Below are 57,671 nucleotides of genomic sequence, written 5' to 3'. Positions count from 1 at the left end.
GGTGGCGGTAGTCGGCGTCGGTGGGATCCTCGTTGTGGGCCTTGGGATCGAACAGCGCTTCGGAACCGACGCAGTTGGCGCCGGACAGGTCGGCGGTCCCGCGCAGTATTTCGGCGGTGAGGTCAACCCAGCCGCCCTCGCGGCGTGCGGGGCCGCGGTATCGGCTCACCATGTCGGCCCGCCGTCCGTGTCATCGTCGGGCACGCTCGACAGGTGCCGGCCCGGTCCGGTGAGGCGGACGCGGATAGTTGCCGCGCCGTCGTCCACCCAAACTTCGTATCGACCGCGGTCGGACTCGTCGGGATCGCGTGGCCGGTCGCCGGTGCACAGCAGGCGTTCGCCGCGTTGCTCGACGATCGCCGGGTACGTGTACGCGAATGTGTGGCCGCGGCGGTCGGGGTCGATCTCGATACAGACCCGGATGACTCTGCCGTCGCTGTAGTGGGTGAAGTTGCGGGCTGCGCGCCGGAGGTTGTCGACCGCTTCGCTGAGTGCGTCGAGCGGTTCGTCGTGGGTGTCGGCGCATCCGTGGTCGGCGAGCAGGTCGGCGGTGTGTCCGTGCAGCAGCTCAGTTTCCGCGGCCGCGTCGAGCAGCATGTCGGTTTCGATGTTCGGTGATCGGGTCATCGGGTGGTCTCCTTGCAAGAGTGGTGGTGGCCGGCCTCGATGTCGGCGGCCAGGGACATGGGGAATCGGCAGACCGAGCAGGCTGGTTCCGGGGTGGTACTGGTTCCGGTACCCGTGTCGGAACCGGTACCACCTGAGTTCTGCCAGTCGCGGAACGCGCTCAGTGCGGCCTTCCGATTGCCTCCGATCCGGTTGGCGGCGTCGTTCGCGGACTTCGGTGGGGGTGACAGTGAGGCGATCTTCTCGACGAGATCGGGCGAGGAATGATCGGCTGGGGGTTGTTCGCCGTCCTGGGCTCGGCGCAGTGAGAACGTGAGTTCGTCTCCGCTGCCGGGTTTGAGGACGAACACTGCGGCCAGTGGTTCACGGTCACCGGTGGGTGACCCGGCGCGTAGGCCGCCGTGGCGATCCTTGTTGACCATGACGTACGCAGTTCCGCCGTGGCCGGGTACGAACGCATCCTTTGCTCTGACGCGCAGCGAGACGCCGCCCACGGCGCGACGTTTGGCCGGTGATCCTGTCGGCCCGGATTGGCGCGACTCCATCCCTTTGGCGAGGTGGTCGATCAGCACGACACACGCGCCGGTACGAACCAACGGTTTGACGATCCTGGCGTGAACCGAGGTGAAGTCGTCGCCGGAGTTCGACGAGGCCCGGAACATCGGTAGCAGCTCGCCGAGTGAGTCCAGGCCGATCAGGTCCGGTGTCCATCGGCGGCAGTCCTCGACGATCATGTGCATTTCGATCGGGTCGGCCGGTTCGATGTAGCGGAATCGGTCGAGGTCGCCGAGAACTTCGACGGGCACACCGAGATTGAGTAGCCGGGTGGCCGTGGGTATCGCCCCGTTGTGGTCGAGGTCGATGAACAGTGCGCGGCCACCGTCGAGTAGCAGTTGCGCGATGGCGCACAGCACGATCCACGTTTTTCCGCATTCCGGGTCACCGAACACCAGGTTGAGCTGACCGGTGTAGAAGATCCCGAGACCGTCGTCGCGTCGCATGACGGTCGGTTTCGGCGGGTCGGGCAGCTCGCCGGCGAGTAGCGCTGCGATGTCGAAATAGGGTGCGGACTGGGGTGGTTCCGTGGTTCCGGTACCGGGGTTCGGTACCAGTACCACCTGATCGTCAAACCCGTTGTGCCGTGCGTGTTTGTGCTGGTCAACTGGTACGGAACCGGTTCCGGTACTGGTTCCGGGGTGGTTCTGGCTCATTTGGTCACCCGCTTCGCCCACGGATTCGATCGGTGGAACTCGTCGCGATCGCGGATACGCTTCGCCACCGCAGCCCAGTCCTTCGCCTGGGAGATCGCCACGGACGCCTCACGAATGGCCAAGCGCCGGTCGTCGATCGCCTCGTGGCACTGGTTGAGCACGTGGGCACTACCGGCGTGCAGGACGGCCAGCAGCTTCGCCGGGTCTGCGTCTCCCAACGCGCACCATGCGGGCGATCCCGCGGCGGGAGCTGGCCCACCGTGGATGCCGACGAGACGTTGAACGAACGAGCGGGTTTCGATGTAAGGGTCAGTCATCGCGGCCACCCTTCACCGCGCACTTCGGACCGATATGCGCGCCAACCGATTTCGGGTGTGTCAGCGGATGACCGCACACCTCGCACGGAACGCTGACCGTGTATCCGAGCGCGGTCGCGGCCTCGATCACCGCGTGTTCGTAGATCTGATCGGCGGTTGGCGAGGAAATGCGGGCATCTGCGTTAGACTTGTCGTGATCCCGCACCCACGTGGATTCTCGAGCCCCGGTCCGCCCGCCAGCGCCGGGGTTTCGTTTTGCTCGGGTCATCCCACGTCACCGCCGATCTGACCGTCATCGTCGGTGATGCCGAGGTCGTCGAGGTGGTCGAGCCACTCGTAGTTGGGGCCGCTCATGCCGCACCACCGACGCCACCGATGAGTTGGCCGGCGACTTCTTCCGCGTCGAAACGGATTACGCGCGGGCCGACGCGCCGGCCGGTGATCCGTCCCTCGGCGAGCCATCGCCGCACCGTGCGTGGATGCACGCCGAATTCGTCGGCGATCTGCGCGGCCGATCGGTTGTATCGCCTGGGCGTTGTGGACTCAGGTTGGGCGGGCAGGGGCGAGCGCCTATCGTGGGGCATTGGGGACCACCTTTCGTGGTTTCTGTTCAGGTCGGTGGTGGGCGCCGTGTCCGCCAAGATCGCGCGCCCGCCACCGACTTCTCGTGCTGACTTGTGTCCGCTATAACCAAGCCTAGGTGGGTGAATCCACTGTTTGGGGTGTTGGGGAATCCTGTGGAGTTAACGGTGAGTTTCGTGCCCCAGGGGGTAAGGGGACTCACGCCCCTTTACTGCACCTGCCCGAAACATGTTGCGGGGCAGCTTTTTGGACGCTCTGCGTACGCTCTGCGTGCGCTCTGCGCTAGCAGAAAGTGTTCCCTTCGCCAGGTAGCTGCGGGTGGCCAGCGGTAGCAGACGGTGGATGGCGGGGTACGAGAAAGTGCCCCCAGATTTCTCACATCTTCGGGCGTGTCGCCTACTGCTCGGCCAGTTCCGACAACTTCCGCGCTATCGCGGCATCGCGATCGGCGGCAGCGTGCTGGTAGCGCATCGCCATTTCTGGGGTGGTGTGCCCTAACCGCGCCATCAGCTCTTTGGTGGTCGCGCCCGCCTGCGCGGCGAGGACTGCTCCGACGTGTCGTAGGTCGTGCACGCGCACATGCCCTTTGCCCTTCGGCAACGCTGCCTTGAATGGTTTTGTGAACGCCGTCTGCGATAGCCGGAGGCCGCGAGTTGTGGTGAACACAAACGACTCTGGTCCGCGGCCGGTGTGTGCCTTCATGTGCTCGGTGAGCATGTCCGCGACGTGCGGCGGTACGTGAACGTCTCGAATGCCGGCATCCGACTTCGGCGGGCCGACAACGAGCTTCCCATCGACACGCGTTGCCGATCGCCGAATGCGCAACACCATGCGACCATCCGACCGCGCTATGTCCTTGCGTCGCAGCTCGATCAGCTCGCCAAACCGCAGTCCGCACCACGCGGCCACGGGCACGGCCACCCGATACTGTTCCGGCATCTTGGCAGTGACGTCCACCAGCTCGGTCGGTGTCAGCAACTCGACCTCGCGGCGCTTCGGCGGCTTGCCGGCACCGGCGACCTGGCACGGATTCTCGGGTACAAGCTTGTCTCCAACCGCGGTGTTGAAGATCGTTTTGAGTAGCTGATACGCGTGAGCGGATCGTGTCGGCGTCGCTTTGCCGAGTCCTGCCCACCATGTACGCACGAGCGCGGGCGTGATGTCGCGGACCGCTTCATCACCGAACGCCGGAAGAATCCGACTGTCGAGCAACGTCTGATACATCCATCGGGTTTTCGGTGAGAGATCCCGCTCGGCCAGCCATCGGGTCGCGAAGTCACGGAACACGATCATGCTCGCGGCCTGCTCGGCGGCCCGCTCGGCCGGCGGTTTCCACTCCCCCAGCTCGATCAGCTTCCGCTCAGAGGACAGCCAACCCTCAGCATCCGCTTTTGCACGGTAGGTGTGCGGCCCGTAGTAGCGAACGCCGTCACGGGCGACGTACGACGCCTGGTATGCACCGTTCCTCATGCCGCGAACGGTGCCCCACGATCGGCGTGTGCTGGCCACGCTGCAACCTTATCGCACGTCTCAGGTGTACGTTTGCAGGTAATTGCGTGGTGATATGTCCGCGTGTAGAGTGCAGATCACCAGGCAGGCAGACCACTGTTCGGGCTGGTAGACAACAGAATATGACCCCCTGCGGGGGTCTGGTTGTGATCCTGGCTGTCGCGGGTTCGAGTCCCGTCATCCACCCCTAGCAGGTCGGAGGGCGTTTCGCCCTCCGACCTTCTGCTTTCGCCCACCAATCACGACCTGGGCCGACCGTCGCCGCGGGCGTATATTCACACCATGGCCACCGGCCAGAATGACCCGATCACCGACGCCGACCTCGCGGAGCTCATCGCCCGCGTGGACGAGGCCGCGGCCGCCTTCATTCGAGGTGATGCCCGCACATATCTGGCCCTGCTCGAGCACTCCGACGACTACACGTTGATGCCGCCGGGCGGAGGGCCAACAATCCACGGATCCGAAGGAACCGACGAGGCGATCGACGCGGTCAGCGCCTTCTTCGCCGGCCCTGGCGAAGCGACCTGGGTCACGGAGGCCACGTATGTGTCGGGCGACATGGTCGTGCTGGTCGGTGTGGAACGCCAAAGCGGAGTGATCGACGGTCGAGAACCGCAAGACTGGTCGCTGCGCCTCACGCTGGTGTTCCGACGTCACGCCGACGGCTGGCAGATCATCCACCGCCACGCAGACGCTCTCGTGCACCCAATACCGTTCGACCACGTCGCAGAACTCGCCCGCGGCCTCGACAGCTGATCTCCGCAGCCGAAACTGACTGTTACACAGATGCTTCCGCGACCGCGGCCAAGCGGTCCAAAGACGCGCTCAACTTCTCCGACGTGGTCGCCCGTGCACGCGGAAGCCTCTTCTCATCGGTGAGCCTTGTCCAGTCGTAGGTGTGGGTCACCAGCACCTGATCGTTGGCGGGTTCGAGTTCCCATCGCCACAGATGTCCGGGAGGCGGACCGCCCGGCTCCGACGGACGCCACGCAATCAGACGGCCCTCGTCGAATTCCTCGACGTGATTCTCCCGGACGGCACCCGTGGTGAGGGTCATCGCGAACACGTCACCCACCGCGCGCACCCGTTGTTCAGGAGCCGCCGTGGCGAGATTGTCATTGCCGTCCCATTCGGGTTGCCGCGCCGGATCGGCGATCAACTCGAAAATCACCGCCGCGGGTGCATGGATGACACGTTGCGCACTCACGATCCGATCGATCATGCTCCGATCCAATCACCCGAGCCGGCCCTGCCGATGGTGAAGCCGACATAGTGCCTGGTAGTGGACCTGTGTATCGCCTGAAGCAATCTCCCCCACAACCACATCCCCGACGGCCACGCGATCACCCGAGCGCACCACCACACCGTCGGCCACGCGGGCATTGTGCGTGGCCGGGCGACCACACCAGCACAGCACGATCGCCTGCATGCGGTGCACCTCGTCGGCGACTTCGATGAGCCGTGCCGACCCCGGGAACAGCCGCGCCTGAAAGTCCGTGAGCAGACCGAACGCGAGCACATCCACCCCCGCCTCGTCGACGAGACGCACCAGGGCCTCCACCTGTGACGGCGTCAGGAACTGCGCCTCGTCGCACACCACGTAGTCGAGTTCGCCTGCCGATCCGTCGTCCATGGCAGCGGCGAACACGTCATCGCCCGGCCCGACGATGACCGCGGTGGCAGTCAGACCGATCCGGCTCGTCACCATTGGCGCACCCGACCGGTCCAGAGTGCTGACCAGAACGCCACGGCGCCCCTGCCGACTCTGGTTGAAGTGCGTCTGCAGGGCAAAGGTCGACTTGCCCGCACCCATCGGGCCATGAAAGAAGACGAGCCGCGCGATCATCGCACGTCACCACACCACGAACTCATCGTCCGATGATGCCGCACCGCGGCAGCGCTTGCGCATGACGCCGAACCGCGCATCGTGGATCTCCCGGACGAGTAGCCTCTGGCGAAAGTGTCGTCGGTCACAACTTGGGGGGTCATGCGATGGTGGCGCGTCGGAGAAGTGTCGTGGTGGCCATGGTGTTGTCGACAGCGTTGGCGCTGACGTGGACCGGCGCACCGACGTCGGAGGCCGCGCCCGCTCGATCGGAGACCACCTACGCCTCCACGTCCGCGGTGTCGTGGGTCGTCGCGACCGTCGTTCGGGTACGCATACCGTTGCCGCCGACCGCCGGAAGACACCCCGAGGCGTGTGACTGGTTGTCGTACTTGCGTTTCCGATCCTCCGCCGGCCCAGTACGGTCGGCCGACGCCGATCGCATCGTGGTGGCTCAACCGGGGATCTTCGAGGGCGCAGGCGCATTCGAAAGCGTTGCGCGCAACACGGTGGCCGCCGCTGCGCGGGCCGGGTCGTCGATCGAGTTCTGGGCCCTCGACCGTCGGTCCAACTGCATGGAAGACCACACCGGCATCGACGCCGCGCTGAAGTCTGGCTCCTTCGAGACCGCAGCCGGTTACTACGTGTCCGGGAAGACCGTCAATGGTCGCCGATTCGCTGGATTCCCCGACTTCCCGGCGAACGGCCCGCAGTACGCCTGGTTGCGGCACCAGGGTGTCGAGCAGACCCTCCGCGACGAATACGACCTTCTCCGCGCTGAGCTTCCCGACCAGCGACTCCGCAAGCAGAAGGTGATCTGCGGCGGCCATTCGCTCGGCGGCTTCATCACCGGGTTCTTCGCCGAGTGGGACTTCGACGGCGATCGACGGACCACGCAGGACGCCGGGTTCAATCAGTGCGCGGGATACGTCGCGCTCGACACCGGTATCACCTCCGACCTCACCGCACTCACCGGTGGGCTGAATCTTCCTACCAGCGTTCGCATTCCGGACATCCCCGCACCGGTGGGCACCGTGCTCGACGCCGCACTCGGAATCGTCGACACCGCACTGCCGGTGCTGGCGCTGCCCGCGGTCATCAATCCGGAGACGATGAACCTGCTCGCCCTCACCGGCCTCGCCGCCCGACTCGACCCCGACGGCGTCGACGACGTCATCACCCACTTGCCCAAGAACCTCAACGTCGACATGACGCTGCGCACGCTGCTGGCCAAGGACTACCCGATGTTCCTCACCGGCCAACCCGACATCCACACCCTGCACGCCACCAACACCGCTGTCCTCGGCGCCATCCTCGACGACAACTCACAACCCTTCGGCTTCCTGCAGACCAGTGTCGGGTTCATCGGCTCCGGTCCGGTCGTCCCGAAGTCATTCCCCTTGCCGGACGCCGTGGCGAAGCGGATTCCCCTGTCGCTCACTTCTTTCGGCGACGCACCGAAGTATGCACCGAGCGGGTTCGCGCCCGACATCGTCTATACCTGGCGCGACTACGACCAGATCGATCCATCCCTGTACCGATACACGACGCCCAGCAACGAGGTCACCTCGATCCACGAACTCGCGCGTAACCTGTCCGAACCGCCGCTCGACTTCACCGAGTGGTACTTCCCCACCGCGCTGCCTGCCGAACTGTCGAACCGCAACGGCGGCGCGGCGGCTCGTCACCGGTTCTATCCCGGCGCCGCCAATCGCGCACCGATGGTGACGTTCATCGCCGCGGGCGGTGTGCAACCCACCCCGGCGGCCAATCCGCGTGGCATCGTCGTCCGCTTGCCCGGCTACAACCACATCGACGTCCTGACCGCTGCCGCGCGCCAGAACAACGGCCGCCCGGAACAGGTGTCGACGCGGCTGGCCGCCTTCGCGATCAACGTGCGCTGAGTCAGTTGCCGCGCGCCATCGCGATCATGCCCTTCAGGTCGAGGCCCGCCTTGGTGCCGCCATCCACCAGGATGTCGGTGCCGGTGAGATACCCGGGTTTCGTGCTCGCCACGAAGGCGAGGATCTCCGCGACCTCGTCGGGTTTACCGAATCGCTTGAGCGCCGCGTAGTCGAGGAGCTTGGCCGACCCGCTCTTCTCTTCCAGCCTGCCCATCGCGGTGTCGAAGCTGCCCGGCGACACCGACACGATGCGTGCACCTTTCGCACCGAAGTCGGCGGCCATCTCGCGGGTGTACCAGATCACGAAGGCCTTGCTGGTGCTGTACGCGGCACCAGCGCGCGCGGAGGCAGGCAAGACTCGGGTGCTACCCACCAACTTGCGTTCCATCGCGCCAACGTCCTTGCGTGCCAACCGGAATGCGCGGGTGGGCTGGAGAAGCCGCGGACTCATATGGCCGGCGATCGACGCGACGTTCACGATCGCGTCGCCTTCGCCCGCGACCCGAAGATAGGACTCGACGACGTTGACCGTACCCACCGCGTTGATTCGCGCGATGAACCTGGCGTCGCCCATCTGTGGACTCACCCCCGCGGTGTGGATCAATGCGCGGACGTGACCACCCCGCTCGGCATCGTCGATCAGCGCATCGACCGAGGCACGGTCGGTGATGTCGCACACTGTGCCCGACGCCTCGATACCGGCAGCGGTCAACTCGTCCACGGCGCGATCGAGTCGGCCGCCGTCGACGTCGGCGAGCACGATCCGGTGATCGACGCCGATGATCCTTGCGGTCGCCAATCCCATGCCGCCGGTTCCCCCGGTGATGATCGCCGTCTGCTGCATGCTCGCTCCGTTTCACTCGATCAGATACCCGCCGCCACCGTCATCCTGCCCGACTGTGCGGCTCTGGTCTTCCCCGTTTTCGGCCAATTCGCCCCGCCATCTCGTTACCTTGGCGTAACTTCAGGTCAAATGACCTAAACATGTCGCCGGTAGTTTCGTTTCGTGATCACGACGCAGGGGTGCGTCGACGAACGGGGGTTTCATGAGTAGCAATGTGTCGCGCCGCCAGTTCCTTGCCGGCAGCGCTGCGGTAGCGGGGACCACGGCGGGAGTGCTCGCGCTCGGGCATCACCCGGCCAACGCGGCACCCCGCGACGGCGTGGTCGACGCGATCGTCGTCGGTGCCGGCCTCTCGGGCCTGGCCGCAGCCAAGACACTCAGCGAGGGCGGCGCGTCGGTCGTCGTCCTGGAGGCACGCGATCGGCCGGGCGGCCGCGTCCACAACATCAAGTCGCCTCGACTCGGCGCCACGCTCGACGCAGGTGCGGAATTCATCGGACCGACGCAGAACCACATCGCCGCCCTCGCGCGCGAGTACGACGTCCGCACCCTGCGCACCTACAACGTCGGCGACAGCATCTTCTTCAATGACGGACGCGCACAACGCATGTCCGCAGCGGTGCCGCTTCCCCTCGTTCCGGACATCGGGGAGGCAGGGCCGGCACTCGCGCGGGCGTCGGCCGATGCCCTGGCCGGATTCCCGGTCGGCGAACCGTGGAAACACCCGAACGCCCGCCACCTCGATTCGCTCACCTGGAAGCAGTACACCGACCAGATGGTCAGCACGCAGACCGCTCGCGACCTGATGCAGGTCGCGATGTCGGCGCCGCTGTCCGTCCGTCCCGACGAGGTCTCGGCTCTGTACTTCCTCAACTACATCGCGGCCTCCGGCGACGAGAACAATCCCGGCACCCTGATTCGCCTCCTGAGCACCGATGGCGGCGCGCAGGAGAAACTCTTCGAGGGTGGTGCCGCGCTCATCCCGTTGCGCATGGCCAAGGCACTCGGTCGTCGCATGGTCTACAACGCACCGGTCCGCACGATCGCGACCTCGGGCGGCATCGCGACCGTCACCAGCGACGCGGGCACCTTCCGCGGACGGAAGGTCATCGTCGCGATGTCGCCGGCCATCAGCGACCAGATCGATTACCGCCCAGGTCTTCCCGCGTCCCGCGTGGGATTGACACGCGGCTACCACATGGGTGCGGTGAGCAAGTTCGCGGCGCTGTATCGGCGACCGTTCTGGCGCGAGAAGGGCCTGTCCGGCCAGGTATATGGCGACGGCCGACCGATCGACGTCACGTTCGAGAGCTATGCCGAGGACCGGCACATCCTCATGGGGTTCATCTCCGCGGATGCGATGCGTCGCCTCGACCGTGCACCCGCGCACCAGATCGTACGCGAGTGCATCGGGAACTTCGTCGACTACTTCGGTCCGGAGGCACGCGACTTCATCGACTACGGCATCTTCAAATGGGATCTCGAGCCCTGGTCTCGTGGTGGTCCGGTCGCGGTGAGTTCACCGGGTACCCTCACCCGATTCGGGCCGGCGCTGCGCGCTCCGGTGGGCCCCATCCACTGGGCAGGGACCGAGACCGCCGACTATTGGACCGGATACATGGACGGTGCCGTTCGTTCCGGCAAGCGCGCGGCCCGCGAAGTTCTCGGGGCCCTGTGACCGGAGGACACCAGCAATGAGAATGCCCGTCGAGACCCGACGAGAACTGTTGCTGGACTCTGCCTTTCACGTCATCGCTCGTAACGGCGTCGACGGCGCAACGACGCGTGCAATCTGCGCCGAAGCGGGTGTCACGCTCTCCACCTTCCACTACGTCTTCGACTCGCGCGAGGCATTGCTCGCCGCGCTCGTGCACCGCGGCATCGAGATGGAACTCGAGGCGATGGCATCTGCACTCGGGCAGGGCGCAACCGTCGGGTCGCGTGGGCGACGCGGCGTCGGGCTGATGTTGAGTGGCGCGCTAACGGCCTATATCGACGGTGTGGAAGCCGATCCCGATCGCGAGCAGGCGATGATCGCGCTCAATCAGTACGCGCGCCAGACCGACGGCCTTCGTGCGTTCGGGGCCCAGATGTATCACTCGTACTACGACGCCATCGCGAACGGCCTCGCGGCGGCCGCAGCAATGGCGGGCGTGACGTGGGACCGTCCGGTACGCGAGCTCTCCCCACTGGTGGTTGCCGCCACGGACGGAATCACGCTCGCCTACCTCAACATTCGCGACCGTTCGGTCTGCGACACGATCGCAATGGCGACCACATCACTGTTGATGACACACATCGTCGACGAGGTCGACTCAGGGGGAGATCTACATGGACATCAGCCGTAGAAAACTACTTCAGACCACAGCTGCGTCCGCAGTCGGGGGCGGTGTCGCGCTGGCCGTGGGAACCACAGTCAGCGCGACACCGAGCGGGGCCACACCCGCTCGCGAGGACAGCACGAACTATCTGGTCGGGTGCGGAATCGCCGACATGACCGGCGCCATCGCCGGTCAGGGAATGATGGGCTATTCCGACGCCAATCAGGTCGCCGAGGGGCTGCTCCAACGCTGTTGGGCCCGGGCCTACATCGTCGTCGACCAGTCCACCGGCGAACGCATCGTCTTCCTCACCGCCGACATCGCGTGCCTGTTCCAGTCCCATCACATGGGCCTGATGCCCAAGTTGCGCAAGCGATTCGGCGCGCTGTACACCGAACGAAACGTCAACCTCAATGCGACGCACACCCATGCGTCCTGTGGCGGGACGGCCTGGGACTACGCCTACTCGCTGGCCGCCTACGGGTTCAAGAAGAACTCCTACCAAGCCGAACTCGACGGACTGTTCAACGCGATCGTGCGCGCGCACGAGAACCTCGCGCCCGGCTCCATCGGCCTCGGTCGGTCCGAACTGCACAACGCGAGCGCCAACCGGTCCAAGGTCGCCTTCGACCTCAATCCCCGCGCCGACCGTCGCCACTTCCCGCATGCCATCGACCCCGCCGTCACGGTCCTGCGATTCCGCCAGGGCGCCAAGGACGTCGGAGCGATCACCTGGTTCTCCACCCACGGCACGTCACTGACCGACAAGAATCACTTGATCGCCGGCGACAACAAGGGGTATGCCAGTTATCGCTGGGAGCGCGACGAACCCGGCATCGTCGCAGCGTTCCCACAGACCAACTCGGGCGACATGACGCCCAACCTCAAACTGAGAAAGATGCGTCCGAGCGGGCCCACCGACGACAACCGCCTCAACTGCGCGATCATCGGCGAACGCCAGTATCAAGCGGGCCGTGTCGCGTTCGCCGGAGCGCAGGGTATGCGACGCGGCGGCGTCGATTCGGCGGTGCGCTACGTCGACATGTCGGCAGTCAGCATCAATCCGGCATTCACCCCGGAAGGGCGGCCGGCACGCACCACGCCGGCGATGATGGGCGCCGCCGCTGCCGCGACAAGCACCGAGGACAACTACTACTCGCAGCTGGGATTTCTGAAAGAGGGTGTCACCAATCCGCTCGTGACAGCTTTCGGCGGTGACAAGCACCCACCGATCGCCCCGTGGATGCGCGACATGCAGGCACCCAAGCTGACGCTGTTCCCCCTCGGTCTGCTTCCGCCGTCTCCGTGGATTCCACACGTGGTGCCGCTGCAGATCATGCGCATCGGTGAACTCGTCCTGGTCGCGATTCCCGCCGAGGTGACCATCGTCGCCGGTCTGCGACTACGACGAGTCGTCGCCGACGCTCTGCACGTGGACATCGATGACGTTCTGATCCAAGGCTATTCGAATGCCTACACCCAGTACGTGACCACGCCGGAGGAGTACGACGCCCAGCAGTACGAGGGCGGCGAAACCCAGTACGGCCGGTGGACCCTGTCGGCCTACATGCAAGAGTTCGCCCGTCTCGCCGCGGCCATGGCGTCCGGCCGCACCCTGGGCCGCGGACCCGCGCCGCTGGACAAGGCGGGACTGCAGCCCGACCTTCTGCCTGCGGTACCGCCGGATCGTCCGATTCCCGGACACCGCTACGGCGACGTTCTCACGCAGCCCCGAAATCGATACCGGCCAGGCCAATTGGTGTCGGCCGAGTTCGTCGGAGCTCATCCCAACAACGATTTCCGGCATGGCCGAACATATCTCGAGATCCAACGGCGCGACGGTCTGCGCTGGCAGGTCGTCGCCGACGACAACGACTGGTCCACCGAATTCCATTGGTCGAGGCCGGCGGGCTCGTCGGACACCTCCAAGGTGCGTATCACCTGGAAGAGCCCGGCCGAGGTTTCGGGAACCTACCGCGTGCGCTACTTCGGAAACAGCAAAGACGCGCAGGGAAAGATCCACGAATTCAGTGGCGTGTCAAGAGAGTTCCGCGTCGGCTGACCACCGCATCCCGTTGAGCGTGCGTCCCAAATCGTTGACTGGGCATTTCGACGCACGGTCAACGAATTTCGACGCACGGTCAACGAGGTGGAGATCAGTACACGCGCGCCCGCATGAGCGACACGTTGTACTGCACCCATGTCGACATGGTGAAGTACAGATCGTTGCCGCGCGACCACGGGTGCAGGAATCCGCCGTAGAGCTGGGCGTAGCGCTGGGAATGCACCAGCTCTGTCGGCTCCGACCACAGCCCCTGCGGCGCACGCGCCTTGCGCAGGACGATGGAGCCGCGAAGCGCGTCGAGGTAGCTCAGCTGCCACCGCTGGGTCTCGTCGTCGAAGCGTGCCGACAACTCACCGGCGACACCGAAGAACAGCACCGACGCGACGTTCCCGTTGCGGGCGGGCACCCAGCGGCCGTCGCGCCAATACTGGTATGCGGTCTTGTTCAGAACGTCCGACTTGAGCACCCGCGCGAGACCGACCGATCCGATCCGCGAGTTGGGCGTGCCGAACATGTAGACGTAGTCGCCGTGCGGGACCATCGAGGAGACCTGGAACTGGCTTGTCCCGAAGATGTTGTCCCACCGCGCATATCGATCCTTGACCCAGGTGGACCCGCCATCGTCGGAGTAGGCCAGCCCGCCGTAGTTGGTGAGCCACACCCCGGGAAGCGGTGCCCACCACCGCACCGACATGTAACTCATGTACTGGCGGTCACCGATGGCGAACCCGGACGTGGGGATCGTCGTCATCTCGTAGTAGTTGATGTGGCGCGAATCGAGCACCTGTACGGCATGGCATCGGCTGTCCTGCACCATCGTGTCGATCGACATACCGTCGGCGAGATGGGTGTCGGAGGAGAATCCGAGCACGTTGCTCCGCCAGTCTCCGCCGTTCGCGCCCGGCGGCTTGAAGCCCTTGCCGAACGTGTCGCCGAACACGATCGCGACCTGCCCCGGCTTGGACTCCCACATGATGCCGAGATCGGTGCCCTGGATCTGCCAGCGCTTGTCCGTGCGACTCGTCGAGCCCTTGCCGGTGAGCGTGGAGACGAAATTCACCCGTGTCACCCGCGGCGGGGTCGGTTTCGGGGCCACCGGTCCGGCTTCGAATCCGGGCGCCTTGGCCGGTGGTGGTGGCGGGAAGGTCGGCGGATTCGGGTTGGGTACGGGAATCGGGATGTTGATCGGGCGCGGGTCGAGCGTGATCTTCGGGAACTCGATACTCAGCGCCGGCCCATTGGGCTTGGGCTTCTTCGGATCGGTGATGTCAGGGCACGGATCCGAACACGGATCGTGCGGCGGCAGCTGCGAGGGAATCCGCACCGGCTTCACCTGCGGCGCCGGCTCCGGGACCGGGAGAATCCGCGGGTACGGAAGCGGTATACCGATGCGGTCGGGCAGTTTGGGGATGAGGCTGCGCGGATCGAACGGACCACCCTTGGGCTTGGGCGGCAGATCGTTCTCACATCCGGAGCTCGGTAGTTGCCGTTCGGGTGCGCCCGACGCCTGGCTTGCACCGACCACCGACGCCGTACCCGCGACCAGCATCGCGGCGCAGATCGGCGCAAGACCGCGGTACACCCAATCGCCGGCCATCGGTCCCCTCCTCGTGATCGCGCACCGCACGCGATCACGAGGAATCTATCATCGCAGCCGCTCAGAGCGTGCGAGCGATGATCTCCTTCATGATCTCGTTGGTACCGGCGTAGATCTTCTGCACGCGGCCGTCGGCCCACATGCGAGAGATCGGGTATTCGTTCATGTAGCCGTATCCACCGAACAGCTGAAGACACTCGTCGGCCACCACCATCGCCCGGTCGCTGGTCCACCACTTCGCCATCGCGACGGTCGGGATGTCGAGCTTGCCCTCGAGGTGCTTGGTGATGCAGTCGTCGACGAACACACGTGCAATGCGGGTCTCGGTAGCTGCCTCGGCAAGTTTGAACTTGGTGTTCTGGAACCCGAAGATGGGGCGACCGAACGCGGTGCGCTCCTTGGTGTAGGTGATCGTCTGGGCAACTGCGGTTTCCATGCCGGCGACGGAGGCGACCGCGATGATGAGCCGTTCCTGCGGGAGTTGCTGCATCAGCTGGACGAATCCCTGGCCCTCCTGCCCATCGGCGGACAACAGGTTCGACACCGGCACCCGCACACCGTCGAAGAAGAGTTCCGAGGTGTCCTGCCCGCGCTGCCCCACCTTGTCGAGCACGCGGCCACGCCGGAATCCCTCACGGTCGGCTTCGACGAGGACCAGCGAGATCCCCTTCGCGCCCTCGGCGGTGTCGGTCTTGGCCACGACGATGATGAGGTCGGCCTGTCCCCCGTTGGTGATGAACGTCTTGGAGCCGTCGATCACGTACTCGTCGCCCTGACGGATCGCCTTGGTCTTGACGTTCTGCAGGTCCGACCCGGTGCCGGGCTCGGTCATCGCAATCGCACCGACCACCTCGCCGCTGGCCATCTTCGGCAGCCAGGTCTTCTTCTGCTCTTCGGTGCCGTATGCGAGCAGGTAGTGCGCGATGATCCCGTTGTGCAGGCTTCCGCCCCACGATGAATCGACGATCCGGGCCTGCTCCTCGATCAACACCGCCTCGTGCGCGAAGGTCCCGCCGCCACCGCCGTACTCCTCGGGGATCGACATACAGAGCAGCCCGAGTTCGCCTGCCTTGTTCCACAGGTCCCGGTCGACGTGATGCTGCTCGATGAACTTCTCGATGTTCGGCTTGATCTCCTTCTCGCAGAAGCTGCGGGCAAGATCACGCAGAGCAGTCAGGTCGTCGGTTTCCCAGGAAGAGCGATCAGCCATGGTTGTACACCCTCATCGTCGGCGTTATTGTCAGCCGCGATCGTAACAGTGATGAGTGGCAGAGTTGCACCGGGCGCCGGGAGCGGGCCGACCCACCCGCCGACGACAGAGACCTCACCTGGAGTCACGGACCGTCGGCAATCCCGACGGTCTCTGACCAGAAGTGAGGTCTCTGTGTGGAGAAATCAGCCGTTGGCGTTACCGGCCTTCCATTCGGCCCACTTGATGTTCCAGTCACCCAGGCCATCCGTCCCGGGCAGGGTGCCGCCGGTGGTGTTCTTCACCAGCACCGGATCACCCTTGAGGGTGTTGTTCATGATCCACAGTGCGTTGTCGGGGCTCAGATTGAGGCAGCCGTGGCTGGTGTTGGTATTGCCCTGCGCCCACACCGACCACGGAGCCGAGTGGAAGAAGATGCCGCTGTAGGACATCCGGGTCGCGTAGTCCACGGGCGTGCGATAGCCGTTCGACGAGTTCACCGGCACACCGTAGGTGGACGAATCCATGATGATGTTGTCGTGCTTGTCGGCGACCAGATACCAGCCGTTGTCGGTCTCGTCGCCGGGCTTACCCATCGAGGTGGGCATCGTCTTGACGACCCGACCGTCGCGCCTGACGACGACCTGCTTGTTGTTGTCGTCGGCGGTGATGATCATCGACCGGCCGATGGTGAACTGACGCTTGACGTTCTGCTGCCCGAACAGTCCGTTGCCGAGGTCGATGCCCTCGGTGTTCACCGCGACCGTCACCTTGGTGCCCGGCTTCCAGAAGTGCTGCGGACGCCAGCGAACCTCGGTGTCGCTGATCCAGTAGAACGCGCCGTCGACGGGCGGATTTGCGGTGACCTTGATGGCACGCTGCGCGGCCATCCGGTCCGGGATCGGCTCGTCGAACTTCACGGAGACCGGCTGACCGATGCCGACCACCCGATCCTCTGCGGTCGGCGTCACGTATGCCTGCGTCAGGTTGCTCGGTGCGCTGGTCGTGAAGGACACCTGCTTGGTGCTGGCGCCGCCCACGCCGGTCGCGTTGGCCTGCAGGGTGTAGGTCCGGTTGAAGCCGAGCACCTCGCCACTGACCCACTCGGTGCGATCCGCACTGAACTCGCCACGCACCGGCTGGCCGTTGGACTTCTTGATGACCACATTCGTCAGCGTGCCCTCGCTGGAGCGAACGGTGATCGGTGCGCCCGGCTGGATGCCCACGGACTTGTCACCGAGCGGCTTGTCGGCAATCCCGCTGAATGCCAGCCCGGGTACGAGCATGTCCCCGAGCAGACTCGAGCTCGACACGTCGTCGGAGTATGAGGGGTCCTTGGTTGTGCATGACGTCAACAGGGCCACCACTGCGAGCAGCACTCCACTGACCACCAGCGACGTCCGCCGGCTTCGACCGATCCCCATCGTTTACCAACCTGTCTCTACCGACCCGGTGCCCACCCGGAGTCGCCCTGCCAACTGACAAAAACGGCCACCAGCGCCGCTCTCGCACCGATTGTACGAGAAACCCCGGACATCCGAATTGTCCGAGTCGGCCATTCGTCCGATGCGCCGTGTGGGGTACGGCACAGACGCGACAAGACGCCCCGAAATCTTGGGGCGTCTTGTCATGGAGTGCGCCATCAGGGACTCGAACCCCGAACCCGCTGATTAAGAGTCAGCTGCTCTGCCAATTGAGCTAATGGCGCGTGCCGTTGCGAGAAGGAACCTTACATGCCCGCGTCGCAGAAGTGAAATCGCCTGCTACGACCGGTCAGCTCGCGTTCCCGCGTTTCCACACCGACCACGGGACGTTCCAGTCACCGAGTCCGTCGTCGCCCGGAAGCGGCGGCCCGACAGTGTTTTTCGCGATCACGATGTCACCCCGGAGCGCGTGGTTCAGGAACCATTCGGCGTTGTCGGGACTGACGTTGAGGCATCCGTTGCTGACGTCCGAGTTGCCCTGGTCACCGAGCGACCACGGCGCCGAGTGAACGTAGATGCCGCTGAAGGAGATACGGGTCGCGTCGTAGACCACCTCACGGTAGCCACCCGGCGAACTGACCGGGACACCGTAGGTCGAGGAGTCCATGATCACGCTCGGGTCCCGTTCGGCGACGATGTAGATGCCGTTGTTGGTGGGCGTCGAGTCCTTGCCCATCGAGGTCGGCATCGTCTTGACGACCTTGTTGTTGACGTACACCGTGATGATCTTGGTCTTGTCGTCGGCGATCGCCACAAAGCGCCGGCCTACCTTGAACGAGGTGTTGAGGTCGTTGCTGCCGAACACACCGCCGCCCAGGTCGATTCCCTTGAGCCGTGCCGAGACCCGCACCTTGGTTCCGGGCGCCCAGAAATGCTCCGGCCGCCACCGCAGCATGCTGTCGTTGACCCAGTAGAACGCACCGTCGACAGGTGGGTTGGTGGTCACCGAGATGGCACGCTGCGCGTTGAGTTTGTTGGTCACCGGGGTATCGAAGTTGATCACCACCGGCTGGCCGACGCCGACGTTCTCACCGTCGCCGGTGATCGTGGACACCGATGCGAAGGAATCGGCCGACGCGGTGCTGAATTTCACCTGCCGGGCGCCATCGCCTTCAACGCCCCTGGCAGCTGCGGTCAGCGTGTACCGAGCGCCGTAGTCCAGGGCCTCATCGGTGACCCAGTCGACGCCGTTGGGCGCGATGCGGCCCCCGACCTTGCCGTTGGGCCCGGAAACCACCACAGAGGTCAGATTGCCGAAGTGCGGCGTGACCGTGATTCGCGCTCCCGGCATCACGCCGACCGCTTCGTCCTTCATCGGACGCTGCCCCCAACCGGTGACCGAAATGGTGGGGTGGCCCAGAGTGGACGCGGCCGGCGCATCGGTGATCGCGTCGGAATACGTGGGATCGCTTGAGCATCCAGACAATACGGACACCAGAGCGATGATGGAGACTGCGGCGGTCGCGCCGCGGACAGAGCGGCGACGACCGGCGCTCAACTGACGACTACCTTGCGGATCACGAGGACGAGAACCAGTGCGCCGACACCGGCGAGCGTGTACTTGACCGCGGGACGATTGAGAGTGGCCAAGGCGGTGGTCTTGGCGTCGTCGGCCAGCCGCTGAGGACTGGTCCGCTCGGCCAGCGCGTCCAGGGTGCTGGCCAGGTCCTCGCGAGCCTTCGCGATTTCCTGCTCGATACGTTCGGTATCCCCGGCCACGCGGCCCTCCCGGCAGTGTCTCGACGTCCATGACTGTGGCCGTCGGCGCCGGAAAACCGGCCGCACGAACGACAACGCTTAGATGCTACGGCATCGATCGACGCGTTGCGCTCGCCCGTGCCGTGCAATTCCCCGTCGCTACGCTCGCCCCGTGCAATCCCCCGTCGCTACGCTCGCCCCGTGCAATCCCCCGTCACTACGCTCGCCCCGTGCAATCCCCCCGTCGCTACGCTCGCCCCGTGCAATCCCCCGTCGCTACGCTCGCCCCGTGCAATCCCCCGTCGCTACGCTCGCCCCGTGTGGCGCTGGTCATCGACTAGCCTGGCCTCATGTCTGCTAGCACCCAAACGGGGAACAACCGGCTGGCCGTGGGCGACAAGGCACCGGCATTCACCTTGCCCGACGCGCAAGAGTCGCCGGTCTCCCTCTCCGACTACGCCGGTCGCAAGGTCATCGTGTACTTCTATCCCGCCGCGTCGACGCCGGGGTGCACCAAGCAGGCGTGTGATTTTCGCGACAACCTCGCCGAACTGGAGGGTTCCGGCATCGCCGTCATCGGCATCTCCCCCGACAAGCCAACGAAACTGCAGAAATTCGTCGACGCCGAGGGTCTGACCTTCCCGTTGCTGAGCGACCCGGACAAGAAGGTCCTCGCCGAGTGGGGCGCGTTCGGCGAGAAGAAGATGTACGGCAAGACAGTCACCGGTGTGATCCGTTCGACCTTCCTGGTCGACGAGGACGGCATCATCGCGCTGGCCCAGTACAACGTTCGGGCAACCGGCCACGTCGCAAAACTCCGGCGCGATCTGTCGGTGTAGACGGCCCCGACATGTCCGAGTTGTCCGCCTCCAAGGTCTCTCGCAAGAGGTCTGTTCACCGAGAGTCCGGACTCAGGGAAATTCCGCAGCCACTAACGCCCCGCAAGCGGCCCACGCAGGAACGCAGCAAACGCAAGTTCGAGGCGATGCTGGTGGCCGCCCGAGATCTGCTCATCGACGTGGGTTTCGAATCGCTCACCTGCGAGGAGATCGCGACGCGCGCCGAGGTTCCGATCGGCACTCTCTATCAGTACTTCGCGAACAAGTACGTGATCGTGTGCGAGCTCGACCGGCAGGACACCGTCGACGTGCGTGAGGAGCTGACCGCCTTCTCCACCGAAGTGCCCTCACTCGAGTGGCCGAGTCTGCTGGAGAAGTTCCTCGACCACCTCGCCGCCCTCTGGCGGACCGATCCGTCGCGTCGCGCCGTGTGGCTCGCCGTGCAATCCACTCCGGCCACCCGGGCAACCGCCTCGCTGAACGAACGTGTCCTCGCCGAGCAAGTGGCACGCATCATCGCCCCACTCACCCCGTCGCAGCGCGAACGCCGCGAAATGATGTCGCAGGTTCTGGTGCACACCGCCTATTCGCTGCTCAGCTTCTCGGTCCAAGACGGTCACGACCACGACGAGACGGTCGCCGAACTCAAGCGCATGCTCGCCGGCTACCTCTTACTCGAGGAATCCACCAGCGACGCTTGATGTTCGACGCGAAGTAACCCCGTCGGATATCTCTACGCCTCAACCCGACCACGTGCACTGTGCACGTGGCCAGCCTCCCAGGTACAGATTTCCGCAGGTCGCCGCGGTGGTCACCCAGTTTGTCGGATCAGCGATCCACCCGTCGCCCGCGGCGGCGCTCATGGAAGCGGGAAGAACGTGGCCACCCATGCGGCTGGGAGCTTCCGCGTGCCAACACCGCGACAACCGGTGCCGAGTTGGAGAACGCGAGTGCTGCAGCACTCGCGTTCTCCAACTCAACTCGAGTTCTCGCCGCTCGACCAGGGGCGTGACCAGACACAAGCCCAAGCCGCACCCGACCCGCTCGGTGATGCGCCCTGGGTGCCCTCAGGCCACACCCTGTGCCGAATCGGCTCACCTGTGTGCTGCAGCACACAGATTCTCCAACAGGACACAGAGTGTCCCGGAGCGCCTCCGCTGCATGCTGCATTCCCCAGTTCAGCGCGGCGGTCACCTAACTCTTCGAGTCAGCGACGCACCCGCCGCCTGCGGCGGCGATCGTGGAGGCGGGAAGAGGGCTATGGAGCGCGACGCGGCGACGATGATCCACGAAAAATGGGGGAAGAAACTCGTCCCCTACCCCTGGAGTCCTCCCCGCGAATTTTCTCGCGGACGACTCAACAAGCAGGGGCAGAAAGTAGGGGAAGAACCTTCCCCTACTTTCAGTGGTCCGGCGCCTCGCTGACGTGGCCCGTTCGCCTGCCCTTCGAGGCATCCCTCGGCCGGCGCCTCGGGCACCTCAGAGAGCGGTGGGGTGGTGCACGCTTACGCGCAGGTCAGAGCGCTAGCCACCGAACTCTTCGGATCAGTTGCCCTCGAGGATCGCCACCGCGGCGGCGGTGTCGCCGTCGTGGGTCAACGACACGTGCACAGTGGCTTCGGCCAACAGTTCGCCGATCTCGCCGCCGAGGCGGATCGCCGGCCGTCCCCAGTTGTCGGTGACCACCTCGATGTCGCTGTGCCGGATGAGCGGCAACAGCGGCGAGCGCGAGAAGCGGCTCACCGACCACGCCTTCACGACGGCCTCCTTGGCCGCCCACCGGGCCGCGAGATGGCGTGCATCGTCACCGGTTCCGGCGGAGGAGTCCCGACGCTCACCGACCGTGAACCGGTCGGCGAACGTCGTGCCGGGCTGTTTCAGTTGCTCGCCGAACTCCGGGATCGACACGATGTCGATCCCGACTCCCAACACGCTCACCGGACGTTGCCGTAGGTGTCGGCCGCGTCGAGGCGGACTGCCGGATCGAGCAGCAGGCCGGCCTCGGCGTCGTGCTCGTCGACAGCCTCGTCGAACCGGCGGTTGGCAGGCCGACGATAAGCCGGCTCTCCCCCACACATCGACTCCAGGAAGCGCTGGTTGCCCAGGCGGAGCCGGTCGGCGGCACGGCGGCGGTACTCGTCGCGGTCGGCCTCGTCGAGGGTGGCGACAAACGCCTCCGGATGCACGACGGCGATGAGACCCGACACGTGACCGAAGCCGAGGCTGGTCAGCAGACCGGCCTTGAGCGGGAACCGCTCACCGAGGTGCAGCGTCTCACGCGCCCACACCAGGTGCGGGTACTCCTGCATCTTGTCGTCGACGCAATCGAGGCTGCGGTTCGGCGGGATGACGCCGTCGCGGAGCACCTGGCACAGGCCGATCAGCTGGAAGGCCGCGGCGCCGCCCTTGGCGTGACCGGTCAGCGACTTCTGCGACACCACGAACAGCGGTGCCCCATCACCCCGACCGATCGCCTCGGCCAGCCGCTCGTGCAGCTCGGACTCGTTGGGATCGTTTGCCCGCGTGGATGTGTCGTGCTTGGACACCACCGCGACGTCGTCGGCGCTGACGCCCAGCGAATTCAGCGCGTTGGCCAAGGGCGAGCTCTGCGCGCCACGAGCGGCACCCAGCGCACCGAGACCCGGTGCCGGGATGGAGGTGTGGACACCGTCGCCGAAGCTCTGGGCCCAGGCCACCACACCGAGGACCGGCAGGCCCATCTGTGCGGCCACGTCGCCACGAGCCAGCAGAATCGTTCCGCCACCGGCGGATTCGACGAAGCCGCCGCGTCGGCGATCGTTGGCCCGGGAGAACCGGCGATCGTCGATCCCGCGCGCCGACATCTTGGCCGACTCCGCGGTTGCGGACATGTCGCCGAATCCGACGATCCCCTCGATGCCGAGATCGTCGAAGCCACCGGCGACCGCGAACAGCGCCTTGCCCAGACGGATCTTGTCGGTGCCCTCCTCGACCGACACCGCCGCGGTCGCACAAGCGGCGACCGGGTGGATCATCGCGCCGTAGCTACCGACATACGACTGGACGACATGCGCCGCAACGATATTCGGCAGGGCTTCCTGCAGGATGTCGTTGGCCTTCGCCTCACCGAGCAAGGTGTTGATGTACAGCTCGCGCATGGAGGTCATGCCGCCCATGCCGGTGCCCTGCGTGTTGGCCACGAGACCGGGGTGCACCCAGCGCATCAGTTCACTCGGCGTGAAGCCCGACGACAGGAAGGCGTCGACCGTCGCCACCAGATTCCACAGCGCGACCCGGTCGATGGATTCCGCCATGTCCGGCGTCACGCCCCAGCGGGTGGGGTCGAAGCCGGTCGGGATCTGACCGCCGACCGTGCGGCTGAGCGCGAACTGACGGGGAACGCGGATCTCGGTGCCGGCCAGGCGGGTGACCTGCCAGTCGCCCGAGTCGGCGTTCTGCGCCACTCGCGTCTTCTCGGGATTCGCCGACGCGAACGCACGCGCCTCGGCCTCCGAGTTCACCGTGAAGGTCAGGTCCTCGTCGAGGAACACCGAGGTCAGCAGCGGCGAGGTGTTGTCGACCATCGCGCCCTCGTCGGCGTAGCGACGGATGCCGCAACGGGCGACGACCTCGTCGTGGTAGCGCTCGGCGATCTCGCTCTCCGGCACCGGGTCACCCGACTCGGTGTCGTACCAACCCGGCTTGGGTGCGGTGTCCCAGTGCACCAGCCCGGTGTTCCAGGCGAGCTCGAGAACGCCTGCCGCCGAGAGCTTCTCGTCGACCTCCATCTCGAAGCGGGTGCGTGCCGAACCGTACGGTCCGAGCTCACCCGCACCGACGATGACAACCAGATCCTCCGGTCGCGCATCCAGCGTCGGCCACTGCGGCCGCATACCCTCTGGCGCACGTGCGGGTGCCGGTAGCGCAGCCACGGTCACGACCTCGTCGGCGTCGGCCTCCTCGTCGGTGTCCGCGGCGTCGGCCGCGACCGCGGCCAGCGCCTTGAGATCGATCGTCGCCGGGTCCAGGCCGCCGGTGAAGTCGGCCAGGATCGCAGCCGACCGCGCCTGCTCCTTCTTCTCCGGAGTGCACAGGCCGAGCAACTCGCCGGCCATCTCCTCGGTGCTCCAGGTGCGCACACCTGCTGCTTCGACTGCGGTGACCATCCCGTCGTTGTGTCCCATCAGACCGGTGCCGCGCACCCACCCGATGAGGGCGTGCGCGAGCGTGGTCTTGGCGCCCCACGACTCTTCGGCCGACCAGCGCTGCACCAGAGCGTCGAGCGCGGCCTTGGACTCGCCGTACGCGCCGTCACCGCCGAACATGCCGCGGTTGGGCGAACCCGGGAGCACGACGTGCAGTCGGGCGGCGATGTCGTGGTCGGAGTGCAGATCGCTCAGTCCGGCGATCATCCGCTCGACCGACCAGAGCAGGACCTTCATCTCCAGTTCGGCCCGGCCACCGGCGTCGGTCAGATCACCGGCGACCCGAGGTGCCGCGAACGGGAAGAGCAGCGTCGGCTTCATCGCCGGCTTCACCACTGCCGTTGTGCCGCCGAGGTTCTCGGTCTGCTCGGCACCGATCCACTCGACGAGGTCGTCGACGTCGGTGTAGGACGCCATGTTCGCCGGGGCGACCCACAGCGCCGCGCCACAGCGAGCGTTCTCCCGGTAGAGCTTCTTGTAGAAGCCGAGCCGGTCAGAGTCCAGCCGCGAGGTGGTGGCGATCACCGTCGCACCACCGGCGAGCAGACCCGCGACCACACCGGCCGCGATCGAGTTCTTGGACGCACCGGTCACCACCGCGAGTTCACCCGCGAAGGCTCCGACGCCCGAGCTCTCGGCGGCCGTGGCGATCGCCTCGAAGGTCCGTGCGTGCACGCCGTTGCCGTTGGCCAGCGCCTTGCCCTGCCACCAGGTGGCATGCTGCGCGACCGTGTGGCCCGCGCCTTCGAACCGATTGACGACTCGCTCGAAATCGACGTCGAGGTCCAGCTCGTCGGTGAGCCAGATCCGAACCAGATCCTCTCGGCTGGTGGCCCAACGATCGTCGACGAGAACAACTTTCGCCTCGTCGAAGGCCGGCGCGACGGTGCGCGCCCAATCCGAGCCGAGCTCTGCGCTGACGCGCTGCGCGACCACCGCGTTCTCGTCCTCGACCGCCTCGGCGGTATCGGTCACCTCGGCCAGCCCCAACTTCTCGAGCACCGTGTAGGCGGCCGACGCGAGAGCCCCCGAACGGCCGGTGATCTGCTCGGTGAACTCACCGAGCGCGGCCGCGTCGACCGTTGCACCGCCACCGCTTTCGGCGGCGGGCAGGCTGACCGAGATGCCCTTGGTGGCACCGACCGCGGCAACCGCCCGGTCGATCAGACCGTCCAGTGCATCCGGGCTCGTCAGCGGACCGTCGAGCAGGTTGCCCAGGTCCTCGCCGCGCACGCTGGCACCGTCACGGGTGCCCAGCGCGAGTGCGACGGTGGTGTGCAAGGCCCAACCGGGCCCGAGCTGCCAGGTGTTGGTGACGCGATCGGTGATGTAGTTCTGCCGCTTGCCCACTGGCCCGAGCACCTTGCGGACCTGGTCGGAGACAGCATCGGTCAGCACCGAACCCAGCGGGCGGTAGCCGCGGGCCAGCGTCGACACCGTGGACGAGAGCGCGACCATGTCGGCCTCGGCAGCGCCGTCGATGGCACCGAGTCCGAGTTCGCCACCGATGTCGAGCAGCAACTGGTTGCGGCGCGACGACACTCCGTCACACAGCGCCTCGATGGTGTCGGCCGAACCGATCTGGTCGACGCGCATCTTGGTCCACAGCGCGATCACCGACTTCACCGCGTCGGCGGGGCCGAAGGTGATGTCGTCGGGGCGAGGTCCGCCGGCGGGTGCGGCCGGAGCGGCGGGTGCGGCCGGAGCCGCGGGGGCCGACTCGACCGGGGCGCTCGCCTCGGCTGCAGGCGCCTCGTCGGCGTCGTCCTCGTCGTCGGGCTCCGACCCGGCGTCCTTGGCCAGGATGACGTCGCTGTCGCGTTCGACGTTGACCACCTCGGTGGTTGCCGCGGCATAGTCGTCGAGCTTGAGCGTGTTCGACGCCAGGCCGGCCAGCGTCGGGGCGCCCTTGAGACCGATCTCGACAAAGCGCTGCACCGCGAGGCCGCTGCGCTCGGGACCGGCGAACAGCAGTTCCTGGGTTTCGATCCACCGCACCGGGCTGGCGAACTGCCAGGCCAGGAGCTCGATCAACACCACGCGGACAAGCTGACTCGGCTTGTCGGCCCAGCTGTCCCAGTCGGCGAGAACCGCGTCGAGCGGATCCGAGGGAACCAGGGCGGCGATCTCCTCGATGTAGGAGCGATCCAGATTGAACAGGCGCGGAACCAGGTTCGGGATGTAGCGACCGACCAGGATGTCGGGATCGATGTGCTCGGGCAGGAGACCCTCGAGCTTCGAACGGAACTCCGGCACACCCGCACGCAGCACCGTCGAGTGGAACGGGACGTCGATGCCGGGCACCAGGATGAACGAGCGCTTGCCGCCGAATTCGGCACGGCGACGGTCGATCTCGGCCTCGAGATGTTCGAGACCACGGACCGTGCCGGCGATCGCGTACTGCGAGCCCAGCAGATTCAGGTTCACGACCTCGAGGAATTCGCCGATCTCGGCGCCGATGCCCGCGACGAAGTCGGTGACCTCGTCGTCGGCCAGACCGAACTGGCTCGGGCGGATCGCCGCCATCCGATAGTCGCTGCGTCCCAGCTCATCTCGCGGAACCAGATGGTGCATCGCCTCGCCACGCTGGAACACGACCTCCAGGACGGCCTCCAGCGGGAGCACGCCGGCACATGCCGCCAGCGCGTTGTACTCGCCCACCGAGTGGCCGCAGGTGATCGCACCCTCGACGAAGCCACCGGCCTCCTTGAGTTCGGCGATCTGTGCGACACCCAGGGTCGCCATCGCGACCTGCGTGAACTGGGTCAGGTAGAGCACGCCGTCGGGGTGGTTGTAGGTGGTTCCATTGGCCACCAGGGTGGTCGGGTTGTCGCGGACCACCGCGAGGATCGAGAACCCGAGTGCCTGGCGGGTGTGCTTGTCGGCGCGGTCCCAGATCTTGCGGGCCGCCTTCGAGCGGGACCGGGCGTCGAGGCCCATCCCCTTGCTCTGGATGCCCTGACCCGGGAAGGCGTACACGGTCGTCGGCGCGGCCAGCAGACCGGTCGCACTCATGACCAGGTCGTCGCCCACCTTGCAGCTGACCTCCACGACCTCGCGGCCATGGTCGAGGCCGACGCGATCGACCCGGACGGTGATGACGTCACCGGTGCGGACCATGCCCAGGTAGCGCGCAGTCCAGCCGATCAGCGGCCGCGGCGACGGGATCGGATTCTTGGCGTCGGTCGCGGTGACGACCTGCTGTGCAGCCGCCGACAGCCACATGCCGTGCACGATCGGCTCGCCGAGGCCGGCCAGCTTGGCGGCCGAGGCGTCGGTGTGGATCGGGTTACGGTCGCCCGACACCACGGCAAAGCCGTGCATCCGGGCAGGTGCGGTGATCTTGGCCTGCCGCAACAGCTTCCGCGTCGCCGACTGCTCGTCGGAGAGGGCACCGCCGGCACGCGCGGGATCGGTCAGTTCGTCAGCGCCCAGGCGTCCGCGGATGGCGAAGCGCTCCTCGAGGGTCGCGATCGGACCGGCCGGGCCCGCGACATTCACCGACACCTCGACAACGCGGCCGACCTCGGTGTCGTGCACGGCGCCGGTACGCGCGGTGATCGTCAGTTCGGCCGGTTCGGCCGGGATTGCTCCGATGAGCGCAACGGCGTGGTCGAGGTGCACCAGGTCGAGCAGCCCCTCGACGACGGGGTCGCCGGATTCGGTACGCGCGGCACCGATCACACTGAAGACGCTGGGCCAGGAGGCGCCGACCAGGGTGTCGGGCACAGCGAAGCCGCCGGGCTCGGTGGGGGTGGTCGGGCGGAGGTTCGCCGGCAGCGAGAAGCCGGTGACAGCCGCGTGGTCGGCGACCGAATCCGGCTGCCAGGCAACGGTGGTCACCGACGCGCCATCGGCGACGTCGGCGAGGCCGCCACCCGCGGCGACGGTGAGGATCTCGCGCATCGCACCGGACGCCTCGTCCAGTCCGACGAGCGGGTTGCCGCCGTCGAGCAGTGCCGGCGAGACATGGAGCGGGATGCGGACGGATGCCTGCGAGATCGGCACCACCAAGTCGAATCGGTTCTCGTCGACTCGCTCGAGGACCGAACCGGAGGGTGCGTGCTCGGCACGATCACCGCTCACCACCGACCAGCTGTCGCGATCCCCCAGCAGCACAACAGGGTTCGGCACGATTCGACCGGCCCAGTCGACGTCGTCGGCCTCGATGACGGCGCTCAGGGAACCGGCGGACTCCACGAGTCCGGCGCGCTTGCGCGCATCCACGCCGACCGGCGATACGCCGATGGCACTCAAATCGGCCACGACCTGCGCCTCGAAGCGGTCGAGCAGTTCGCCGACCGGCTCGTCGACCCGGGTGATACCGGCCACCGCGACCGGGCCGGGGATGATGCAGACGGCGTCGGCGCCGTAGCGGGGATCGTGTGCCTGCCACAGGGAGTCGCTGCGCCACCAACGACGAACGTCCTTGTCGATGACGGGAACGAAGTTCACCGGCTTGCCGGGGGTGCGGCACAGTTCGAGGAAGAACGCCACGTCGGCCGGGTGCAGGATGTCGGTGTCGATCGACGGGTACACACTGCCCAGCGCGTCGATCGCTGCATGCGGATCGTCGGAGGAGGAAGGCTCGGCGAACATCGTCGGGATCTCGCCGGTGTCTTGCGGATTCATCCGCGCCTCGGTGCGCTGCAGCATGTCGATGAACCGCTGCTGCCAGGTGATGTCGGCCCAGGGCAGACGGTCGGCAGACGCGTCGCCGACGGCGAGTTGGGCGTAGCGGTCGAGCCATGCGCGGTAGGTCATGTCGGGCACGTCGCCGAAGTAGGGCTTGGCGGTGTCGACCATCGCGGCGATGATCTCGTCACGTCGCTGCGCGACCGCATCGGCGTCCCCGGCGACCTCGTCGAGCAGCCGGCCGCACTGCGAGGCCGTGTTGTCGACCTCGTGGATGTCGGCACCGAGTTGCGAACGGCCCGAAGCCATTCCAGCGTTCGCGCGGCCGGCACCGATCCAGGCGTCGCAGCCCTCGGTGTCGACGAGCAGCTGCTTGACCTCGGGCGTGGTGGTCGCCTCGAGCGTCGCCATGGCCGCGGTTCCGATCAGGATGCCGTCCATCGGCATCGTCGGATACCCGTAGGCCTTCGACCACTCACCGGTCAGGTATTCGCTGGCCCGCTCCGGGGTTCCGATACCGCCGCCGACACAGACGACGACGTTGGGGCGCGCACGAAGTTCGCCGTAAGTGGCGAGCAGCAGGTCGTCGAGGTCCTCCCACGAGTGGTGGCCGCCCGCGCGTCCACCCTCGATCTGCACGATGACCGGGTGGTGCGGAACTTCGGCGGCGATCCGCACGACCGAGCGGATCTGCTCGACGGTGCCGGGCTTGAACGCCACGAAACGCAGTCCCGCCTCGACGAATTCGTCGACGAGCGCCACGGCGTCCTCGAGTTCGGGGATACCGGCAGAGACGATCACACCGTCGATCGGTGCGCCCTGCGCGCGGGCCTTCTGCACCAGACGCTTGCCGCCGAGCTGCAGTTTCCACAGGTACGGGTCGAGGAACAGCGCGTTGAACTGTGCTTCGCGGCCGGGCTCGAGGAGATCGGTCAGCTTGGCGATGTTGCGGCTGAAGATGTCCTCGGTGACCTGGCCACCACCGGCGAGTTCGGCCCAGTGGCCGGCATTGGCCGCTGCGGCGACGATTGCCGGGTCGACCGTGGTCGGCGTCATGCCCGCCAGCAGCATCGGCGAACGGCCGGTGAGTCGGGTGAATGCGGTCTCGACCACCTTGCGGCCGTCGGGCAGCTCGGCGAGGGTCGGCGCGAAGGAGGTCCAGGGCGCGGCGACCTCGGGAACACCGCCGGGGCTGAACAGGTTGCGCTGGCCGACGCGCAGCGCGGCCGGCACCAGGCCGACGCCCTGCCCGCGCACCAGCGCGGAGGTCAACCGAGTCGCGAGGTCACTGGGACCGAAGTCGAGAATCCAGGCGGCACCGTCGGCCACCACACCGTCGACGGTCGACACCCAGTCCACCGGCTCGACGAGAATGCTCGCGGCATGCCGGGTCGCGAGGTCGCGGTCGATGCCGCATTCGACCGCCCAGTCGCCCACCAGCTCAACGGCGTCGGCCATCCCCGGATGGTGGAAGGCCACCGACACCTGAAGGTGATCGAACTTCGGCGCAAACGGTTCGCCGCCGGTCACCTTGCGCTTGCGCTCGTCGGCTTCCTGCGCGGCGATGCGCTCACACAGCGCGGTGAACGCGGCGAGGTGCCGCGGCGCACCGGACAGCACCACCGCGCTGCGGCTGTTGCGAATCGAGACGACGGGCGCCGTGGACTGCTCGGGCGCAGCCAGTCCGGCGCGATACTCGACCAGGATCTCTTCGATCCGGGCCGGCGAGATGTTGGTGATCGCGAGCATCGGGGTGCCCTCGGTGGCAACGCCGAGGCCGCGGCGTCGAGCGATCAGCGAGCCCGCAGCACCGATGAGCTGCGCGACGGCCAGCAGCAGACCCTCACCGGATTCGGCTCCGCGACCGTTCATGGCGACCGCGTCGACCGCGATGGAACCCTGCGAGTGTCCGACGACGGAACGCGGCGCGATGGCCGCGGTGTCCAGACCCTGCTTCTTCAGTGCCTCGATCGCCGCGATCTGGGTCAGCAGCACGCCCGGACCGGACAGGGTGAAGTCCGCAAGCGCCACCTCCGACGGTGTGGCCTCACCCGCGTCGAGCGCGCGCACCCAGGTCAACGGGTGGAAGCCCTCGGAACGCGCGACGGTGATCTGGTCGGCCACCGGCTCGACGAGACGTTCTGCCGCCTCGACGATCTTGGCGACCCGATGCTCGAGGTCGGCGTCGACAACCAGTTCGGCAAGTGTCGGCAGCCACGGACCTCCCTGACCACCGAAGCTGATGGCGTACGGCTCACCGGCGGACAGCCGGTCGATGAGGGTGGTCGAAGGGCGCTCTGCGGAAGCTGCGCCTTTGGTGCCGGTGCGGAATTGGTCGACGGTCACGAGGTCTCCTCTGTGGTCGGCGGTGATGCGGTCGGGGGTCGGTGTGGGGGTGGTCGAGGGGTTTCCCCGGCTGGACCGACCCACCCGGTTTCGGGCATGCCACGGGCCGTAGCTGCGCCTGGGCAGTGGGAGTTGCTGGTTGGTGGACTATGTGGGCAAACGCGCCCAACTCTGGGCACGAAAGTCCGAACACGCCTGTTGTGCAACAACATTGACTCATGACGGCTCGGCATCGAGCCCTCGTCGGCGTGAACGTGGAACCAATGATGACACACGAAAGTGAGGGATTCCTCATGTTTGGAACTGACCCTGCGGTATACCCGCCAGTAACCGCGCGGGTAACTTGGCGGCACGTCGACGGTGGGTCACAGGCACCCAGAATCCACACTGATCAGCCCCCGTTTTTTCGGCAAATCCGCAGGCCGAGCGCCCGCTCGGTGCGTCGTTACAAAATCGTGATGTGATCTGAAGCACCGCGCGCGTCACAGTAGGGTTTGGCCATGAGCAGCTGCATCTTCTGCGACATCGTCGCGGGTACCTCACCAGCCCGAATCGTCTACTCCGACGACGACGTGGTGGGCTTTCTCGACATCCGGCCGGTCACCCGAGGCCACACTCTGCTGGTCCCCCGAGTGCATTCCGTCGGGCTGGCCGATCTCGATCCGGACCGGGGTGCCGCGCTCTTCCACGCGGGCCAGCGGGTCGCCGCTGCGATGCGGTCGGGAACCATCGCCGCCGACGGCGTGAACATCGCGCTCAACGACGGACGCGCCGCGTTCCAGACCGTCTTCCACACGCACCTGCACGTCGTCCCGCGCCACAACGGCGACAAACTCAGTTTCGCCAAGGGCCTCGTGATCCGTCGCGACCCCGCCCCGGACGACACCGCGTCGGCCTTGCGCACCGCGCTGAAGTCGGCGTGAGGTCGACGCGGTGACCGAGTCCGAACCGACTGCGAATCCGCCGGAACCCATCCCCCAAGCCGTCGTCGACCTGGTGCGCGACGCGGAATGGATCACCGTCTTCACCGGCGCCGGCATGTCGGCCGAGAGTGGCATCGCCACGTTCCGCGACGCCGACACCGGACTATGGGAGCGTTTTGACCCCGCGACACTCGCCACTCCGGAGGCCTGGGCCGACGACCCCGCATTGGTTTGGGGCTGGTACTCGTGGCGGGCTCGCCAGGTCCGGGCCGCCGAACCCAATGCGGGCCATCAGGCACTGGCCGACCTGGCCCGCGACCGCGTCGTCATGATCGTCACCCAGAACGTCGACGACCTGCACGAGCGCGCCGGCAGCCAGGTCGTCAGCCATCTGCACGGCAGCCTGTTCGCTCCGCGCTGCTCTCGGTGCGGACGCCCGTATCCCGGCGATACCGATCTCGACAGCGACACCCTCGACGGACGGGTGACGCCGCCTGTGTGCCCCTACTGCGGAGGCGACGTCCGGCCCGGCATCGTCTGGTTCGGCGAGGCACTGCCCACCGAACAGTGGGAACGGGCCGAGCAGGCGATACGCGGCAGCGACCTGGTACTGGTGATCGGCACCAGCGGGATCGTCTACCCCGCGGCGAGTCTTCCCGAACACGCCGCTCGCGCCGGGGTTCCGGTCATCGAGTTCAATCCCGAACCGTCCGCGCTCAGCAGCATCGCCCGCCACCGCGTGCCCGTGACCGCGGCCACGGGACTGCCCGAGCTGGTGCGTGCCCTCGGCGACGGTGACCCTCCCGCAGGCTGAGATCCGCGGTCGCCCGAGCGCGGACTCGTCGCAGAAACCGCACTCGTCGCCAGAACCGCAGATGTGGCCAGAAACCGCCGACGCGCCTCGGGTTCCGACCAGACACGCGGTTTCTGAAACCCGCGACACGCCGACGTCGTCGGCGATCGTGGGCCCGGAAGAGCGGAGCCGCCATGCGGCCCGGAGCCTCCGCACGGCCGGCACCCGCGACAACCGGAGCCGAATTGGAGAACGCGAGTGCTGCAGCACTCGTGTTCTCCAACTCAACTCGAGTTCTCGCAGGACGACGCGGGACATGGCCAGACCGAAGCCGAGGCCGCCCTGGGGTGATGTGCCATGGGTGGCCTCAGACCACACCCTGTGCCGAGTCGGATCAACCGTGTGCTGCAGCACACAAATTCTCCAACAGGACACAGAGTGTCGTCGTCGAGCGGAGGCGCGATCCGCCACAAAACGTCGGGGAAGAAACTTCTTCCCCGCCCCTTGGAGTCCTCCCCCAGAAAATTCTCGCGGACGACTACGAACCTCGGGGAAGAAACTCTTCCCCGAGATTTTGCGAGCACGACTCCGACGTATTTTCCCAGGTCAGCGGGGCGGTCACCTAGCTCTTCGGATCAGAGGCGATAGGACGTCAGTCCCCCGCGGTCAGGTCGATGGGCTCCCAGGCATCCGCTTGCCCCGCGACCGCGATCGAGGACACCGACCCCGGCTTGCAGCCCCGTGCGTCGAGTGCCGCGGTGACGCGCGCGATCACACCGTCCGGGTCGAGTTCGAACTCCGATTCCCGCACGCGGGCGAACTCCCAACCGCAGCGACGCAGTTCGCGTTCTCGCTCCAGGTCCGACCGGGCCTGACGACCCGTGGTGCGGAATTGCGCGCCGTCGCATTCGACGGCCATCCGCGCGTCGGCGCCCATCACCACGAGATCGATGACCCGGTTGTTCACGACCACCTTGGGCGTGACGTGATAGCCGAGCGACGCCAGCCGGTTGAACACCCGCTGCTCGAGCAGATTGTCGAAGGGCTCCACACGCTTGTCATCAGGAACATCGTCGGGCATCGGCGAGATCGTCGGTCCCGCGTTGGCCTCGAGGTAGCCGAGCAGCGAGTAGCGAAGATCGTTGCGGCGCAACTCGTCCAGATCGACCGAGTGGAACAGCCACAGCTGATCCATCGCGCGAGACGCCGCGACGTTGAAGCGACGCTGCGACTCGGCCCGGGTGAGCGCGGTGATCGCGGCCGGGTCCGAGACGACCATCGACAGCAAGATGACGGAACGTTCGTCGCCCTGGAAATCCGGTGGGGATCCCACCCGGATGCGACGATCTCGCCAGTGCTCAGGGTCAATGGTATCGCGAAGCGCACGCTCGAGGACGTCGACCTGCTTGGTGCCCTGCAGCGCGATGATGCCGAAATCGGCTCCGTCGTAGGCGGAATCGGCGAGACATGCGGCGACCGTGTCGGCAATGGCCTGCGCCTCGGCCTCGTTGACCAATGCTGCCCCCTGCCCGGAGGCTGTCGCGTCCACCCGCACCGAGCGCAGCGGGTCGAGCCGGTTGGCGCCGAACTGGCGGACCGGGATGAGCGGTGTTCCCTGGTAGAACTGCTGCGAGGAGTATTCGATGATCTCGGGCATACACCGGAAGTGCTCGCGAAGTGTCACCAGGTGACCAAATCTGCTGCGCAGCAACGAGAACAGGCTCGATCGCGGCGTCAAACCATCTCGCAGATATCCGGGCAGGTCGGGTAGTTCGGCGTCGAGTTTGGCAAATGCGTCGTCGAGCGTGGTGCCGGTGAGACCTGTGGGCGCGCACTGCCGATCGTCGCCGACGACGATGACGCGCGGCGCCAGCCACAACAGGAAGACGCTGGTGATGTCGGCCTGACTCGCCTCGTCGACGATCACGACATCGAACGAATTGGCTTTCGGTGGAAGTGTTTGGGCGACTTGACTTGTCGACATGATCCACGCGGGCACGGCGGCGGCCGCCTCGGCCATCGCGGCGCGCGCCGCGATACGAAAACGGTTGGCGTGCTTGCCCGATCCCTTGCCCAGGTTGATCATGTGGTCACGGTAGGACTGCAGCGCCTGCGTCTGTGCCACCGTCGTCCGCTCGATGGAGTACCGCCACGCTCGTGCGGCCGCCAGACGGGTGGTCACCTGGGCGAGGTCGACCTCGATGCCGTCGAGTTCGGCCTGCAGACGCTCCTGCCGTCCCGGATCGTTGTTCTCCGACACCCACGTGTGTGCTCGGCGCCACGACCACGCCGGCGCGAGATCGCGAACCCGCTCGTCCCACTGTGGGTCGTCGGCGGTTGCGGCCACCTCCGCGTACAGCGCAGGCGCCTTGCCGCGCAGCCTCAGGGTGAGCAGGTCGAGCGCGATCTGATCGTCGCGTTCGGCGCGAGCTGCCACGAAAGCCCGTCGCGCGGAGCGAATCGACTCCGCGTCGGCATTCGCCAGCGCCGACACCAGATCGTCACCCTCGGCCGACGGTCCACGTTCGATCTCGGCCGACAAGGCGTAGGCGCAGTCCGCGAGCTCGTGTTCGGCGAGCACCGCGTCGTTGGTGGCCGCGATCAGTCGTGCCTGCCGCGCGACCGCGGCCACCTCGGCAACGCTGCGCGGCCGCGGACCGCCCGGACTGATCGCCTCGAGTTCACGGACGAGCCGATCCCGTCCGGTCACCAGGTCGGAGATCCAGGCCAGCTGATTATCCAGCCGCACAAGCTGATTGAGCTGCGACGACCGCGACCCCGAGGTGTCGACCGGCACGTGGAGGTCTGCGAGGAGCCGGTGTGCCTGATGCACGGCCTCCACCACCGACAGGTGGTCGGCGACCAGCCGCAACGACCGCTCGTCGGAGGGCACCTGGCCGTCGACCGTGGCCCGCACCGACGACTCTTCGACCGCCCGTTGCTCGGCGGATCGCCGCAGCCTGCCACGCCAATGACCGCCGCCCCTCAGGTGATCGGCCGCCGTGTCGAAGAGGGTGGCGCTCCCCGGCCCGGCACCGTCCACGACGACGACATGCGCGCCGAGTTCGCGATCACGCCGCGCGGCGTCGGCGATGATCGGCGACAGGGTGGTCACGCGCGACCACAGATGTGACGCCTGCCCGGCGAGCAGCCGGTCGGCCATGTCGACGATGGGCGCCGGGAAGGTCTGCACTTCGGTGGAGGCAATCGCGAGGTGTTCGCAGAGTTCCTTGATACGGATCAGGCGGTCACTGTCGACGCCGTCGAGTACCGACAGCAGCGACCCGGTCCCGGTCATCGGTTCGTGCGGCCGCGAGGCAATGCGTGCGCAGATCCGGTCCATCACCGCCGGGTCGGGCAGATGGTCGGCGAGGTCCGGGAAACGCTGCGCGAGACGCGCAGTCGAGCCGCCGGTGGCACGAAGCAAGTCGACAAACCGCCCGAACTCGTCGGTATCGAGCGGCGGTACGCCACCGTCGATGGGTCCGGGCAACCACTCGAATCGATCGGCGTCGGCGAGGACCTGCCGAACCACGTCGGCTGCCGTGCCCCGATAGTCACCGGCCACCCAGTCGTGCACGACGGTTTCCGCGGCACGCAGTTCCCACAGCTCGCGCAGCGTGGTCTCGCGGCGGGACATCACGTGCTCGCGACGCGCGACGAGGTCTTCGATCTCGGCGTCGGCAACCGGGGCCGAATAGGCCGACTTGCGTTCGGCCAAGGCCTCGACGCCGCGCACGACAGCGTCGAAACCGTCCTTGCTGACATCGGCGATCGAGACCGTGAGGTCGCGGATCTCGTCGGGCAGCATGTCGCGCAGCACGTGCAGCGCGTGCGACTTCTCGCTGACCACGAGGACACGCTGCCCTTTGGCCAGCAGTGCCGACATCACGTTCGCGATTGTGTGCGTCTTGCCGGTGCCGGGCGGTCCTTCGACCACAACGCCACTGTCGACGCCGAGCCGACCGAGAACGTCGCGCTGTTCGACGTTGGACGGCAGGCCGAACAATGCGCCGCGCACCAATTCGTCGGCGCTCATCGCACCCGACTCGACGAGGGCGCTCAACCGTTCGTCGGCCTCGATCGGCCGCACCAGTTGGGTCAGGCCCATCGGCACCGGGATGTCGGGGTTTCGGAGGTCGGTCAGGATTGCGTCGTAGAAGGCGAGTGCCGCACCGGTACCCCGTTGACGCAGCACGATGGCGGGCCGCATGTCGAGCGCCACCGACACCTTCTCGGTGTCGACGTCGATCCGGCTCATCCAATCGGCGACGAGATCGGTGACCTTGTTACCCACCACGGTGGGCTGCTCGGTCAGTGCGCGGCGCGCCTTGACTGCGGCGGACAGATCGATGCCGTCGATCGCGGCCAGGAAGTGGGTGTCGTGCACCATCGGGGCAGAACCGGCACCCAGCGTGACGCGGATCGTGTCGTCGTCATCCCGCTCTGCGAGGACCTCCTGGGTGAGCAGGTGCTCGCGGATCAGCGGCGTGGTGTCGTTCTCGTTCTCGACCACCGTGAGCAGCGCATTGGCCAGCACCAACTCAAGGGTCTCCGGATTCTCGCGGAGTTCCCCGGTGACTCTGGCCAACTCGTCGTAACCCGACTCACCGGGTGCGACCTGCACAACCACCTGCCCCGGACCGGCAGAGGCTCGAACGCCGACACCCGTTCCGGCCCCGATCCAGACGACGCCAGGGGCGGCTTCGACATCGGAGATCGACTCCGATCGTGATCGAACCAGCTCACGGAGGAACCCCACCAAGCGCGTGACCTGGTCGCGAAGCGGCTCGCTCGTGCCGTCCTCCATGCGTCGTCCTCCTGCGTCTGCCCGGCTACGCTACCAAGCCGCTGGTCAGACGCCGAACGCTCAAGAGAACGAGCCGTCAGGAGCCAGGCGTCGAACGCAGGGCGGAATAGCCGCCGTCGACGTAGCGGACGTTGGTGTAGCCCAGGTCGGCGATCTGCTCGGCGATGCGCGGAGCCTGCGAACGGACGGAGACCACGGCGATCTCGGTGTCGGGGTTGCGCACCACCGGGAAGGTTCCCGACGGCGTCGGCGTGAAGCGTGCCGACACATCGACCGGGTCGACGACCACTGCGCCGGGGAGACTGCCCTGATGCCGCATGACCTGCGGGCGGGCGTCCACCATCACGGCCTCGCCGTGACTGCTGTGATCGATTGCGTCTTCTGCTGAGATCGAATTCACCACTGACACTGGTGACTCACCATTCCTGTAACTCGTGTGTGTTGTCGCGCTGGGGATTACAGCGTTCAGGGGGTATGTCGTTCCCCCACCCCAAAAGGTTACGGAAATATCTCGATCTGACAAGTTCCGTCCCACGCGACCAGAAGGGCTCACACGTCACCACACGGCGAAGTGAGGACCACGCTCAGCCGTTGCGTCGACCCGCGACACGTGGATTGCCCCGCTTGCCCCAGCTGTCGCCGCGTTTTCCATGACCGTCACGTCCGCCGCCGCGAGGCCCCTGAGCACCACGTTTGGCACCACCTCGCGTCCGCGGGGGACCAAAGTCCTTGCGCAGATCGATCGGGTTCTTGCCGATGCGGGTGTCGCGCAGCGCCGACAGCGTCTCGTTGTCGAGGTCGTCAGGCAGCTCGACGAGGCTGAAATCGTCGCGGATGCTGATGTTGCCGAAATCACCCCGAGTGAGTCCGCCTTCGTTGGCGATGGCGCCGACGATGGCGCCCGGCGACACCTTGTGCTTGCGGCCGACGGCGATCCGGTAGGTGGCGAAACTCCCGCCCGATCGTCGCGGCGCACGTTCCTTGCGCGCCGGACGCTCACCTTCGGGCGGATCCGGTGCCATCAGGAAACCGCCGTCGCGGGTCTCGAGTGCCAGCGCAGCTGCGATGTCGGCCATCGCCACGTCGTTGTCCTGCGCATAGTTCTCGATGAGCTTGCGGAACATGTCGAGATTGTCCGACGCCAGGTTCTCGGTGATCGAGTCGGCGAACCTCGCGACGCGCTGCGCGTTCACGTCTTCGACGCTGGGCAAGCCGATCTCGGTGAGCGTCTGGCGGGTGGCCCGCTCGATCGAGCGCAGCAGGTGCCGTTCACGCGGTGAGACGAACAGCAACGCGTTGCCCGACCGCCCCGCCCGGCCGGTGCGGCCGATGCGATGCACGTAGGACTCGGTGTCGTGCGGGATGTCGAAGTTGACCACGTGGGAGATGCGGTCCACGTCGAGTCCACGCGCGGCGACGTCGGTGGCGACGAGGATGTCGATGCCGCCGCTCTTGAGCTGGTTGATCGTGCGTTCACGTTGCGCTTGCGCCATGTCGCCGTTGATCGCGACCGCAGAGAATCCGCGCGAGCGCAGTTTTTCCGCAAGCTCCTCGGTGCCCTGCTTGGTGCGCACGAACACGATCATGGCGTCGAAGGTCTCGACCTCGAGGAACCTGGTGAGCGCATCGAGCTTGCGCTGATGAGACACCTGCAAGTACCGCTGGTTGATGTTCTGCGCGGTCGCGGTCTTGGCCTTGACCGTGATCTCCTGCGGATCGTGCAGATATCGCTGCGCGAGCCGGCGGATCGCACTGGGCATGGTCGCCGAGAACAACGCAACCTGCTTGTCGTCCGGCGTTTCGGCGAGGATGCGTTCGACGTCCTCGGCGAAACCCATCGTGAGCATCTCGTCGGCCTCGTCGAGCACCAGGAAGCGAAGCTCGGAGATGTCGAGGGTGCCGCGGTCGAGGTGATCGATCACCCGGCCCGGCGTACCGACGATGACCTGCGCGCCACGGCGGAGTCCGGACAACTGAACGCCGTAACTCTGGCCGCCGTAGATGGGCAGCACCCGCACCTCGGGCATGTGTGCCGAATACCGGCCGAAGGCCTCCGCCACCTGCAGCGCGAGTTCGCGCGTCGGAGCCAGGACCAGTGCCTGCGGCTTACGCGGGCCCGACCCGTCGCCGGCACCCTCGAGCCGGGACAGAATCGGTATCGCGAATGCGGCAGTCTTGCCGGTGCCGGTCTGGGCGAGTCCGACGACGTCACGGCCGGCCATGAGTGGCGGGATGGTCGCGGCCTGGATGGGCGACGGGGTCTCGTAACCGACGTCGGTGATGGCCGACCGAACCCGCGAATCGATGTCCAGGTCGTCAAAGGTTCCGACGGCGGGTCGGGGTGGGGTGCCGTCGGAGGACGCAGCGTTGTCTGGCGAGGTACTCATGCGCTGGTGGTCTCGTTCATCACGTCAACTCTAATCGGCGCGACCCCGAGAGGTGGCATCGCGCGCAATGTGTCCCGCGATTGGCACAGATTGCCGCCGTGATCAGCGGATTCGGTCATTCCGACCACAGTGTGATCAACCACACGGATACTGGTACTGTCGGTTCCACTCACACGCCGAGGCGGCCGCCGATGCGGGTCGCGCGGTGTCCGTTTTGTCCAGGTTTCCCGTCTCAGGAGCGCCATGCAGCAGCAATACGCCACCCCGTCGGATCTCACCGTCGACGACAAGGCGACGACCGTCGACGCCATCCTCCGGTATCGGGCCGAACGGCCGACGATGCCGTTGTTCAAGCGGCGTTCCAACGGCCAGTGGATCACCGTGACGGCCAAGCACTTCACCGACGAGGTCGACGCCGTCGCCAAGGGCCTCATCGCCTCGGGTGTGGAGCCGGGCGATCGCGTCGCCATCCTGTCGTCCACCCGCTACGAGTGGACCGTGCTGGATTACGCCATCTGGCGTGCGGGCGCGACCACTGTCGCGATCTACGAGACCTCCGCGCCCGACCAGGTCCAGTGGATCCTCGAGGACTCCGCGACCAAACTGCTGTTCGTCGAGAATCATCCGCAGTACACCCGGCACATCCGGGTGATCGACGAGGCGCCCGCCCTCGGCGAGACCCTCGTGATCGACGATCACGCACTCGCGACCATCACCAAGCGCGGTGCGAAACTCGGCGACGAGGAACTCGACAACCGGCACGCCAATGCCCTGTCCTCGGACGCCGCGACACTCATCTACACCTCGGGCACCACCGGCCGCCCCAAGGGTGTCGTCCTCACCCACGCCAACTTCATTGCCGAGTGCGCGGCCACCCGCGATGCGGTGGGTGCCGGGCTCGCCGAGGGTAAATCGACACTGCTGTTCCTGCCGCTGGCCCACGTGTTCGCGCGCGTGGTCGCCGTCGGCTGCGTCGAGAACGGCGTGATCCTGGGGCACACCAACGACATCCCGAATCTCATCGACGACCTCGGAACGTTCAAGCCGAACTACGTGCTGTCGGTGCCGCGCGTGTTCGAGAAGGTGTACAACTCCGCGAAGCAGAAGGCCTACGACGGCGGCAAGGGCAAGATCTTCGACAAGGCTGCCGACACCGCGATCGAGTACAGCAAGGCCATGGAGGCGGGCAGCATCGGGCTCGGCCTCAAACTGCGCCACGCACTGTTCGATCGGCTGGTCTACGGCAAGCTGCGTGCGGCTCTCGGCGGCAACTGCGAGGGCGCCATCTCCGGCGGCGCACCTCTCGGCGCCCGCCTCGGCCACTTCTTCCGCGGCGTCGGCATTCCGGTGTACGAGGGCTACGGCCTCTCGGAGACCACCGCAGCGGTGACCGCCAACAACGAGGACCATCAGCGCGTCGGATCGGTTGGACGTCCAGTTCCCGGCGTCACCGTCGCGATCTCCGACGACGGCGAGGTCCTGCTCAAGGGACCGGTGGTGTTCGGCGGCTATTGGCAGAATGCCGAGGCGACGGCCGACTCCATCAAGGACGGCTGGTTCCACACCGGCGACATCGGCAAGTTGGAGGACGGCTTCCTCTACATCACCGGTCGCAAGAAGGAACTGATCGTCACCGCAGGCGGCAAGAACGTCTCACCCGCGCAACTCGAGGACACGATCCGCGCACACCCGATGATCAGCCAATGCCTCGTTGTCGGCGACAACAAGCCGTTCATCGGTGCGCTGATCACCATCGACCCCGAGGCCGTCCCCGGGTGGCTGGAGCGGCACAACCTACCCGCCGACACGCCGATCTCGGACCTCGTGGACAACGCCGATCTCCGTGCCGAGATCGACACGGCCGTCAAGGACGCCAACGCCAAGGTCTCCAACGCCGAGGCGATCAAGAAGTTCACCATCCTCGATACCGACTTCACCATCGAGTCGGGTGAACTGACCCCGACGATGAAGCTGAAGCGCAATGTGATTCACGACACCTACAAGACCGCCATCGCGGACCTGTACAGCTGACAAGAATCAGTCGGCCCCGTATCCCCGTGGGGTACGGGGCCGTCCGCATTCTCCGGGCGAAATGCCATATGCTGCGGGGCGATGAAACGGGACCTGGCGATCGACGCCACGCGCGGGCTCGCGATCTGGAGCATGATCGCGGCCCATTTCGCGGGGGCCACCCCGATTGCCGAGCCGACGCACGCCTTCCCCTACGTCGATGGCATGTCGGCGTTCGTGCTGTTGTCCGGGATCGTCCTGGGCATCGTCTACCAACGCTGGATCGACCGCCACACGCTGCGCTACGCCTACGTGCGTCTGGCCAAACGGCTGGCAGTGCTCTACCTCTGCCAGCTGACGATCGCCCTCGTCGCTGTCGGCGCGGCGATGGCCGGGCACCGCTGGCTCACGTGGCTGCTGCCGATCGACAGCTGGGCGCAGGGCATCTGGCTCGCGGTCACCATGCAGTACTTGCCCGCCGGCGGCAACATCCTGCTGCTGTACATGGTGCTGATGGCGTCGGCATTCGCGCTGTTCCCGATGCTCATGCGCGGGTGGTGGATGTGGATCCTTCTCGGTTCCATTGCGCTGTACGCCCTTTCACAAGTCGCGAGTCCCGACCCGTTCTACGTCACGTCCTACATGCCGTCGCCGCGTACCGAGAACTGGGCCGGGTGGCAGATACTCTTCGTGCCCGCCGTCGTCGTCGGCTGGAACTGGGATCGCTGGCGTGTCGCCGAGAGGATCGACCAGTTCCTGTTCCCGCTTCTCGTCGGGGCGGTCGCGCTGGCGGTGGCCATTCACCTCATCGTCGGCTACGACCCGTGGACGCTCCCCGACCCACCGCTCGCCGACAAACGAGACTTCGGGCCGGCCCGCGCGATCTGCGCGTGGATCGCCATTCCCGCGGTCTACGGGTTCTTTCGGCTGCTGCTGCGGTGGTGGCATCGCGACTGGCTGCGTCCGCTGGTGATGACGGGTTCGCGAAGCCTGGATTCCTATGTCATCCAGGCGATTGCGCTTGTCGTGGTGCCCATCCACATCGCTCATCGCCCGTGGGCCTCGATCACCACCTGCTCGGCTGCGTTGCTCGTCTTCGGGGTCTGTTGGGGGTGGGCGGAGTTCCGTAGCTCAGCACGCATCGACAAGCTGCACCGCGCTCCGATGATCCTGCTTTCGCAGCAACCCGACCGACGATCCGAGAAAGTAGGGGCACCGACATGACCGGCGACATGACCGTCAGCGTGCACAGCGGCAACGACACGAGCGGCCCGGCGATCCGCACGCCGATCACCATGGCCAACTCGTATCGCTTGCCCGACGACCCCGCGTCGCTGGATTGGTCGGGCACCGACCAGCTGTTCTACACCCGTAACACCGGCGCGAATCAGATTGCGCTGCAAACAAAACTGGCGACCATGGAACACGCCGAGGACGCCGTCACACTGGCCTCCGGGGTGGCGGCATTGCACGCGGTGTTCTTCACCTTCCTACGGACCGGCGACCACGTCGTCGTATCCGACACGACCTACGAGGCGACCTGGAAGTTGTGGTCGCACCTGCTGCCGCAGAAGCACGGCATCGAGGCGACCTTTGTCGACATCGCCGACGCCGACGCGGTGGCCGCTGCGTTCACACCGCGGACCCGGATGCTGGTCGCCGAGACGATCGCCAATCCGACGACCAAGGTCGCCGACATCGCTGCGTTGGCGGCATTGGCGCATGACGCCGATGCACTGCTGCTCATCGACTCCACATTTACTCCCCCGCCGATGTATCGGCCGTTGGACGCGGGCGCCGACCTGGTGGTGCATTCGCTCACGAAGTACATCAACGGCCACGGTGACGCGATGGGCGGAGCGGTGCTCGGCAGGTCTGACCTCATCGATCGCATTCGTGCGGAGGCGATGGTCGACGTCGGTGGCGTCATCTCGCCGTTCAACGCGTGGCTGATCGCGCGGGGTGCGATCACGTTGCCACTGCGCCTGCAACAGCACCAGCGCACCGCCGCTCACTTGGCGCAGGTTCTGCACGACGATCCGAGGGTCGCCTTCGTCGCCTACCCCGGGCTGCCGTCGCATCCCCAACACGCGCTTGCGGCAAAGCAATTCGACGGTCGGGGGTTCGGCGCGATGATGGCGTTCGCCGTGCGCGGCGACGCGGCCACCCAGAACCGCTTCGTCTCGTCCCTGAAGATCATCACGTCGGCGGTGTCGCTCGGTCACGACGAATCCCTGATCGTCCACGTCGGCCCCGACGGTCCGCGGGTCGCCGCCTACCCGGAAGACTTCCGCCGCTGGGGACACCTGCGATTCTCGGTGGGACTCGAAGACGCCGACGACCTCGCGACCGATCTCACCTCCGCGCTCGACGCGACGTTCGGCTGACGCGACCTCCGCTCGGTTGCCCCACCACCCGCTCGGTGGCCCACCACCGCGCCGTGAGGGCGCCCTTCTCCCGATGGCTGAGGTGCGAGCCTGCGAGCCTCGAAGCCCCTGGTGAGACGACATTGTTGTCTCACCAGGGGTCTCGACACGACGCCTCGCCTGGCGGCTCGGAGTCGGCTCGACCAGCGAGGGTTCGCACCTAGCCAGCGGCAGGTGCAGCGTTGGAGACCTCGAACAGAATCCCCCGACCAATCGCCTCTCGCACAACCGGGAGCGCAGCAGCGGCCAGTGCGTCGGCGTCGACGTCGTGGAAGTCGGCGAGCAACTCGACCAGTACACCCAGCGGAACCTCGCCCCGACAGCCGGCGAGCAGCGCGCGCGACACCTCGTCGACGCCGAGGACCGCACCCGGACCGCCGGGTCGGCGCACCGTCGCCGAAACCTGTTGCCAGCCTTTCTCGCCCGGCAGCGACTGCTCTTCGAGGAAGACGGGCGCAGTCGACAGACGTCGCCGCAACAACTCCTCGTCGGTGCTGGTGCGCAGATAAGTACGACGCGCGAGAAATGCCTGCGCCTCCGGGCCGGTCACCTCTTCACCTGCACCCGTGATCTCCTCGACGACGACGTCGGCATCGCGGCGTTCACCCGCCGCGGGCGCGCGCAAGGTGATCACTCCCATGCCGATCGCCGAGATACCCGACTCGGTGAACCACTCCAGCCAGTCCGCTCCGCGTCGGGCAGCCTCCTGCGGCCGCTCCCCCGCGTCCGACAGCCACAGCGAGATGTAGTCCACCGGGTCGGCGGCCTCACGTTGCACCACCCACGCGTCGAGTCCGGTGTCGCGGACCCAGCCACCTACCCGCTCACGCCAGTCGGAGCCGTCGGCAATCATCCAGTTCGCCAACAACTGCGCCGTGCCACCGGGTTCGAGGTGATCGGGGATCTCGCGGATGAGACTCTCGCACAGCGCGTCTCCCGCCATCCCGGAATCGCGATAGATGTAGTCGCGACCGCCGGCGCCGACCACGAACGGCGGATTCGACACGATGAGATCGAAGCGTTCGCCCGCAACCGGCTCGAACAGACTGCCCGCACGCAGATCCCAACGCATGCCGTTGATCGCAGCGGTGGCCGCCGCGAGCGCGAGGGCGCGCGGATTGGTGTCTGTGGCAACGATCTCGTCGCAGTGCGCATTCAGATGCAGCGCCTGGATTCCGCATCCCGTGCCGATGTCCAGGGCTCGAGCAACGGGTTCACGAATGATCGCACGCGCCAACGAGATCGACGCGCCACCGATGCCGAGCACGTGGTCGTGGGAGACCGGTGCGGCGCGAATGGCCGCGTCCTGATCGGAGATCACCAGGAACTCGTGGGCCTCGTCGCCGTGCGGGCGGATGTCGAGAGCCGCCCGCAGCCGCCCGGTCGCCGTTCGGTCGATCACCCTGTTGACCCACAACGCATGCCAGCCGTTTGACGGAAATGCCTGCGCCACGGACTCTTCGGTCTCATCGGCACCGAGGATGAACAACCGGACGATGGTCGCGAGACGAGCCTGCGCCGGTGGTGCGCCATCGGCCGCACGCAATGCGGGCCACCACACTCCCCGGCCCAGCGCAGCGTTTGCCTCCTCACCCAGCAGATCCGCGACACCGTCGGTGGTGTATCCGGCCGACCTGAGGTCGGCGCCGAGCCGGTCGATGACGGCGGTGTCGGACAGTGGCAGGTCGGTGGGTGGCACCGTGACAGCGTATCGAGTGTTATCGCGGTGCCGCGGTGGTGCGGCGCACCATGAGTCCCGGGGCGTGTCGATATATCCGTTGCGGCGCGGTTGGGCGCTCCATCCGTTGGATGAGGAACTTCGCGGCCTGGGCACCAACCGTGAAGTTGCCGTTGTCGACCGACGTCAGCGAGATGTGCCGCAGTCGGGCGAGTTGGGTGTCGTCGTATCCGATGAGCGACAAGTCACCGGGCACGGACAGCCCCCGCTCGTCGGCCGCCGACAAGGCACCAAGCGCGGTCATGTCGTTGAAGGCGAAGATCGCGGTCGGCGGCGTTGGTGAATCCAGTAGTCGCGCAGTGGCCGAATGGCCGCCCTCCTCGGTCATGCCCGCAAACTCGACGACCTGGTCGACCGACGCGTCGTGGGCGGTCCCGAACTCGACGATCGCGTTCTCGAAGCCCGTACGACGCAAGGTGCCGACCTTGGCCGGACCCTGCAGGTGGGCCAATCGCCGGTGACCCAGTTCGAGCAGATGCGTCGTGGCCAGTCGCGAACCGGCCAGGTCATCGTCGACGGCGATATCGACGGTGGGCAGGTCCGGCTCGAGGGTGCCGGCCAGGACCACCGGGACCGACTCGGCGGCCCGCTCCACCGCGACCCGGGCATCGGTGGTTCCGACCACCACGAGCCCGTCGACCTGCCGGGACAGCAGGGTTTCGACGGTGTCGCGGCCAACCCGATGGTCCAGTCGCGCGTCGACCAACAGCGGTGCGATGTCGACCGCGTCGAATGAGGTCGCGAGACCTTCGAGCAGGCTGACGTACCACGGGTTGCGCAGATCGTTGATGATGACGCCCACCGTCCCGCTCCGTGACTGCGAGAGTCCGCGAGCGATCGAGTTGGGCCGATACCCGAGTTCGGCCATCGCCTCGCGCACGCGGGCGCGACGCTCGTCGCTCACGTTGGGCTCGTCGCGCAGGACGCGCGACACCAGCGATTTCGACACCCCGGCATGCACAGCGACGTCTCTGATGGTCGCCGCCCGACGTACCTCGCCGGCGCTGTCGGTGAGTTCACTTTCCGCCACGATCGACCATCCTATTGCTCTTGTGACCCGTACCACGTACGATGATTGGGACCGGTCCCAATCTCGTCCCAAACCACTGTCCCACATGAGACCGCACACCACGTCACATTCGGGACACGAAAGGCAGAAACAGATGACCGAGGCACCGGGCCCACGCCTGCGGGCCGGCATGGTCGGCGGCGGTGAAGGCGCCGACATCGGCAAGACGCACCGGGCGGGCATGAACCTCGACGGTCGCTACACGCTGGCGGCCGGCGTCTTCGGTCGCGACCACACTGCGTCGTCACGCATGGGTGCCGATCTCGGCGTACCGGCCGACCGCATCTACCGCGATCACGAGGACATGGCCGCGGGCGAGTCCTCTCGGTCCGACGGCATCGACGTGGCCGTGGTGGTGACCCCCAACGACAGCCACTTCGACGTTGCGCGGGCATTTCTGTCCCGCGGCATCTCGGTGGTCTGCGAGAAGCCGCTCACCCTCCACGCCGACGACGCCCGCGAACTGGTCCGTATCGCTGCCGACAACGACGCGATACTGGCTGTTCCACACTGCTACTCGGCCTACGCGATGGTGCGCGAGGCCGCTCACCGGGTACGCGGCGGTGAACTCGGTGACATCCGGTTCGTGTCGGTCGAACACGCGTCGGGCTGGGCGGCACGTCCCCTCGAGCAGGGCGAACACCGGCAGGCGCGCTGGCGCACCGATCCGGACATCGGCGGGTCGGCCAGTGTCGTCGCCGACCTCGGCACTCACGCGCTGCATCTCCTTCGTTTCGTCACCGGGCAGGAACCCACTGCGGTGTCGGCTCAGCTGGACACCCTTGTCCCGGATCGGGCCGTCTTCGACAACGCCACCATGCGCGTGGCCATGACCGGTGATGTGCGGGCATCGCTGTGGGCAAGCATGGCCGCGACCGGGAATCCGCACGGACTACGTATCCGGGTGTTCGGATCACGAGCAGCGCTCGAGTGGGATCACCACGATCCGACGCGCCTGCGCATTCGTGACCACGATGGCGTCGAGACCGTGCTGAACCAGGGGTCACCGCGGCTGTCGATCGAAGCCGGGCGCCTCACCCGAGCCGGACTCGGCCACCCGGAAGGCTTCCTGGAGGCCTTCGCCAACTTCTATGCCGACCTCGCCGATGCGCTGGCCGCCCACCGTGACGGACTCGACACACCGGTGCGCGAATTGTCCTTCCCCACCGGACACGACGGCCTCATCGGCGTCGAATTCGTTGCTGCCGTGCTTGATTCACACGCCAAAGACGGGGCACCCGTCGCCACCACCAAACTCACAGGAGTACCCGCATGATTCGCATGGCTCTCGTCGGCGCCGGCTTCATCGGCGCCGTCCACGCCACCAACCTCGCCGCCCACCCGGGCGTCGAGTTCGTGGGTGTCGCCGACCTCGACGCCGACCGCGCCCGAGCGCTGGCCGACCGGCACGCAACCCGGGTCCTCGACCTTGCCGGCGCCATGAACCCGGCCAACCTCGACGCGGTGCTGATCGCGTCGTCGACCGACACGCACGCGCAGCATCTGCGCACCGCCGCCGCCGCCGGGCTGGCCTGCCTGTGCGAGAAGCCGATCGACCTGGATCTCGCGCACGCCGCCGAGGTCGTCGCTGCGGTCGGTAGTGAGCGCCCGATGATGGTCGACTTCAACCGGCGCTTCGACCGCGACTACGCCGAACTGCAGCGACTGGCCACCTCGGGCGAACTCGGCACCGTCGAACTCGTCGGGATGACGACCCGCGGTCCGGCCCTGCCGCCGCTCGAGTACATCGCGGTGTCGGGCGGACAGATGCGCGATCAGACCGTGCACTTCTTCGATCTCGCACGCTGGATCACCGGCGAAGACCCGGAGTCGGTGTACGCCGCGGGTTCGGTGTTCACCGATCCCCGGATGAGCGACCTGGGCGACGTCGACACGTCGGTGGTCACCCTGCGCATGCCCAGCGGCACGCTGGTCCAGATCGACAGCGTCCGCCGTACCGGCTACGGCTACGACGAACGCATCGAGGTGCTCGGCTCCGACGGTATGGCCGAGTCCGACCGGCAGCGGACCGGCGCGGTGACCCGCTACGGCCGTGGCGGTGTGACCCTCGACGGACTGCACCCGGGGTGGTTCGAACGCGTCGCGCCCACCTACCGCAGCGCCCTGGATCATTTCGTCGCGGCCCTGGCCACCGGAACACCCATCGGCCCAACACTTTCGGAAGCCCTGAAAGCACAGGCGATCGCCGAAGCGGCGACTCGCTCGCTGTCCACCGGCAACGCCGAGACCATCGTCTACCCCACCCTCACCCCTGCGTCCTGAGAACACGAAAGGCACACATCATGAGCAGCATCATCGTCGGCTCCGCCCCCGACTCCTGGGGAGTCTGGTTTCCCGATGACCCACAGCAGACCCCGTACACGCGATTCCTCGACGAGGTGTCGTCGTCGGGCTACGAGTGGATCGAACTCGGCCCGTACGGCTACCTCCCCACCGATCCGCAGAAGTTGCTCGACGAGCTCGGCACCCGCGGCCTGAAGCTCTCGGCGGGAACGGTTTTCGAGCACCTACACCAGGACGACTCGTGGGATGCGGTGTGGACGCAGATCGAGGACGTCGCCAAGCTGACCGCTGCGGTCGGCGGCAAGCACGTCGTGGTGATCCCGGAGATGTGGCGCGATCCCGCGTCCGGAGCGGTTCTCGAGGATCGCGTGCTCACCGACGAGCAGTGGCGCAAGAAGACCGAGGGCATGAACGAACTCGGCCGTGCGATGTTCGAGAAGTACGGAGTCCGTGCGCAATACCACCCGCACGCGGACAGCCACGTCGACACCGAGGAGAACATCTACCGCTTCCTGGAGAACACCGACAGCGAGTTCGTGAATCTCTGCCTCGACACCGGGCATGTGAGCTACTGCGGCGGAGACAATCTCGCCATCATCACCAAGCACCCGGACCGCATCGGGTACCTGCACCTCAAGCAGGTCGACGAGGAGGTGCGCGCCAAGGTCGCCGCCGACGACCTGCCCTTCGGCGAGGCCGTCAAGCTGGGCGCGATGACCGAACCACCGCGCGGCATCCCCGAGATGCCACCGCTGCTCGACGCGGTGGCCGGACTCGACATCGACATCTTCGCGATCGTCGAACAGGACATGTATCCGTGCTCGGTCGACGCACCTCTGCCGATCGCCCAGCGAACCCGAAAGTATCTGGGCGGCTGTGGCATTCCCGCGGTCCGATTCAGCTGAAGGAGCAATCATGAAGGTCGCACTCGATCCGACCCCCTTCCACCACGACTACTCGCTGCTGGAACTGCCCGGCGTCGTCGCCGAATTGGGATATGAATACCTGCAGTTGACGCCGCACGTCGACATGATCCCGTTCTTCAATCACCCCAAGGCCGACGACGCCCTGGTGGCCAAGTTTCGGAGAGCGTGCGACGACGCCGGCGTCGGCATCGCGTCGGTGCTGCCGGTGTTGCGGTGGTCGGGACCCGACGAGGACGCCCGCGAGGCGGCCGTGCGGTATTGGAAGCGGGCCATCCAGATCACCGTCGACCTCGGGGTGAACGTGATGAACACCGAGTTCTCCGGCCGCCCGGAGAAGGCCGAGGAGTCCGAGCGCGCCTTCTACCGGTCGATGGAGGAGCTGTTGCCGATCATCGAGCGCGAAGGCATCGACGTTCGCATCGATCCGCACCCGGACGACTTCGTCGAAGACGGATTGGCGGCGATCCGGGTGATCCGCGGGGTCAACTCACGCAATATCGGGATGGTCTTCGTGGCCTGCCACAGCTTTCATATGGCGCCGGGAGCGGAGCGAGCGGGCCAATCGAGTGCCGGCGGGAACATGCGCGAGATCATGACCGCTGCTGGTGACATGCTGCGCCTGGTCCACGTCGCCGACACCATGGATCACCATGCGTCACATGGGCTTCGGTACATCACCAATCCGCCGGGAAATGCTGTGCGCGTGCATCAGCATCTGAAGATCGGCGACGGCGACGTCGACTGGGACGAGTTCTTCTCGACGCTCGGCGAGATCGGCTTCTATGAGCGCGACGACTCGGTGATGGTCTCGAGCGTGTTCGCCGAGAACGAGAGCGCTCACGAGGTGTCGAGGTACCAGCTCGCCACGATGAACGAGTACGTGAACAAGTACCGCGGCGGGTGACCCACTGCACACTGACGCGGGACTCACTCAGGCTATGCTAAGTCCGAATTTCGGGGCTGCTCGTCTGACAGGGTGAGTGAGAGCGCGGGGTACACAGAGTGCAGGTGGAACGCCAGGCGGTCGGGCGGCGGCGGAGGTGGTTCGTCCGAGTCACGGCAACAGCAACACTGTGCGCATTCTGTATGGCGACTGCCACGGCCAACGGGTCGGCCGCGGTGGTCACCGGGACGCCGTACTCGGGGCTGACCAGCACCGTCGCGCGCGCCGAGAAGACTCCGGCCCAGCGCAAGGCGGAAACCTACCAGGAGCGTCAGGACCGGATCGCGGAGTCCAATCGGTCGCTGTTGAAGCCGCTGACCGAGAACGAGGGCAAGGCCACCGTCTGCGTCAGCGGCGAGTTCACCACGCTGGCGGTCGTCTACGACTCGCTGTTCGAGTCGATCTACCCCACCCTCCCGCCTCAGCTCAAGGCCGCGGCCAACGCGCAGCGCGCCCAGGCACATCGGGACATGAAGCGGATCGGGGTGTCGACGCTCGCCGTGTCCGAGGATCCGCAGTCGCTCGGTGCCGACCGGGACGACAAGGCGCTCAAATACCGGGCACCCATCTCGCAGTTGATCATCTCGAACCTGCTGAAGATCCGCGACGGCCGGCAGGGCGAGGCGATCGAACTCGGCGACATCACCGTGAGCCAGGCCGTGGAGACGGCCTTCATCTACCTGTTCGCGACGGTGATCGCTCCCGCCCGCGTCGGCGCGGGTTTGGTGCCGTTCCTGGGCAGCCCACTGACGGGCACTGCGCTCGAGTCGTTCGCGGGCTACATCACCTACAACACCCTCATCAGCATCGTCACGCTGGGCGGTCAGCTCGGAGCGCTCCGGCTCTATCAGGCGATCTCGAGTTCCCTCGTCAATCAGTGCGTCGCGCGGGTGACCGCCGAGCAGCGGGACCAGGCGGGACGACCCAGCAAGAACCTCCGCTTCGACGTTCCGATCGCACCGATCATCCAAGAGACCGCCAATCAGCTCGCCCTCACCGACGAAGAGACCTGCCACCCCATCAGCGATCTCACGTTGAGCCGAATCCTTGCGCGCACCACCGATTACGCACAGCGCATGGTCCGCACCGATGCGGAGCGCAGCGCGATCCGATCGGCCGGCAACCGCATCATGGCGACGATGCGAACGACGCAGATCCCGCTCAACATCATTCCCGCCGATCCGGCCGACTTCAGCGCCGCCGAGGTGATCGTCGACTATATCGGCGCCCTGGTGCCCTACATCGGTGGTGCACCGCTCGAAGTCGTCATCGGCCTCAATCACAACATTGCGCAGGGTGACAATCTCGCCGCGACCGTGCCCCTGGCGGATCTGACCGTCACGAAGTCACTCACCGCGGCGTACTACAGCTACTACCTGTCGTTGTGGCTGTTCAGCACGGTGGGCGGGCTCGTCGAGGGTCAAGTCTTGGGCACCCCGACGGTCGGCTTTCTGTCGCCCACCAAGGTCATCGCCGTCTTCGCCGGACTCCCCCTCACCTACGGCCTGGTGAACTATCACAACGTCGTGCGGTCGATGTGTCTGCGCGAGGACGACGCCACCGGAACCGGTCGTGGCGCCGAGGCCAATCGCGATCGCGCCACCCTGCCCAGCCCGACCATCGCGTCGACGCCGAGTCCGCGCCCATCGCGTGCGCCCGCGCCGCGGCGTTCCGCGGAACGTCGCACCCCCGCGCCGTTGCTTCCGCAGATCCCTGGCCTGACCGTCCCGGCGCGCTGACCCGAAAGTCTCCACCCGCTCCCTGAGATGCGAGGAGCCTCCTATCCGCTCCCTGAGGTGCGAGGAGCCTCCTATCCGCTCCCTGAGGTGCGAGGAGCCTCCTATCCGCTCCCTGAGGTGCGAGGAGCGCAAGCGACGAGCCTCGAAGGGCCTGGCGAGACGACAATGTCCTCTCACCAGGTGCTTCGAAGCTCGCCCATCCGTTTGAAGTTGGGGCCGACTTCCGGCCCCAACTTCATACGGATCACGCCCCGCAGAGTCCCGCGTTGTTACCTGCCCGAGTGCACCAGTACACACCCGGCAGTCGGTCGAACTCGAGCACTGTGTAGCCCCGGACCCGCTTGAGCGAGCCGTACCACTTGGTGCCTCGGTGGATACCCGCCCCCACATCGCCGGCGCTCTCGGTGCGTCGGACGAACGTCACGACGATGCCGCGGCCGGCGGGTCGCCAGCGGGCATCCCACTTCTCATAGTTGGAGGCGCCCGACGCGACCGAGACCTTCGCGAAACCGTTGGCGTAGATGTTGATACCGCGGCCGTGCCCACCCCAGGTGCCAACGTACGGCGAGGCAACGTCCTGCCGACCCGGCACATGGCTGAGAATCCCTGCCGAGACAGAACCCTCGTCGACCGGTCGAGGCGCCGCCGTCGCCTGCCCCGGTGCCACGAGCGCGGTCCCGATCCCCGCCCCCAGTAGTAACGCTCCAACTCCGGCTCGAAACGCCGCTCTGCTTGCCCATCTGTTCCAACCCATGTCGGCTCCTGTCGTGTCTGTTGAACTTTGCGGGTGGACTTCCGTCGGAATCGTCACACGTGCGCCGGACATGCAGCGCTGCTTCGCACAGGGTTCTCCCGTTCGACGGACGCCGATCCGCGCTCCCACCGTGACCGATTGATCTACTGTGTGGCCCAACCCCTCTCGCAGAATCGGAGCCGATCATGGCAGCACCCACCCGGCACGGCACCCACGCGACGTCGCTGCTCGACGGCGACCTCGTCGAAGAGTCCGATTTCGGTTCGATCCGACGCATCACCGCCGACGAGTTCCCCATCCTGCGCGGGCTGTCGATCAAGCGCATCGTCATCAATCCCGGCGCGATGCGTACTCCACACTGGCATGCGAACTGCAACGAACTCACCTACTGCGTCTCGGGTACCTCACTCGTGTCGGTTCTCGACGACCACAGTTCGTTCTCCAGTTTCACCGTGACCGCGGGCGAGATGTTCCACATCGATTCCGGCGCACTGCATCACATCGAGAACATCGGCGACGAGCCGGCCGAGTTCGTGCTCGCATTCCGTAGCGAGCGGCCCGAAGACTTTGGGTTGGGTGCCGCGTTCGGCGCGATGACCGACGCGGTACTCGGCAACACCTACGATCTCCCCGCAAGCGACTTCGCAAAGATTCGACGCAGCACCGTCGACCGCAAACTCGCTGCGCGCGTGGGTGATCCGGTCATTCCGTCGAACGCCGGATTCAACGATCCGCACAAGCTGGACCTGGAAGGCCTCGGCGCAGCCGTCGACGCCGGATTCGGCTCGGCACACACCGCACGCAAACAGTTCTGGCCGGCCCTCACGGATCTGTCGATGTACTCACTGCGCATCCGCGAGGATGGCATGCGCGAGCCGCACTGGCATCCGGTCACCGCCGAGATGGGCTACGTCCACTCCGGCTCCGCACGCATGACGATCATGAATCCCGACGGCACCCTCGACACCTGGTATCTCCAGCGCGGCGACGTCTACTTCGTCCCACGCGCCTATCCCCACCACATCGAGGTGGTCGACGCACCCGACCTCCACTTCCTGATCTTCTTCGACCAACCCACGCCGGGCGACATCGGATACCGGGCGTCGATCAGCGCCTACTCCCGCGAAGTGCTGGCCGCGACGTTCGACACCCACATCGACGATCTGCCGGACTTTCCGTTCACCAACCAGGACCCGCTGATCGTGCGTCGCATCAATCCGGTGGACGAGCACGCTGTGGGCGAGGTCTGAGGTCGCGGAGCCAGTCCCCAGATGCAGTGGTGCGCGAGAGGGCTACTTGAACCTCCGTAGTACTGGAACCTAAATCCAGTACACGACCACTGTTAGCGCTCTCGCACACATCCCTGACCTGCGGCGGGGTCAACAGCGGTCACACCGTGTCACGGGGCTTGTGACACCGCCGTGACACCTGTGCACAGCGCTCACCACCTCTTGTTAGCACAGACTCGATATAGCCAATACAAAGGTTACAATTGACATTTCACTGCCGGATTTTCACCTCAGTAATGCACACCAATCACACCTGCCACACGCGCCGATCAAAGATCGATAACGTACTACCACAGAACCTGCTAATTGTTTAACGCTGCAAATAGCGTGGCGATTGCCGCCTACGTACCAATAGAAGCTGTTAAGTTCCCCTGGGGCGACACCCTTCGCACGCTGGGCCCGGGACAACGATGGTTGAGTACGTTGAAGGTCGTCGATGACCAATCTTCCCTACCGCTTACGACTCGCGAACGAGAGGTTGTAGACCTCGTGAAAGCGGGAAAGTCCACAAATGAAATCGCGGACATCTTGACAGTATCGATTCGCACTGTCGAGGGGCATATCTATCGCGCATGCATGAAGCTCGACGTTGTTGACCGCGACGATCTCAAAAACATCGAGTTGGACGACTAGGCAGCCGAGTTTCCATACTCCCTCCAAAGTACCAATTGCATTTTCTGCACAAAAGCGCATCCTGCGTGTAGGGGATATAAATGCAGCCAAGCAAATTATCACAGTTCAGCCTGCGCTAAAAGTGTCACGAATCGCTGCCAGAGATTACCAGGCCATTCGACCACTCAAGGTAGCTCGCAAGCGCGACCACAAAATGGGATAGAGAGTTGCCCAGCCCGACCAGTTTTGAGACAGTCGACTGTTTCGCACCGATCAGTGAGTGAGGTCGGACGTCCGTAGCGCCTTCCTTCCAGCAAGGACGAATCCTCACAGGTCAGGGAGTCAACCAGTCCGGCAGTCCCGATAGCGGTGGCACAGCATCGACATTGATGCTGTGACTCTCACAGCAGGTACTCCCTGACCGCCTTACTCGCGGCTGGACGCGAGCATGTAGCGCGGATGCTGTGCAATAGATTCGTCTGCACGACGCTCGCCACAACCTGCGACGCTGATGCAGTTGCAGGGCGTGCCAATCGTAGTGATCGCCGCGTCGCTTGGGCACGTCAAATGCCGGGTTCACGATGCGCACGTACGTCCACTCACAGCCACAGTCGTTGCAGCTTGCCGCCCAGAGTTTTCGTGGCGTGTGACAAGTTGTGACACTCTGCGGGGCAAACCCAGGGAGAGTCCCAGGGGGTGGTGGGGTTTCGGTCCTGACGTCAGCTGAGCCGGTCGTGACTGGTCCGGCGTGTCGTGGGGGCTTGGGGTGGGCCATCGCGTAGTGGTCAGTGAGTTACCGACCAAAGTGACTCACAGTTAGGACACACGACGCGATGACCCACGACCATTCTGCCCTGCTCGCTCAGCTTGATGCATTGACCTCCGCCGAGGCCGGTTCGATGTTCGCTGAGCTGGTACGCGCCGGCCTGCAGGCGTTGATCGAGGCCGAGGCCACCGAGAAGATCGGCGCCGGCCGCTACGAGCGTTCCGCTGAACGCGCTACCCACGGCAACGGGCACCGCGCCAAGACGGTGTCCACCCCGGCCGGCGATGTGTCGGTGAAGATCCCCAAGCTGCGCTCGGGATCGTTTTTCCCGGTGCTGCTCGAACGTCGCCGCCGCATCGACAAAGCCCTGCATGCGGTGATCATGGAGGCCTACGTGCATGGGGTGTCCACCCGCTCGGTCGATGACCTGGTCAAGGCGTTGGGGGTCGATACCGGGATCTCCAAGTCGGAGGTGTCGCGCATCTGTGGTGAGCTCGACAAGGAGATCGCCCGGTTCCGGGAGCGCTCATTGGCCCACACCACGTTTCCGTACGTGTTCGCTGATGCGACCTACTGCAAGGTGCGGGTCGGGGCGCACGTGGTGTCTCAGGCGCTCGTGGTGGCCACCGGGGTGTCGATGGACGGGTCGCGGGAGGTGCTGGGTACCGCGGTCGGTGACTCGGAGTCGTTCGAGTTCTGGCGGGAGTTCTTGGGCTCGTTGAAGGCCCGTGGCCTCTCAGGGGTGCAACTGGTCACCTCTGATGCTCATGCTGGTTTGAAAGCCGCTGTGGCACAGCAGTTCACGAACGCATCATGGCAGCGGTGCCGGGTGCATTTCATGCGGAACCTGCATGGTGCGGTGTCGGCGAAACAAGCACCGGTGGTGACCGCTGCGGTCAAGACGATCTTCGCTCACACCGAACCCGACGACATCGATGCCCAGTGGGATCAGGTCGCTGACACTCTGGAGCCGTCGTTTCCGAAGGTGGCCACCATGATGCGTGA

At 66.2% G+C, this 57,671-nt stretch carries 41 protein-coding genes, 1 tRNA gene and 2 pseudogenes (1 of these 44 running past the window's edge); 20 read left to right on the top strand and 24 right to left on the bottom strand.

Features of this window, described 5'->3' with window-relative positions:
• The 7 genes and pseudogenes from ACWDTF_RS20380 to ACWDTF_RS20350 form a co-directional block, all read right to left on the bottom strand.
• Positions 1-172: the 5' portion of a WhiB family transcriptional regulator gene (locus ACWDTF_RS20380; RefSeq protein WP_449754943.1), read on the bottom strand. 149 nt of this gene lie to the left of the window's left edge; 172 of the gene's 321 nt are visible here — the first part of the coding sequence; the start codon lies at positions 170-172; its stop codon lies off the left edge, out of view.
• Positions 166-627 (bottom strand): hypothetical protein, encoded by a 462-nt coding sequence (locus tag ACWDTF_RS20375; protein WP_449754942.1) that lies wholly within the window; start codon positions 625-627, stop codon positions 166-168. The genes ACWDTF_RS20380 and ACWDTF_RS20375 overlap by 7 nt, the downstream gene beginning before the upstream one ends.
• A complete protein-coding gene (locus ACWDTF_RS20370; RefSeq protein WP_449754941.1) occupies positions 624-1,838 on the bottom strand; it encodes an AAA family ATPase in 1,215 nt (404 codons plus the stop codon). The genes ACWDTF_RS20375 and ACWDTF_RS20370 overlap by 4 nt, the downstream gene beginning before the upstream one ends.
• The gene (locus ACWDTF_RS20365; RefSeq protein ID WP_449754940.1) at positions 1,835-2,155 is read right to left on the bottom strand and encodes a DUF2742 domain-containing protein; all 321 of its coding nucleotides are present in this window, start codon (positions 2,153-2,155) and stop codon (positions 1,835-1,837) included. Before ACWDTF_RS20365 ends, ACWDTF_RS20370 begins: the two co-directional genes overlap by 4 nt.
• The gene (locus ACWDTF_RS20360; protein ID WP_449754939.1) at positions 2,148-2,423 is read right to left on the bottom strand and encodes a DUF6011 domain-containing protein; all 276 of its coding nucleotides are present in this window, start codon (positions 2,421-2,423) and stop codon (positions 2,148-2,150) included. The genes ACWDTF_RS20365 and ACWDTF_RS20360 overlap by 8 nt, the downstream gene beginning before the upstream one ends.
• 82 nt (positions 2,424-2,505) lie before the next feature.
• Positions 2,506-2,739, bottom strand: coding sequence for a helix-turn-helix domain-containing protein (locus tag ACWDTF_RS20355; protein WP_449754938.1), 234 nt, complete (start codon positions 2,737-2,739; stop codon positions 2,506-2,508).
• Between the two features lie 505 nt (positions 2,740-3,244).
• Positions 3,245-4,030: pseudogene (locus ACWDTF_RS20350) on the bottom strand (tyrosine-type recombinase/integrase); the annotation flags it as partial.
• 498 nt (positions 4,031-4,528) lie between these two features.
• Between ACWDTF_RS20350 and ACWDTF_RS20345 the strand changes: the two are divergent.
• Positions 4,529-5,002 carry a YybH family protein gene (locus ACWDTF_RS20345; protein ID WP_449754937.1) on the top strand — a complete coding sequence of 158 codons (474 nt, stop codon included), beginning with the start codon at positions 4,529-4,531 and terminating at the stop codon, positions 5,000-5,002.
• 22 nt (positions 5,003-5,024) lie between these two features.
• On the opposite strand, the gene ACWDTF_RS20340 is transcribed toward ACWDTF_RS20345, so the two are convergent.
• Positions 5,025-5,468 carry an SRPBCC family protein gene (locus tag ACWDTF_RS20340; RefSeq protein ID WP_240861654.1) on the bottom strand — a complete coding sequence of 148 codons (444 nt, stop codon included), beginning with the start codon at positions 5,466-5,468 and terminating at the stop codon, positions 5,025-5,027.
• 12 nt (positions 5,469-5,480) lie between these two features.
• Complete coding sequence (locus tag ACWDTF_RS20335) at positions 5,481-6,092, bottom strand: thymidine kinase (protein ID WP_240861656.1); 612 nt, start codon at positions 6,090-6,092, stop codon at positions 5,481-5,483.
• Between the two features lie 179 nt (positions 6,093-6,271).
• Between ACWDTF_RS20335 and ACWDTF_RS20330 the strand changes: the two genes are divergently transcribed.
• Positions 6,272-7,975 (top strand): hypothetical protein, encoded by a 1,704-nt coding sequence (locus ACWDTF_RS20330; protein ID WP_355276136.1) that lies wholly within the window; start codon positions 6,272-6,274, stop codon positions 7,973-7,975.
• A 1-nt stretch (position 7,976) separates the two neighbouring features.
• Here the strand turns inward: ACWDTF_RS20330 and ACWDTF_RS20325 are convergent, their stop codons facing one another.
• Complete coding sequence (locus ACWDTF_RS20325) at positions 7,977-8,819, bottom strand: SDR family oxidoreductase (protein WP_240861659.1); 843 nt, start codon at positions 8,817-8,819, stop codon at positions 7,977-7,979.
• A gap of 202 nt (positions 8,820-9,021) precedes the next feature.
• Here ACWDTF_RS20325 and ACWDTF_RS20320 point away from each other — a divergent pair, with 202 nt between their 5' ends.
• The 3 genes from ACWDTF_RS20320 to ACWDTF_RS20310 are packed head-to-tail and all read left to right on the top strand — an operon-like array spanning position 9,022 to position 13,202.
• Positions 9,022-10,497, top strand: a complete 1,476-nt coding sequence (locus ACWDTF_RS20320; RefSeq protein ID WP_240861662.1) for a flavin monoamine oxidase family protein — start codon at positions 9,022-9,024, stop codon at positions 10,495-10,497.
• Between the two features lie 16 nt (positions 10,498-10,513).
• Positions 10,514-11,167, top strand: a complete 654-nt coding sequence (locus ACWDTF_RS20315; RefSeq protein WP_240861664.1) for a TetR/AcrR family transcriptional regulator — start codon at positions 10,514-10,516, stop codon at positions 11,165-11,167.
• Positions 11,151-13,202, top strand: a complete 2,052-nt coding sequence (locus ACWDTF_RS20310) for a neutral/alkaline ceramidase (RefSeq protein WP_240861667.1) — start codon at positions 11,151-11,153, stop codon at positions 13,200-13,202. The genes ACWDTF_RS20315 and ACWDTF_RS20310 overlap by 17 nt, the downstream gene beginning before the upstream one ends.
• 94 nt (positions 13,203-13,296) lie before the next feature.
• Here the strand turns inward: ACWDTF_RS20310 and ACWDTF_RS20305 are convergent, their stop codons facing one another.
• The 6 genes from ACWDTF_RS20305 to ACWDTF_RS20280 all read right to left on the bottom strand — a co-directional run bounded on the left by ACWDTF_RS20305 (position 13,297) and on the right by ACWDTF_RS20280 (position 19,194).
• Entirely contained in the window at positions 13,297-14,802 is a 1,506-nt protein-coding gene (locus tag ACWDTF_RS20305) for a DUF4185 domain-containing protein (RefSeq protein WP_449754936.1), read from the bottom strand.
• Positions 14,803-14,863: 61 nt separating this feature from the next.
• Complete coding sequence (locus tag ACWDTF_RS20300) at positions 14,864-16,012, bottom strand: acyl-CoA dehydrogenase family protein (RefSeq protein WP_240861671.1); 1,149 nt, start codon at positions 16,010-16,012, stop codon at positions 14,864-14,866.
• A 185-nt stretch (positions 16,013-16,197) separates the two neighbouring features.
• Positions 16,198-17,415 carry a L,D-transpeptidase gene (locus tag ACWDTF_RS20295; RefSeq protein WP_355276141.1) on the bottom strand — a complete coding sequence of 406 codons (1,218 nt, stop codon included), beginning with the start codon at positions 17,413-17,415 and terminating at the stop codon, positions 16,198-16,200.
• A 211-nt stretch (positions 17,416-17,626) separates the two neighbouring features.
• Positions 17,627-17,699, bottom strand: a tRNA-Lys gene (locus ACWDTF_RS20290).
• A 65-nt stretch (positions 17,700-17,764) separates the two neighbouring features.
• Positions 17,765-18,919, bottom strand: coding sequence for a L,D-transpeptidase (locus tag ACWDTF_RS20285; protein ID WP_449754958.1), 1,155 nt, complete (start codon positions 18,917-18,919; stop codon positions 17,765-17,767).
• A gap of 50 nt (positions 18,920-18,969) precedes the next feature.
• On the bottom strand, positions 18,970-19,194 hold the full coding sequence (locus ACWDTF_RS20280) for a DUF3618 domain-containing protein (RefSeq protein ID WP_240861677.1): 225 nt from the start codon (positions 19,192-19,194) through the stop codon (positions 18,970-18,972).
• 329 nt (positions 19,195-19,523) lie between these two features.
• On the opposite strand from ACWDTF_RS20280, the gene bcp reads away from it, so the two are divergent.
• Positions 19,524-20,012, top strand: a complete 489-nt coding sequence (gene bcp / locus ACWDTF_RS20275) for a thioredoxin-dependent thiol peroxidase (protein WP_240861679.1) — start codon at positions 19,524-19,526, stop codon at positions 20,010-20,012.
• 146 nt (positions 20,013-20,158) lie between these two features.
• A complete protein-coding gene (locus tag ACWDTF_RS20270; protein ID WP_449754957.1) occupies positions 20,159-20,713 on the top strand; it encodes a TetR/AcrR family transcriptional regulator in 555 nt (184 codons plus the stop codon).
• Between the two features lie 844 nt (positions 20,714-21,557).
• Here the strand turns inward: ACWDTF_RS20270 and acpS are convergent.
• The gene (acpS, locus tag ACWDTF_RS20265) at positions 21,558-21,950 is read right to left on the bottom strand and encodes a holo-ACP synthase AcpS (protein ID WP_240861684.1); all 393 of its coding nucleotides are present in this window, start codon (positions 21,948-21,950) and stop codon (positions 21,558-21,560) included.
• A complete protein-coding gene (locus ACWDTF_RS20260) occupies positions 21,947-31,177 on the bottom strand; it encodes a fatty acid synthase subunit beta domain-containing protein (protein ID WP_449754935.1) in 9,231 nt (3,076 codons plus the stop codon). The genes acpS and ACWDTF_RS20260 overlap by 4 nt, the downstream gene beginning before the upstream one ends.
• A 500-nt stretch (positions 31,178-31,677) precedes the next feature.
• Between ACWDTF_RS20260 and ACWDTF_RS20255 the strand changes: the two genes are divergently transcribed.
• The gene (locus ACWDTF_RS20255; RefSeq protein ID WP_240861687.1) at positions 31,678-32,100 is read left to right on the top strand and encodes an HIT family protein; all 423 of its coding nucleotides are present in this window, start codon (positions 31,678-31,680) and stop codon (positions 32,098-32,100) included.
• Between the two features lie 10 nt (positions 32,101-32,110).
• The gene (locus tag ACWDTF_RS20250; protein WP_355280041.1) at positions 32,111-32,914 is read left to right on the top strand and encodes an SIR2 family NAD-dependent protein deacylase; all 804 of its coding nucleotides are present in this window, start codon (positions 32,111-32,113) and stop codon (positions 32,912-32,914) included.
• 631 nt (positions 32,915-33,545) lie between these two features.
• On the opposite strand, the gene ACWDTF_RS20245 is transcribed toward ACWDTF_RS20250, so the two are convergent.
• The 3 genes from ACWDTF_RS20245 to ACWDTF_RS20235 all read right to left on the bottom strand — a co-directional run bounded on the left by ACWDTF_RS20245 (position 33,546) and on the right by ACWDTF_RS20235 (position 40,090).
• Positions 33,546-37,703, bottom strand: a complete 4,158-nt coding sequence (locus tag ACWDTF_RS20245) for an AAA domain-containing protein (protein ID WP_449754934.1) — start codon at positions 37,701-37,703, stop codon at positions 33,546-33,548.
• 76 nt (positions 37,704-37,779) lie between these two features.
• Positions 37,780-38,112: a rhodanese-like domain-containing protein gene (locus tag ACWDTF_RS20240; RefSeq protein ID WP_240861707.1), complete on the bottom strand. Its 333-nt coding sequence runs from the start codon at positions 38,110-38,112 to the stop codon at positions 37,780-37,782.
• A 175-nt stretch (positions 38,113-38,287) separates the two neighbouring features.
• Positions 38,288-40,090, bottom strand: a complete 1,803-nt coding sequence (locus tag ACWDTF_RS20235; protein WP_449754933.1) for a DEAD/DEAH box helicase — start codon at positions 40,088-40,090, stop codon at positions 38,288-38,290.
• A gap of 243 nt (positions 40,091-40,333) precedes the next feature.
• Between ACWDTF_RS20235 and ACWDTF_RS20230 the strand changes: the two genes are divergently transcribed.
• From ACWDTF_RS20230 to ACWDTF_RS20220, 3 genes are all read left to right on the top strand, one after another.
• Positions 40,334-42,121 carry an AMP-dependent synthetase/ligase gene (locus tag ACWDTF_RS20230; protein ID WP_449754932.1) on the top strand — a complete coding sequence of 596 codons (1,788 nt, stop codon included), beginning with the start codon at positions 40,334-40,336 and terminating at the stop codon, positions 42,119-42,121.
• Positions 42,122-42,202: 81 nt separating this feature from the next.
• The gene (gene opgC, locus ACWDTF_RS20225; RefSeq protein ID WP_240861714.1) at positions 42,203-43,324 is read left to right on the top strand and encodes an OpgC domain-containing protein; all 1,122 of its coding nucleotides are present in this window, start codon (positions 42,203-42,205) and stop codon (positions 43,322-43,324) included.
• Positions 43,321-44,487: an aminotransferase class I/II-fold pyridoxal phosphate-dependent enzyme gene (locus tag ACWDTF_RS20220; protein WP_433258959.1), complete on the top strand. Its 1,167-nt coding sequence runs from the start codon at positions 43,321-43,323 to the stop codon at positions 44,485-44,487. The genes opgC and ACWDTF_RS20220 overlap by 4 nt, the downstream gene beginning before the upstream one ends.
• A gap of 199 nt (positions 44,488-44,686) precedes the next feature.
• Here ACWDTF_RS20220 and ACWDTF_RS20215 read toward each other — a convergent pair whose 3' ends face one another.
• On the bottom strand, positions 44,687-46,225 hold the full coding sequence (locus tag ACWDTF_RS20215; RefSeq protein ID WP_449754931.1) for a DUF7782 domain-containing protein: 1,539 nt from the start codon (positions 46,223-46,225) through the stop codon (positions 44,687-44,689).
• 19 nt (positions 46,226-46,244) lie between these two features.
• Positions 46,245-47,294, bottom strand: a complete 1,050-nt coding sequence (locus ACWDTF_RS20210; protein WP_449754930.1) for a LacI family DNA-binding transcriptional regulator — start codon at positions 47,292-47,294, stop codon at positions 46,245-46,247.
• Positions 47,295-47,427: 133 nt separating this feature from the next.
• Between ACWDTF_RS20210 and ACWDTF_RS20205 the strand changes: the two genes are divergently transcribed.
• From ACWDTF_RS20205 to ACWDTF_RS20185, 5 genes are all read left to right on the top strand, one after another.
• The gene (locus tag ACWDTF_RS20205; RefSeq protein WP_449754929.1) at positions 47,428-48,609 is read left to right on the top strand and encodes a Gfo/Idh/MocA family protein; all 1,182 of its coding nucleotides are present in this window, start codon (positions 47,428-47,430) and stop codon (positions 48,607-48,609) included.
• Complete coding sequence (locus tag ACWDTF_RS20200; RefSeq protein ID WP_449754928.1) at positions 48,606-49,616, top strand: Gfo/Idh/MocA family protein; 1,011 nt, start codon at positions 48,606-48,608, stop codon at positions 49,614-49,616. Before ACWDTF_RS20205 ends, ACWDTF_RS20200 begins: the two co-directional genes overlap by 4 nt.
• A 20-nt stretch (positions 49,617-49,636) precedes the next feature.
• Entirely contained in the window at positions 49,637-50,542 is a 906-nt protein-coding gene (locus ACWDTF_RS20195) for a TIM barrel protein (RefSeq protein ID WP_433258951.1), read from the top strand.
• A 10-nt stretch (positions 50,543-50,552) separates the two neighbouring features.
• Positions 50,553-51,467, top strand: coding sequence for a TIM barrel protein (locus ACWDTF_RS20190; protein ID WP_433258949.1), 915 nt, complete (start codon positions 50,553-50,555; stop codon positions 51,465-51,467).
• A gap of 182 nt (positions 51,468-51,649) precedes the next feature.
• Positions 51,650-53,245 (top strand): hypothetical protein, encoded by a 1,596-nt coding sequence (locus ACWDTF_RS20185; protein ID WP_449754927.1) that lies wholly within the window; start codon positions 51,650-51,652, stop codon positions 53,243-53,245.
• Positions 53,246-53,489: 244 nt separating this feature from the next.
• On the opposite strand, the gene ACWDTF_RS20180 is transcribed toward ACWDTF_RS20185, so the two are convergent.
• A complete protein-coding gene (locus ACWDTF_RS20180) occupies positions 53,490-53,837 on the bottom strand; it encodes a hypothetical protein (RefSeq protein WP_240861732.1) in 348 nt (115 codons plus the stop codon).
• 347 nt (positions 53,838-54,184) lie between these two features.
• On the opposite strand from ACWDTF_RS20180, the gene ACWDTF_RS20175 reads away from it, so the two are divergent.
• The 3 genes and pseudogenes from ACWDTF_RS20175 to ACWDTF_RS20165 form a co-directional block, all read left to right on the top strand.
• Entirely contained in the window at positions 54,185-55,249 is a 1,065-nt protein-coding gene (locus tag ACWDTF_RS20175; RefSeq protein WP_240861734.1) for a cupin domain-containing protein, read from the top strand.
• Positions 55,250-55,735: 486 nt separating this feature from the next.
• Positions 55,736-55,921: pseudogene (locus tag ACWDTF_RS20170) on the top strand (helix-turn-helix domain-containing protein); the annotation flags it as partial.
• Positions 55,922-56,733: 812 nt separating this feature from the next.
• The coding region (locus ACWDTF_RS20165) for an IS256 family transposase (RefSeq protein ID WP_449754926.1) at positions 56,734-57,671 on the top strand (938 nt) is incomplete at its 3' end.

The sequence above is a fragment of the Gordonia sp. NPDC003422 genome (assembly GCF_053588675.1).
This window is presented reverse-complemented; position numbering and strand designations above follow the sequence as displayed.

Excerpts from the sequence above, each read along its gene's own strand:
- ACWDTF_RS20375 (WP_449754942.1), bottom strand. The coding sequence starts at position 627 with ATGACCCGATCACCGAACATCGAAACCGACATGCTGCTCGACGCGGCC.
- ACWDTF_RS20370 (WP_449754941.1), bottom strand. The coding sequence starts at position 1,838 with ATGAGCCAGAACCACCCCGGAACCAGTACCGGAACCGGTTCCGTACCA.
- ACWDTF_RS20365 (WP_449754940.1), bottom strand. The coding sequence starts at position 2,155 with ATGACTGACCCTTACATCGAAACCCGCTCGTTCGTTCAACGTCTCGTC.
- ACWDTF_RS20360 (WP_449754939.1), bottom strand. The coding sequence starts at position 2,423 with ATGACCCGAGCAAAACGAAACCCCGGCGCTGGCGGGCGGACCGGGGCT.
- ACWDTF_RS20355 (WP_449754938.1), bottom strand. The coding sequence starts at position 2,739 with ATGCCCCACGATAGGCGCTCGCCCCTGCCCGCCCAACCTGAGTCCACA.
- ACWDTF_RS20345 (WP_449754937.1), top strand. The coding sequence starts at position 4,529 with ATGGCCACCGGCCAGAATGACCCGATCACCGACGCCGACCTCGCGGAG.
- ACWDTF_RS20340 (WP_240861654.1), bottom strand. The coding sequence starts at position 5,468 with ATGATCGATCGGATCGTGAGTGCGCAACGTGTCATCCATGCACCCGCG.
- ACWDTF_RS20335 (WP_240861656.1), bottom strand. The coding sequence starts at position 6,092 with ATGATCGCGCGGCTCGTCTTCTTTCATGGCCCGATGGGTGCGGGCAAG.
- ACWDTF_RS20330 (WP_355276136.1), top strand. The coding sequence starts at position 6,272 with ATGGTGTTGTCGACAGCGTTGGCGCTGACGTGGACCGGCGCACCGACG.
- ACWDTF_RS20325 (WP_240861659.1), bottom strand. The coding sequence starts at position 8,819 with ATGCAGCAGACGGCGATCATCACCGGGGGAACCGGCGGCATGGGATTG.
- ACWDTF_RS20320 (WP_240861662.1), top strand. The coding sequence starts at position 9,022 with ATGAGTAGCAATGTGTCGCGCCGCCAGTTCCTTGCCGGCAGCGCTGCG.
- ACWDTF_RS20315 (WP_240861664.1), top strand. The coding sequence starts at position 10,514 with ATGAGAATGCCCGTCGAGACCCGACGAGAACTGTTGCTGGACTCTGCC.
- ACWDTF_RS20310 (WP_240861667.1), top strand. The coding sequence starts at position 11,151 with ATGGACATCAGCCGTAGAAAACTACTTCAGACCACAGCTGCGTCCGCA.
- ACWDTF_RS20305 (WP_449754936.1), bottom strand. The coding sequence starts at position 14,802 with ATGGCCGGCGATTGGGTGTACCGCGGTCTTGCGCCGATCTGCGCCGCG.
- ACWDTF_RS20300 (WP_240861671.1), bottom strand. The coding sequence starts at position 16,012 with ATGGCTGATCGCTCTTCCTGGGAAACCGACGACCTGACTGCTCTGCGT.
- ACWDTF_RS20295 (WP_355276141.1), bottom strand. The coding sequence starts at position 17,415 with ATGGGGATCGGTCGAAGCCGGCGGACGTCGCTGGTGGTCAGTGGAGTG.
- bcp (WP_240861679.1), top strand. The coding sequence starts at position 19,524 with ATGTCTGCTAGCACCCAAACGGGGAACAACCGGCTGGCCGTGGGCGAC.
- ACWDTF_RS20270 (WP_449754957.1), top strand. The coding sequence starts at position 20,159 with ATGCTGGTGGCCGCCCGAGATCTGCTCATCGACGTGGGTTTCGAATCG.
- ACWDTF_RS20255 (WP_240861687.1), top strand. The coding sequence starts at position 31,678 with ATGAGCAGCTGCATCTTCTGCGACATCGTCGCGGGTACCTCACCAGCC.
- ACWDTF_RS20245 (WP_449754934.1), bottom strand. The coding sequence starts at position 37,703 with ATGGAGGACGGCACGAGCGAGCCGCTTCGCGACCAGGTCACGCGCTTG.
- ACWDTF_RS20235 (WP_449754933.1), bottom strand. The coding sequence starts at position 40,090 with ATGAGTACCTCGCCAGACAACGCTGCGTCCTCCGACGGCACCCCACCC.
- ACWDTF_RS20230 (WP_449754932.1), top strand. The coding sequence starts at position 40,334 with ATGCAGCAGCAATACGCCACCCCGTCGGATCTCACCGTCGACGACAAG.
- opgC (WP_240861714.1), top strand. The coding sequence starts at position 42,203 with ATGAAACGGGACCTGGCGATCGACGCCACGCGCGGGCTCGCGATCTGG.
- ACWDTF_RS20220 (WP_433258959.1), top strand. The coding sequence starts at position 43,321 with ATGACCGGCGACATGACCGTCAGCGTGCACAGCGGCAACGACACGAGC.
- ACWDTF_RS20205 (WP_449754929.1), top strand. The coding sequence starts at position 47,428 with ATGACCGAGGCACCGGGCCCACGCCTGCGGGCCGGCATGGTCGGCGGC.
- ACWDTF_RS20200 (WP_449754928.1), top strand. The coding sequence starts at position 48,606 with ATGATTCGCATGGCTCTCGTCGGCGCCGGCTTCATCGGCGCCGTCCAC.
- ACWDTF_RS20195 (WP_433258951.1), top strand. The coding sequence starts at position 49,637 with ATGAGCAGCATCATCGTCGGCTCCGCCCCCGACTCCTGGGGAGTCTGG.
- ACWDTF_RS20190 (WP_433258949.1), top strand. The coding sequence starts at position 50,553 with ATGAAGGTCGCACTCGATCCGACCCCCTTCCACCACGACTACTCGCTG.
- ACWDTF_RS20185 (WP_449754927.1), top strand. The coding sequence starts at position 51,650 with ATGGCGACTGCCACGGCCAACGGGTCGGCCGCGGTGGTCACCGGGACG.
- ACWDTF_RS20175 (WP_240861734.1), top strand. The coding sequence starts at position 54,185 with ATGGCAGCACCCACCCGGCACGGCACCCACGCGACGTCGCTGCTCGAC.